General features: G+C 65.9%; 64 protein-coding genes and 1 tRNA gene (2 of these 65 only partly in view). 30 read left to right on the forward strand and 35 right to left on the reverse strand.

The features are described from left to right. On the reverse strand, window positions 1-71 hold the 5' end (the start) of the coding sequence (locus tag ABC347_RS10630) for a TetR/AcrR family transcriptional regulator (protein WP_413245700.1). The gene continues 610 nt to the left of window position 1, outside the view; only the first 71 of its 681 coding nucleotides appear in the window; the start codon lies at window positions 69-71; its stop codon lies off the left edge, out of view. A gap of 80 nt (window positions 72-151) precedes the next feature. Between ABC347_RS10630 and ABC347_RS10635 the strand changes: the two genes are divergently transcribed. After that, entirely contained in the window at window positions 152-346 is a 195-nt protein-coding gene (locus ABC347_RS10635) for a hypothetical protein (protein WP_413245701.1), read from the forward strand. Between the two features lie 7 nt (window positions 347-353). Here ABC347_RS10635 and hutU read toward each other — a convergent pair whose 3' ends face one another. Genes hutU through hutI form a run of 4 tightly spaced genes read right to left on the reverse strand, consistent with a single transcriptional unit; the run spans window position 354 to window position 5,528 of the window. After that, a complete protein-coding gene (gene hutU / locus ABC347_RS10640) occupies window positions 354-2,006 on the reverse strand; it encodes a urocanate hydratase (protein ID WP_413245702.1) in 1,653 nt (550 codons plus the stop codon). 5 nt (window positions 2,007-2,011) lie between these two features. Next, window positions 2,012-2,803, reverse strand: coding sequence for an N-formylglutamate deformylase (gene hutG / locus ABC347_RS10645; RefSeq protein ID WP_413245703.1), 792 nt, complete (start codon window positions 2,801-2,803; stop codon window positions 2,012-2,014). Continuing rightward, complete coding sequence (hutH, locus tag ABC347_RS10650; protein WP_413245704.1) at window positions 2,800-4,332, reverse strand: histidine ammonia-lyase; 1,533 nt, start codon at window positions 4,330-4,332, stop codon at window positions 2,800-2,802. Before hutH ends, hutG begins: the two co-directional genes overlap by 4 nt. Beyond that, window positions 4,329-5,528, reverse strand: a complete 1,200-nt coding sequence (hutI, locus tag ABC347_RS10655) for an imidazolonepropionase (RefSeq protein ID WP_413245705.1) — start codon at window positions 5,526-5,528, stop codon at window positions 4,329-4,331. The genes hutH and hutI overlap by 4 nt, the downstream gene beginning before the upstream one ends. A gap of 81 nt (window positions 5,529-5,609) precedes the next feature. Between hutI and ABC347_RS10660 the strand changes: the two genes are divergently transcribed. Beyond that, window positions 5,610-6,968 (forward strand): formimidoylglutamate deiminase, encoded by a 1,359-nt coding sequence (locus tag ABC347_RS10660; RefSeq protein WP_413245706.1) that lies wholly within the window; start codon window positions 5,610-5,612, stop codon window positions 6,966-6,968. Continuing rightward, entirely contained in the window at window positions 6,965-7,630 is a 666-nt protein-coding gene (locus ABC347_RS10665; RefSeq protein WP_413245707.1) for a UTRA domain-containing protein, read from the forward strand. Before ABC347_RS10660 ends, ABC347_RS10665 begins: the two co-directional genes overlap by 4 nt. Before the next feature lie 119 nt (window positions 7,631-7,749). Here the strand turns inward: ABC347_RS10665 and ABC347_RS10670 are convergent, their stop codons facing one another. Then, complete coding sequence (locus ABC347_RS10670; protein WP_413245708.1) at window positions 7,750-8,610, reverse strand: acyl-CoA thioesterase; 861 nt, start codon at window positions 8,608-8,610, stop codon at window positions 7,750-7,752. A 47-nt stretch (window positions 8,611-8,657) separates the two neighbouring features. Here ABC347_RS10670 and ABC347_RS10675 point away from each other — a divergent pair, with 47 nt between their 5' ends. Further along, window positions 8,658-9,167, forward strand: coding sequence for a MaoC/PaaZ C-terminal domain-containing protein (locus ABC347_RS10675; RefSeq protein WP_413245709.1), 510 nt, complete (start codon window positions 8,658-8,660; stop codon window positions 9,165-9,167). Here the strand turns inward: ABC347_RS10675 and ABC347_RS10680 are convergent. The 4 genes from ABC347_RS10680 to ABC347_RS10695 all read right to left on the reverse strand — a co-directional run bounded on the left by ABC347_RS10680 (window position 9,146) and on the right by ABC347_RS10695 (window position 12,796). Beyond that, window positions 9,146-10,030, reverse strand: a complete 885-nt coding sequence (locus tag ABC347_RS10680) for a glutathione S-transferase family protein (RefSeq protein ID WP_413245710.1) — start codon at window positions 10,028-10,030, stop codon at window positions 9,146-9,148. The two genes, ABC347_RS10675 and ABC347_RS10680, sit on opposite strands and share 22 nt — an antisense overlap. Then, complete coding sequence (locus ABC347_RS10685; protein WP_413245711.1) at window positions 10,027-10,341, reverse strand: Rieske (2Fe-2S) protein; 315 nt, start codon at window positions 10,339-10,341, stop codon at window positions 10,027-10,029. The genes ABC347_RS10680 and ABC347_RS10685 overlap by 4 nt, the downstream gene beginning before the upstream one ends. After that, window positions 10,341-11,501 (reverse strand): acyl-CoA dehydrogenase family protein, encoded by a 1,161-nt coding sequence (locus ABC347_RS10690; protein WP_413245712.1) that lies wholly within the window; start codon window positions 11,499-11,501, stop codon window positions 10,341-10,343. The genes ABC347_RS10685 and ABC347_RS10690 overlap by 1 nt, the downstream gene beginning before the upstream one ends. Before the next feature lie 83 nt (window positions 11,502-11,584). Continuing rightward, window positions 11,585-12,796 (reverse strand): aromatic ring-hydroxylating oxygenase subunit alpha, encoded by a 1,212-nt coding sequence (locus ABC347_RS10695; protein WP_413245713.1) that lies wholly within the window; start codon window positions 12,794-12,796, stop codon window positions 11,585-11,587. Window positions 12,797-12,882: 86 nt separating this feature from the next. On the opposite strand from ABC347_RS10695, the gene ABC347_RS10700 reads away from it, so the two are divergent. Both ABC347_RS10700 and ABC347_RS10705 read left to right on the forward strand, forming a co-directional pair. Further along, on the forward strand, window positions 12,883-13,692 hold the full coding sequence (locus ABC347_RS10700) for a sugar phosphate isomerase/epimerase family protein (RefSeq protein WP_413245714.1): 810 nt from the start codon (window positions 12,883-12,885) through the stop codon (window positions 13,690-13,692). Continuing rightward, entirely contained in the window at window positions 13,689-14,222 is a 534-nt protein-coding gene (locus ABC347_RS10705; RefSeq protein ID WP_413245715.1) for a VOC family protein, read from the forward strand. The genes ABC347_RS10700 and ABC347_RS10705 overlap by 4 nt, the downstream gene beginning before the upstream one ends. On the opposite strand, the gene ABC347_RS10710 is transcribed toward ABC347_RS10705, so the two are convergent. Genes ABC347_RS10710 through ABC347_RS10720 form a run of 3 tightly spaced genes read right to left on the reverse strand, consistent with a single transcriptional unit; the run spans window position 14,223 to window position 16,212 of the window. Further along, complete coding sequence (locus ABC347_RS10710) at window positions 14,223-14,897, reverse strand: EthD domain-containing protein (RefSeq protein ID WP_413245716.1); 675 nt, start codon at window positions 14,895-14,897, stop codon at window positions 14,223-14,225. A gap of 53 nt (window positions 14,898-14,950) precedes the next feature. Beyond that, the gene (locus tag ABC347_RS10715; protein ID WP_413245717.1) at window positions 14,951-15,418 is read right to left on the reverse strand and encodes a VOC family protein; all 468 of its coding nucleotides are present in this window, start codon (window positions 15,416-15,418) and stop codon (window positions 14,951-14,953) included. Next, window positions 15,415-16,212 (reverse strand): SDR family oxidoreductase, encoded by a 798-nt coding sequence (locus tag ABC347_RS10720; protein WP_413245718.1) that lies wholly within the window; start codon window positions 16,210-16,212, stop codon window positions 15,415-15,417. Before ABC347_RS10720 ends, ABC347_RS10715 begins: the two co-directional genes overlap by 4 nt. Before the next feature lie 202 nt (window positions 16,213-16,414). On the opposite strand from ABC347_RS10720, the gene ABC347_RS10725 reads away from it, so the two are divergent. The 5 genes from ABC347_RS10725 (at window position 16,415) to ABC347_RS10745 (ending at window position 21,813) form a co-directional block, all read left to right on the forward strand. Then, window positions 16,415-17,338, forward strand: a complete 924-nt coding sequence (locus ABC347_RS10725; RefSeq protein WP_413245719.1) for an SDR family oxidoreductase — start codon at window positions 16,415-16,417, stop codon at window positions 17,336-17,338. Between the two features lie 121 nt (window positions 17,339-17,459). Then, window positions 17,460-18,218 (forward strand): SDR family oxidoreductase, encoded by a 759-nt coding sequence (locus ABC347_RS10730; protein ID WP_413245720.1) that lies wholly within the window; start codon window positions 17,460-17,462, stop codon window positions 18,216-18,218. 13 nt (window positions 18,219-18,231) lie between these two features. After that, window positions 18,232-19,413, forward strand: a complete 1,182-nt coding sequence (locus tag ABC347_RS10735) for an epoxide hydrolase family protein (protein ID WP_413245721.1) — start codon at window positions 18,232-18,234, stop codon at window positions 19,411-19,413. A gap of 106 nt (window positions 19,414-19,519) precedes the next feature. Then, the gene (locus ABC347_RS10740; protein WP_413245722.1) at window positions 19,520-21,466 is read left to right on the forward strand and encodes a PAS domain-containing sensor histidine kinase; all 1,947 of its coding nucleotides are present in this window, start codon (window positions 19,520-19,522) and stop codon (window positions 21,464-21,466) included. Further along, complete coding sequence (locus ABC347_RS10745) at window positions 21,466-21,813, forward strand: response regulator (RefSeq protein WP_413245723.1); 348 nt, start codon at window positions 21,466-21,468, stop codon at window positions 21,811-21,813. The genes ABC347_RS10740 and ABC347_RS10745 overlap by 1 nt, the downstream gene beginning before the upstream one ends. Window positions 21,814-21,841: 28 nt before the next feature. Here the strand turns inward: ABC347_RS10745 and ABC347_RS10750 are convergent, their stop codons facing one another. From ABC347_RS10750 to ABC347_RS10775, 6 genes are read right to left on the reverse strand one after another with little or no spacing between them, the layout of a single operon-like run. Continuing rightward, window positions 21,842-23,152, reverse strand: a complete 1,311-nt coding sequence (locus ABC347_RS10750) for an amidohydrolase (protein ID WP_413245724.1) — start codon at window positions 23,150-23,152, stop codon at window positions 21,842-21,844. 1 nt (window position 23,153) lies between these two features. After that, on the reverse strand, window positions 23,154-23,408 hold the full coding sequence (locus tag ABC347_RS10755) for a hypothetical protein (RefSeq protein ID WP_413245725.1): 255 nt from the start codon (window positions 23,406-23,408) through the stop codon (window positions 23,154-23,156). A 60-nt stretch (window positions 23,409-23,468) separates the two neighbouring features. Then, the gene (locus tag ABC347_RS10760) at window positions 23,469-24,101 is read right to left on the reverse strand and encodes a DUF4893 domain-containing protein (protein ID WP_413245726.1); all 633 of its coding nucleotides are present in this window, start codon (window positions 24,099-24,101) and stop codon (window positions 23,469-23,471) included. Between the two features lie 49 nt (window positions 24,102-24,150). Further along, window positions 24,151-24,936, reverse strand: coding sequence for a 3-hydroxybutyrate dehydrogenase (locus ABC347_RS10765; RefSeq protein ID WP_413245727.1), 786 nt, complete (start codon window positions 24,934-24,936; stop codon window positions 24,151-24,153). A gap of 26 nt (window positions 24,937-24,962) precedes the next feature. Then, the gene (locus tag ABC347_RS10770) at window positions 24,963-26,663 is read right to left on the reverse strand and encodes an N-acyl-D-amino-acid deacylase family protein (protein ID WP_413245728.1); all 1,701 of its coding nucleotides are present in this window, start codon (window positions 26,661-26,663) and stop codon (window positions 24,963-24,965) included. Then, the gene (locus ABC347_RS10775; protein WP_413245729.1) at window positions 26,660-27,811 is read right to left on the reverse strand and encodes a DUF3734 domain-containing protein; all 1,152 of its coding nucleotides are present in this window, start codon (window positions 27,809-27,811) and stop codon (window positions 26,660-26,662) included. The genes ABC347_RS10770 and ABC347_RS10775 overlap by 4 nt, the downstream gene beginning before the upstream one ends. 112 nt (window positions 27,812-27,923) lie before the next feature. Between ABC347_RS10775 and ypfJ the strand changes: the two genes are divergently transcribed. Next, window positions 27,924-28,808: a KPN_02809 family neutral zinc metallopeptidase gene (ypfJ, locus tag ABC347_RS10780; RefSeq protein ID WP_413245730.1), complete on the forward strand. Its 885-nt coding sequence runs from the start codon at window positions 27,924-27,926 to the stop codon at window positions 28,806-28,808. Window positions 28,809-28,919: 111 nt separating this feature from the next. Here the strand turns inward: ypfJ and ABC347_RS10785 are convergent, their stop codons facing one another. Further along, entirely contained in the window at window positions 28,920-29,909 is a 990-nt protein-coding gene (locus tag ABC347_RS10785) for an NADP-dependent oxidoreductase (protein ID WP_413245731.1), read from the reverse strand. A gap of 128 nt (window positions 29,910-30,037) precedes the next feature. Next, window positions 30,038-31,006 carry a DUF2171 domain-containing protein gene (locus ABC347_RS10790; RefSeq protein ID WP_413245732.1) on the reverse strand — a complete coding sequence of 323 codons (969 nt, stop codon included), beginning with the start codon at window positions 31,004-31,006 and terminating at the stop codon, window positions 30,038-30,040. 243 nt (window positions 31,007-31,249) lie between these two features. Between ABC347_RS10790 and ABC347_RS10795 the strand changes: the two genes are divergently transcribed. Further along, a tRNA-Ala gene (locus ABC347_RS10795) sits at window positions 31,250-31,325 on the forward strand. 18 nt (window positions 31,326-31,343) lie between these two features. Here ABC347_RS10795 and ABC347_RS10800 read toward each other — a convergent pair. Both ABC347_RS10800 and ABC347_RS10805 read right to left on the reverse strand, forming a co-directional pair. After that, entirely contained in the window at window positions 31,344-32,441 is a 1,098-nt protein-coding gene (locus ABC347_RS10800) for a tyrosine-type recombinase/integrase (RefSeq protein ID WP_413245733.1), read from the reverse strand. Between the two features lie 44 nt (window positions 32,442-32,485). Continuing rightward, window positions 32,486-32,833, reverse strand: a complete 348-nt coding sequence (locus ABC347_RS10805; protein ID WP_413245734.1) for a hypothetical protein — start codon at window positions 32,831-32,833, stop codon at window positions 32,486-32,488. A 113-nt stretch (window positions 32,834-32,946) separates the two neighbouring features. Between ABC347_RS10805 and ABC347_RS10810 the strand changes: the two genes are divergently transcribed. Next, entirely contained in the window at window positions 32,947-33,189 is a 243-nt protein-coding gene (locus ABC347_RS10810) for a hypothetical protein (protein WP_413245735.1), read from the forward strand. A 2-nt stretch (window positions 33,190-33,191) separates the two neighbouring features. On the opposite strand, the gene ABC347_RS10815 is transcribed toward ABC347_RS10810, so the two are convergent. From ABC347_RS10815 to ABC347_RS10865, 11 genes are all read right to left on the reverse strand, one after another. After that, on the reverse strand, window positions 33,192-33,389 hold the full coding sequence (locus ABC347_RS10815) for a hypothetical protein (protein ID WP_413245736.1): 198 nt from the start codon (window positions 33,387-33,389) through the stop codon (window positions 33,192-33,194). Next, window positions 33,386-33,682, reverse strand: coding sequence for a hypothetical protein (locus ABC347_RS10820; RefSeq protein ID WP_413245737.1), 297 nt, complete (start codon window positions 33,680-33,682; stop codon window positions 33,386-33,388). Before ABC347_RS10820 ends, ABC347_RS10815 begins: the two co-directional genes overlap by 4 nt. After that, window positions 33,679-34,005: a hypothetical protein gene (locus ABC347_RS10825; RefSeq protein ID WP_413245738.1), complete on the reverse strand. Its 327-nt coding sequence runs from the start codon at window positions 34,003-34,005 to the stop codon at window positions 33,679-33,681. Before ABC347_RS10825 ends, ABC347_RS10820 begins: the two co-directional genes overlap by 4 nt. Continuing rightward, window positions 34,002-34,298 (reverse strand): hypothetical protein, encoded by a 297-nt coding sequence (locus ABC347_RS10830; RefSeq protein WP_413245739.1) that lies wholly within the window; start codon window positions 34,296-34,298, stop codon window positions 34,002-34,004. Before ABC347_RS10830 ends, ABC347_RS10825 begins: the two co-directional genes overlap by 4 nt. Beyond that, window positions 34,291-34,686, reverse strand: a complete 396-nt coding sequence (locus ABC347_RS10835) for a hypothetical protein (RefSeq protein WP_413245740.1) — start codon at window positions 34,684-34,686, stop codon at window positions 34,291-34,293. The genes ABC347_RS10830 and ABC347_RS10835 overlap by 8 nt, the downstream gene beginning before the upstream one ends. Before the next feature lie 125 nt (window positions 34,687-34,811). Further along, window positions 34,812-35,294, reverse strand: a complete 483-nt coding sequence (locus ABC347_RS10840; RefSeq protein ID WP_413245741.1) for a hypothetical protein — start codon at window positions 35,292-35,294, stop codon at window positions 34,812-34,814. After that, window positions 35,281-35,607 carry a hypothetical protein gene (locus ABC347_RS10845; RefSeq protein ID WP_413245742.1) on the reverse strand — a complete coding sequence of 109 codons (327 nt, stop codon included), beginning with the start codon at window positions 35,605-35,607 and terminating at the stop codon, window positions 35,281-35,283. Before ABC347_RS10845 ends, ABC347_RS10840 begins: the two co-directional genes overlap by 14 nt. Further along, window positions 35,604-35,873 (reverse strand): hypothetical protein, encoded by a 270-nt coding sequence (locus ABC347_RS10850; protein ID WP_413245743.1) that lies wholly within the window; start codon window positions 35,871-35,873, stop codon window positions 35,604-35,606. Before ABC347_RS10850 ends, ABC347_RS10845 begins: the two co-directional genes overlap by 4 nt. Further along, window positions 35,870-36,715: a hypothetical protein gene (locus ABC347_RS10855; RefSeq protein ID WP_413245744.1), complete on the reverse strand. Its 846-nt coding sequence runs from the start codon at window positions 36,713-36,715 to the stop codon at window positions 35,870-35,872. Before ABC347_RS10855 ends, ABC347_RS10850 begins: the two co-directional genes overlap by 4 nt. A 16-nt stretch (window positions 36,716-36,731) precedes the next feature. Next, complete coding sequence (locus tag ABC347_RS10860; protein WP_413245745.1) at window positions 36,732-37,313, reverse strand: hypothetical protein; 582 nt, start codon at window positions 37,311-37,313, stop codon at window positions 36,732-36,734. 172 nt (window positions 37,314-37,485) lie between these two features. Next, the gene (locus ABC347_RS10865; RefSeq protein WP_413245746.1) at window positions 37,486-38,055 is read right to left on the reverse strand and encodes a S24 family peptidase; all 570 of its coding nucleotides are present in this window, start codon (window positions 38,053-38,055) and stop codon (window positions 37,486-37,488) included. Window positions 38,056-38,154: 99 nt separating this feature from the next. Here ABC347_RS10865 and ABC347_RS10870 point away from each other — a divergent pair, with 99 nt between their 5' ends. The 4 genes from ABC347_RS10870 to ABC347_RS10885 all read left to right on the forward strand — a co-directional run bounded on the left by ABC347_RS10870 (window position 38,155) and on the right by ABC347_RS10885 (window position 42,256). Beyond that, the gene (locus ABC347_RS10870; RefSeq protein ID WP_413245747.1) at window positions 38,155-38,382 is read left to right on the forward strand and encodes a carph-isopro domain-containing protein; all 228 of its coding nucleotides are present in this window, start codon (window positions 38,155-38,157) and stop codon (window positions 38,380-38,382) included. A gap of 3 nt (window positions 38,383-38,385) precedes the next feature. Beyond that, window positions 38,386-39,396, forward strand: a complete 1,011-nt coding sequence (locus ABC347_RS10875) for a CHC2 zinc finger domain-containing protein (RefSeq protein WP_413245748.1) — start codon at window positions 38,386-38,388, stop codon at window positions 39,394-39,396. Then, window positions 39,393-40,916 carry a YfjI family protein gene (locus ABC347_RS10880; RefSeq protein ID WP_413245749.1) on the forward strand — a complete coding sequence of 508 codons (1,524 nt, stop codon included), beginning with the start codon at window positions 39,393-39,395 and terminating at the stop codon, window positions 40,914-40,916. Before ABC347_RS10875 ends, ABC347_RS10880 begins: the two co-directional genes overlap by 4 nt. A gap of 764 nt (window positions 40,917-41,680) precedes the next feature. Continuing rightward, complete coding sequence (locus tag ABC347_RS10885) at window positions 41,681-42,256, forward strand: hypothetical protein (protein WP_413245750.1); 576 nt, start codon at window positions 41,681-41,683, stop codon at window positions 42,254-42,256. A gap of 91 nt (window positions 42,257-42,347) precedes the next feature. Here ABC347_RS10885 and ABC347_RS10890 read toward each other — a convergent pair whose 3' ends face one another. Beyond that, window positions 42,348-42,869, reverse strand: coding sequence for a hypothetical protein (locus tag ABC347_RS10890; RefSeq protein WP_413245751.1), 522 nt, complete (start codon window positions 42,867-42,869; stop codon window positions 42,348-42,350). A gap of 204 nt (window positions 42,870-43,073) precedes the next feature. Here ABC347_RS10890 and ABC347_RS10895 point away from each other — a divergent pair, with 204 nt between their 5' ends. The 12 genes from ABC347_RS10895 to ABC347_RS10950 form a co-directional block, all read left to right on the forward strand. Further along, entirely contained in the window at window positions 43,074-43,610 is a 537-nt protein-coding gene (locus ABC347_RS10895; RefSeq protein WP_413245752.1) for a hypothetical protein, read from the forward strand. Beyond that, on the forward strand, window positions 43,534-45,486 hold the full coding sequence (locus ABC347_RS10900; RefSeq protein WP_413245753.1) for a phage terminase large subunit family protein: 1,953 nt from the start codon (window positions 43,534-43,536) through the stop codon (window positions 45,484-45,486). Before ABC347_RS10895 ends, ABC347_RS10900 begins: the two co-directional genes overlap by 77 nt. Before the next feature lie 2 nt (window positions 45,487-45,488). Then, window positions 45,489-47,291 (forward strand): hypothetical protein, encoded by a 1,803-nt coding sequence (locus tag ABC347_RS10905; RefSeq protein ID WP_413245754.1) that lies wholly within the window; start codon window positions 45,489-45,491, stop codon window positions 47,289-47,291. Beyond that, window positions 47,288-47,536 (forward strand): phage head-tail joining protein, encoded by a 249-nt coding sequence (locus ABC347_RS10910; protein WP_413245755.1) that lies wholly within the window; start codon window positions 47,288-47,290, stop codon window positions 47,534-47,536. Before ABC347_RS10905 ends, ABC347_RS10910 begins: the two co-directional genes overlap by 4 nt. Further along, the gene (locus tag ABC347_RS10915; RefSeq protein ID WP_413245756.1) at window positions 47,518-49,023 is read left to right on the forward strand and encodes a phage portal protein; all 1,506 of its coding nucleotides are present in this window, start codon (window positions 47,518-47,520) and stop codon (window positions 49,021-49,023) included. Before ABC347_RS10910 ends, ABC347_RS10915 begins: the two co-directional genes overlap by 19 nt. Window positions 49,024-49,025: 2 nt before the next feature. After that, the gene (locus ABC347_RS10920) at window positions 49,026-51,089 is read left to right on the forward strand and encodes a ClpP-like prohead protease/major capsid protein fusion protein (protein WP_413245757.1); all 2,064 of its coding nucleotides are present in this window, start codon (window positions 49,026-49,028) and stop codon (window positions 51,087-51,089) included. A 54-nt stretch (window positions 51,090-51,143) separates the two neighbouring features. Then, on the forward strand, window positions 51,144-51,446 hold the full coding sequence (locus tag ABC347_RS10925) for a hypothetical protein (RefSeq protein ID WP_413245758.1): 303 nt from the start codon (window positions 51,144-51,146) through the stop codon (window positions 51,444-51,446). Continuing rightward, window positions 51,443-51,775, forward strand: a complete 333-nt coding sequence (locus ABC347_RS10930; protein WP_413245759.1) for a DUF2190 family protein — start codon at window positions 51,443-51,445, stop codon at window positions 51,773-51,775. The genes ABC347_RS10925 and ABC347_RS10930 overlap by 4 nt, the downstream gene beginning before the upstream one ends. A 74-nt stretch (window positions 51,776-51,849) precedes the next feature. Beyond that, window positions 51,850-52,110 (forward strand): hypothetical protein, encoded by a 261-nt coding sequence (locus tag ABC347_RS10935; protein WP_413245760.1) that lies wholly within the window; start codon window positions 51,850-51,852, stop codon window positions 52,108-52,110. Between the two features lie 3 nt (window positions 52,111-52,113). Beyond that, complete coding sequence (locus ABC347_RS10940) at window positions 52,114-52,422, forward strand: hypothetical protein (RefSeq protein ID WP_413245761.1); 309 nt, start codon at window positions 52,114-52,116, stop codon at window positions 52,420-52,422. Beyond that, window positions 52,422-52,871 (forward strand): hypothetical protein, encoded by a 450-nt coding sequence (locus tag ABC347_RS10945; RefSeq protein ID WP_413245762.1) that lies wholly within the window; start codon window positions 52,422-52,424, stop codon window positions 52,869-52,871. Before ABC347_RS10940 ends, ABC347_RS10945 begins: the two co-directional genes overlap by 1 nt. Before the next feature lie 9 nt (window positions 52,872-52,880). Further along, window positions 52,881-53,542, forward strand: the 5' portion of a protein-coding gene (locus ABC347_RS10950; protein WP_413245763.1) for a hypothetical protein. Its footprint extends 571 nt past the window's final position; the window shows 662 of its 1,233 coding nt (coding positions 1-662); the start codon lies at window positions 52,881-52,883; its stop codon lies off the right edge, out of view.

Consider the following 53,542-nt stretch of genomic DNA (forward strand, 5'->3'; position numbering starts at 1 on the left):
AGGATGCGGGAGCGGCGTTCGGCCATGATCTCGCTGGAATAGGTGCGCGGTGCGGTCACGGCTTCGGTCAATTCGGCCTTCTCCCCGCCGCCAGCATGCCACCGCGTTGCCGGCTTGCCCAGCCGTGGCCTACCCCTCATAGCCTGGGGCGATGCGGACGATTTCAGACGACGCCGCGGTGCGGCTCTATCATCTCGACGACGAGGGCGGCATCGCCACCACCTTGTTCTACGGCCCCTTGGGGGAAGCGAGCCGGATCGCGGCGCAGCAGGACGAGGCAATGCAGGCCGGGCTCTACCTGCAAACCAGCAACGACGTGATCGCCTGGCTGGACTATATCGACTGATCCGGCGTCAAAGGCTCGGCAGATCCAGGCCCTGCTGACGTGCGCAGGCGATGGCATCCGGATAGCCGGCATCGGCGTGGCGCATCACGCCGGTCGCCGGGTCGTTCCAAAGTACGCGCGCGATCCTTCGGGCGGCCGCCTCGGTGCCGTCGGCTACGATCACCATGCCGCTATGCTGCGAATAACCCATGCCGACGCCGCCGCCATGATGCAGAGACACCCAGGTCGCGCCGCTGGCGGTGTTGAGCAGCGCATTCAGCAGCGGCCAATCGCTGACCGCATCGGATCCGTCGCGCATTGCTTCGGTCTCGCGGTTGGGGCTGGCGACCGAACCTGAGTCGAGATGATCGCGCCCGATCACGATCGGTGCCTTCAGTTCGCCCCGCGCCACCATCTCGTTGAAAGCGAGGCCGAGCCGATGCCGATCACCAAGCCCGACCCAACAGATCCGCGCGGGCAGGCCCTGAAACCTGATCCGCTCGCGCGCCATGTCGAGCCAGCGGTGCAGGTGCCCGTCATCCGGCAGCAGTTCCTTCACCTTTTCGTCGGTCCGGTAGATATCCTCCGGATCACCCGACAGCGCGACCCAGCGGAAAGGCCCGATCCCGCGGCAGAAGAGCGGGCGGATATAGGCCGGTACGAAACTAGGGAAGGCGAAGGCATCCGCCACCCCTTCATCCTTGGCGACCTGGCGGATGTTGTTGCCATAATCGACGGTCGGCACGCCTGCCGCCTGGAAATCGAGCATTGCCTGCACATGCCGCGCCATCGATGCTTTCGCCGCGGCGGCGACGGTGGCCGGGTCCTGCTCGCGCGTCGTGATCCAGCGCTCGACCGTCCAGCCAGAAGGCAGATAGCCGTTGACCGGATCATGCGCGCTCGTCTGGTCGGTCAGCAGGTCGGGCCGAACGCCGCGTGCGACCATTTCGGGAAGCAGCTCGGCCGCATTGCCGAGCAGGCCGACCGAGACGGGCTCGCGCGCAGTCGTCATGATCGCCAGTGCTTCGTCCAGGCTTTCGGTCGCACGATCCAGATAGCCGGTGCGCAGCCGCATCTCGATCCGGCTCGGCTGGCATTCGATCGCGAGGCAGGATGCGCCGGCCATCACCGCGGCAAGCGGCTGCGCCCCGCCCATCCCGCCGAGCCCGGCGGTCAGCAGCCACTTGCCGGACAGATCGCCGCCATAGTGCTGGCGCCCCATCTCGACGAACGTCTCATAGGTGCCCTGCACGATGCCCTGCGTGCCGATGTAGATCCACGAGCCCGCGGTCATCTGGCCGTACATCGCAAGGCCCTTGCGATCGAGTTCGTCGAAATGCGCCCAATCGGCCCATTTCGGCACCAGGTTGGAATTGGCGATCAGCACGCGCGGCGCATCTTCATGGGTGCGGAACACGCCCACCGGCTTGCCGGACTGGACCAGCAGTGTTTCGTCGTCACCCAGGCGGCGCAGCGTTTCGACGATCCGGTCATAGCTTTCCCAGTCGCGCGCCGCACGGCCGATCCCGCCATAGACGACCAGATCCTCGGGCCGCTCGGCGACGTCAGGGTGGAGATTGTTCATCAGCATCCTGAGCGGCGCTTCGGTCAGCCAGCTGCGCGCACTGAGCGTGGTGCCGATGGCAGGGCGGATGACGCGGCTGGGATCGTGGCGGGTCATGCGGATCAGGCTTTCGCGAAAGTGAGGCAGGCGGCGAGCACATCGCGCAAGATTGCCTGCAAGGGCGCAGCGCGGGCGGAATCCCAGGCCGGTGGCCAGGGCTGGTCCTCGTCGAGATAGCCGCGCATAGCGAGCTCCATCTGGATCGCGTGGACGCCTTCCTGCGGCCGGCCGTAATGGCGCGTCGTCCATCCGCCGCGGAACCGTCCGTTGACGACATGGCCGAGGCCGCTGTCCGCGCAGACCGTTGTCACGGCCGACTGCAACGCCGGATCGCATGTCCGGCCATGATCGGTGCCGATGTTGAACTGGGGCAGCACGCCATCGAAAAGACGCGGCACGACCGATCGGATCGAATGCGCTTCGTATAGGACGATCCGCGGATGCTGGTCGCGCAGCCGCGCGATCTCGCCTGACAGCGCGTCATGATAGGGATCGAACCAGCTCTGTCGGCGTCGTTCGATTTCCGCTGCATCCGGCGCGAGGTCATCGTGGTATAGTGGTTCGCCCGCGAAGGTTTCGGTCGGGCACAGTCCGGTCGTCGTCTGGCCGGGATACAGCGATACTCCGGATGGATCGCGGTTCACGTCGATCACGCTGCGCGAGATCGGGGTGCGCACCAGTGTTGCGCCAAACGCCTGGTGCGCAAAGGCGTAGAGGCGATCGATGTGCCAGTCAGCATCGAACCGCGCCCGATCGAGCGACGCGAACGCGCCGGCAAGCTCGGGGCCGGTGTGCGGCAGGCTGACGATCAGCGGTGCAGTGCCGCGGCTGACCTGGATCCAGTCGGCACTCATGCCGCGAGTCCCGGCAGGTCGGCCAGCGCCGGGCGGGCCACGTCGCCCGCCGCCACCAGCGCGATCGCGGTTTCGATATCGGGATGGAAATGCCGATCCTCATCCAGTGTCGGCACCTTTTCGCGCAACGCGGCCCGCACCGCTTCCAGCACCGGGCTGGAACCGAGCGGACGGTGGAAATCGCATCCCTGCGCCGCGGCGAGCAGTTCGATCGCAATTACAGCGCGGACATTGTCCGCCATTGCGGTCAGCCGTCGCGCGCCGTGTGCGGCCATAGAGACATGATCCTCCTGATTGGCGGAGGTCGGGATCGAATCGACGCTGGCGGGATAAGCCCGCTGCTTGTTCTCGGACACCAGCGCCGCGGCCGTGACCTGCGGGATCATGAAGCCCGAATTCAGACCCGGCCGCGGCGTCAGGAAAGCGGGCAGGCCCGACAGCGCCGGATCGACCAGCATCGCGATCCGCCGCTCCGCGATCGATCCGATCTCACACAGCGCCAGCGCGATCATATCGGCCGCGAAGGCAACCGGTTCCGCATGGAAATTGCCGCCCGACAGCGCGACATCCTCGCCTGCGAAGATCAGCGGATTATCCGACACGCCATTGGCCTCGGTCAGCAGTGTCGTTCCCGCCTGACGCAGCATATCGAGGCAAGCGCCCATCACCTGCGGCTGGCAGCGCAGGCAATAGGGATCCTGCACCCGCTCGTCGCCTTCCGCATGGCTGGCGCGGATCGCCGATCCCGCCATCAGCGTGCGCAGCGCTGCCGCGACCTCGATCTGCCCGGCGTGGCGGCGCAGCGCGTGGATACGCTGATCGAACGGCGTATCCGATCCCTTGGCCGCCTCGGTGGACAACGCGCCGGTGACAAGCGCGGCGCGGAACAGATCTTCAGCCGCCACTAGGCCGGCGATCGCATAGGCGCAGGAGAATTGCGTGCCGTTCAGCAGCGCCAGCCCCTCCTTGGGCCCGAGCGCGAGCGGTTCGAGCCCCGCTTGGGCCAGCGCATCGCCGGCCGGCACGATTGCGCCATCGACCGCGATCCGCCCGACGCCGATCATCGCGGCCGCCATGTGCGCAAGCGGTGCAAGATCGCCGCTTGCCCCCACCGACCCTTGCGACGGAACCACCGGGGTCAACCCACGGGCCAGCATCGCTTCGAGCAACGCCACCGTCTCCGGTCGCACGCCCGAGGCACCCTGGGCCAGGCTGGCCAGCTTCAGCGCCATCATCAGCCGCGTGATGGGCACCGGCACCGCCGGCCCCGTGCCGGCGGCATGGCTGAGCACGATGTTGCGTTGGAGCGCTGCGAGATCTTCGTCACCGATGCGGACGCTGGCCAGCTTTCCGAACCCGGTATTGATGCCGTAGACCGGCTCGTGGCGCGCCAAAATCCGTTCGACCGCAGCAGCGCTTTCCGCGATACGCGGCGCGGATGCGGGATCGAGCCGCACGGCAGCGCCGTCCAGCACGGCGCGCCAGTCGGCCAGCGTCACGTTCCCCGGCTGCAGGACGATCTCGGTCACATACCTCTCCAGACACGGGCATGGAGCGGATTGAAGCCCATGCGGTAGACAAGTTCTGCCGGCCGCTCGACATCCCAGATCGCCAGATCGCAGCTCTTGCCGGCCTCGAGCGTGCCGGTCTCGGGCAGCAAGCCCAGCGCGCGCGCGCCCTCGCGGGTCACACCGGCCAGGCATTCGTCGACGGTGAGGCGAAATAGCGTCGCGGCCATGTTCATCACCAGCAGCAGGGAGGTCAGCGGCGATGTGCCGGGGTTGCAATCGGTCGCCAGCGCGATCGGCACGCCCGCCTCGCGCAGCGCGGCGATCGGCGGCAGTCGGGTCTCGCGCATGAAATGATAGGCCCCGGGCAGCAGCGTAGCTACCGTGCCTGACCGCGCCATCGCCGCGATACCGGCAGCATCGAGATGTTCGAGATGATCCGCCGACAGCGCAGAATGCTGCGCAGCAATTTCTGCACCATGGCTGTTCGACAACTGCTCGGCATGAAGCTTGACTGGCAGGCCGTGGGAGCGGGCGGCGGTGAAGATCCGACCGGTCTGATCGACCGTGAACCCGATGCCTTCGCAAAAGGCGTCGACTGCGTCAGCCAGCCCGCTGTCTGCCACCGCCGGGATCATGACGTCGCAGACATAGGCAACATAGCCGTCCTGATCATCGGCATATTCGGGCGGCAGCGCATGCGCGCCAAGAAAGCTTGTGGCGATGCGGATGCTGCGTTCGTGACCGAGCCTGCGGGCGGCACGCAGCATCTTCAGCTCGTCTTCGAGTGCCAGGCCATAGCCCGACTTCACCTCGACTGTGGTCGCGCCTTCGGCGATCAGCGCGTCCAGGCGTGGCAACGCGGTCGCAACCAGACCGTCCTCATCGGCTGACCGGGTCGCGCGCATCGTAGAGACGATGCCGCCGCCGGCACGGGCGATCTCTTCATAGGATGCACCTGCCAGCCGCAGCTCGAATTCGTGCGCGCGGTCTCCGCCGTGCACCAGATGCGTATGGCAATCGATCAGGCCGGGCGTGATCCAGCGCCCGCCGCAATCGGCGGTCTCTATCGAATCGAGCTGCGGCGCATCGGCCGCCGGCCCCGCATAGACGATCCGCCCGGCCGCGGCGGCGACCACGCCGCGATCGACAATACCGAGACCATCGCCGGCCATCGTCGCCAGCCGCGCATTGCTCCAGAGTTTGTCGCAGCGCATCCGGCCCCCCGCTTCCAAGTCACGGAACTTGGCACGACCGTCCTAAAATGTATAGACATAAGGCGATCAAGGAGATCCTTCGTGGCGGTGACACTCTGGTGCGAGACGGCGATGCTGCAGTCCGGCTGGGTGCAGCATGTGCGCCTGACGATCGACGGCGGTTGGTTCACGGCGATCGAAACAGGCGCCCAGCCCGTATCAGGCGACGTGCGCTGCAGAGTCGCGGTGCCGGGACTGCCGAACCTTCACAGCCATGCCTTCCAGCGCGGGATGGCCGGGCTTGCCGAGACCGCCGGGCCGGGCGAGGACAGCTTTTGGTCGTGGCGGGACACGATGTACCGCTTCGTCGCGCGGATCGGACCGGACGATCTGTTGGCGATCGCCGCGATGGCACAGGTGGAGATGCTAGAGGGCGGCTTCACCCGGGTCGGCGAATTCCACTATCTGCATCACGATTGCGACGGGGGGGCGTTCGACGATCCCGCCGAGATGGCCGCTGCTGTTGCCCGTGCAAGCGGTGAGACCGGGATCGGGCTGACCCTGCTGCCCGTCTTCTACGCTACCGGGGGTTTCGGCGGGGCGGCGACCGGGCCGGGGCAGCGGCGCTTCGTGACCGATCCTGACGGCTATGCCCGTCTGATCGAGGCCAGCCGCATCGCGGTTGGGTCTTTTCCCGATTCGGTCGTGGGAATCGCCCCGCACAGCCTGCGCGCGGTGACGCCCGAAATGCTGGGCGAGATCATGCCGCTGGCTGTAGATGGGCCGATCCATATCCATGCCGCCGAACAGCGCCGCGAAGTCGCCGACTGCCTGGCCTGGAGCGGGCAGCGCCCGGTGGAATGGCTGCTGAACCACGCTCCGGTCGATGCGCGCTGGTGCTTGGTCCACGCAACCCACATGACCGCGGAGGAAACCGGCGCGCTGGCCGCCAGCGGCGCGGTCGCCGGGCTGTGCCCGATCACCGAGGCCAATCTGGGTGACGGCATCTTCCCCGCGGTGGATTATCTTGCGGCGGGCGGCGCGATCGGTGTGGGCAGCGATTCCAACGTGCGGATCGATGCTGCCGAGGAACTCCGCCTGCTGGAATATGGCCAGCGGCTGCGTGACGAGGGCCGCAACCGGCTGGCGGGCGGGGCCGGCCGATCGACCGGGGCACGCCTCTATCGCGCGGCGCTGGCGGGCGGCGCGCAGGCGCTGGGCGTCGATGGCGGCCTGGCAATCGGCGCATCCGCAGATATCGTGACGCTCGACGCCGATCACCCGTCGCTGGTGGCGCGCAGCGGCGATGCGCTGATCGATGGCCTTGTATTCGGCGATGGCCGTGCCGCGATCCACCAAGTGTGGCGACATGGTCGGCTGGTCGTGGACCGGGGCCGCCACGTCGCACGCGACGCGATCGCCGCGCGGTTCGGCACGACCATGCGGCGCCTGTTGGCGTGAGCGCCCCGCTGCACCAGCGGATCCGCGCCAATCTGGAAGAGGCGATTGCATCGGGCGATCTGCCGCCCGGTGCGCGCATCCCGACCGAGCAGGCGCTGATGGCCGACTATAGCTGCGCGCGTATGACGGTCAGCAAGGCGCTCGGCGCGCTGGCGGACGCCGGGCTGATCGAGCGGCGCAAGGGTGCGGGCAGCTTTGTGGCGCAGCGCCGAACTCATGCGCTGATGCTCGCCATTCCCGATCTGGCAGCCGAAATCGCGCGGCGGGGCGAAGCCTATCGCTATCGGCTGACGCGGCGGGTGCGGCGGGGCGGGCAACTGTCGCTGGACGGCGTGCATCTGGCCAACGAACGCCCGTTCGCGATCGAGCGGCGGACGATCGCGCTGGGCGTGGTGCCGGATGCAGCGGCGGTGGATTTCACCGCGCTGGCACCCGGTGCCTGGCTGCTGGCGCATGTGCCGTGGAGCGAGGCGGGGGTGCGGATCTCGGCAGTCGCGGCGAACGCGGCGGAAGCAATGGCGCTGGCCGTCGAGCGCGGTACTGCCTGCCTGGCGATCGATCGCAGCAGCTGGCGCGGGGCGGACCGAGTGACCGAGGTGCGCCAGCTTTTCATCGGGACGGGCTGGGATCTGGTGGCGCGATTCGGCCCGCAACCGCGCTGATCGCGGTCAAAAGCAGCGAAAGCAGCGATTGTGCGCACCCTGCGGAGCGGTTCTCGACAGTTCAAAGAGCCAGGAACCTTTATGGCACAATCTCTGGCTGTAGGACATCATTTTTTGGTTCAGATGCCGGGCGGCAGCCGCACCAGTCCTTCCTGCACCACAGACGCTACCAGCCGGCCGTCCTGCGCGAATACCATGCCGCGGCCGATGGCGCGGGCATGCGCAGTGCGTGGGCTGTCGAGCGCGTAGAGCAGCCATTCGTCCGCCCGGAAGCGATCGTGAAACCAGATCGCATGATCGAGGCTGGCATCCTGCAATTCCGGATCGGACCAGCCGACCCCCATCTGCGCAAGGCCGGTGTGGAGAATGTAGAGATCGGACGCATAGGCCAGCAGCCGCTGATGATGCGCGGGATCGTCGCCGACCGGATCGCGCACCCGCATCCAGAAATGGCGGACCGGCGGCGCATGCGGCGGATCAAAGGTGACGAACGGTTCGACCGCACGATAATCGACCGCGAAGCGACCGAGCCAGAAGGCATGGTGGCGCGGGGAAAGCCTGTCCCCAACCGCACGGATCACTTCGTCCTGCGGGGTCAGAGTTTCCGGCCCCGGCACGTCGGGCATCGCAAACTGGTGCGATTGGCCGCCCTCATCGGCATGAAGCGAGGCGGACAGCGTGAGGATCAGCCGATCCTGCTGGCGCGCTTCCACCCGGCGGGCGGAAAAGCTGCGTCCGTCGCGATCGCGGCTGACCGCGAAATCGATCGGCAGATGCGGATCGCCCGGGCCCACAAAATAGGCGTGTGCGCTGTGCACCAGCCGCGTATCGGGCGATGTCGCCTGCGCGGCCGCCATCGCCTGCGCGAAGACCTGCCCGCCATAGAGCCGCGCCATGCCGCCGCCGACGGGGGCGGCGCGATAGCGATCGGGTGCGATCGTCTCGAAATCGAAGATCGCCGTCACATCCTGGCCGTTCATCGCGCATCCCCGTTGATCGCCGCTGCGCTTCGCGGCAGTGCAGGGCCATGACCGATGCCCCCTTCGTGCCCGCGCGTCCGACCCGCACCCTCGAGGATCTGGTAGTGGGCGAATTCCGCCGATCGCGCGAGCGCACTGTGACCGAGGCCGAAATCCTGGAATTCGCGCGGGCCTACGATCCGCAATGGTTTCACGCCGATGCCGAACTGGCCAAGGGATCGGTGTTCGGCGAGCTGGTGGCCAGCGGCATCCATGTGCTTGCGATCTGGCGGCAGCTGGATCACGAGATCAATTCCGATATCGACTGGGTGTGCGGGATCGGCTGGGACGAGCTGCGGCTGAAGAGCGCGGTCCGCGCGGGCGACACCATCCACGTCACGTCCGAAATCATCAGCCTGACGCCGTCCGCCACGCGCACCGACCGCGGCACCGCGCTGACGCGCTATGCCGTGATCAAGAGCACCGGGGTGGAAGCGGTGACGTTCACGAGCATCAACCTCGTCTACACCCGCACCGGCCGCGATCGCGCGCAAGATCAGGCCGGTTCGACGCGGTAACCGATCGCGGGGAAATGCACCGCGACCACGCCGGCGCGATCGTCGCTGCGGCGGATCACGATGCGATCGTCATCGATCGAGACAAGTTGCCCGGCGACGGCGGTTTCGGGGTGTGCAACCGGGAAGACCGACACCGGCGCGCCATCGCCCGGGGACAGGCCCGCATCGCGTGCGATCGCCAGCGCATCGTCCGCGCCGATCTCGTGGCGCTCGCCGGTGCCGAATGCCGCCAGCCGCGCCTGCCACGCCGCCAGCCGTGGCTTGCCCGTCAGCATCTCGCCCCCGCTCGGCACATGGCCACCCAGCATCCAGATCGGGAAATAGGCACCAATATCGGCCCATTCGGGCGCATCGCCCAGCAGGAAGGCGCGGCCATCCGCCAGCTGCGCTTCGATCAGCGCGATATGGGCCAGCATTTGCTGGCGGAAATGCGCCGCATCCTGCGCGAAATGACCGAAATCGAGATTGGTGAAGTAAAGCGAGCGTTCGGCGATCAGCTCGGCCGGCATCGCAGCTGCGCCCTCATGCATCGCCAGCGCGGCCCCCGGCGGAAACAGCGCATCGTCGCTCCAGTGCTGCAGCCCGAAATTGACGAGCGGGCCCGAGCGCAGCAGCGCGGGTTCGGGAAAGCGGCGCTCTAGTTCGTCTACGATGAGCCGGCTGTCGCAATAGATGTCCGCGCCGATCTGCAGCACCGGCGTGCCGCGATAGCCGCCGGTCAGCGCGGTCAGATCCGGCTTCGGCATGATCATCGGGATCTGAACCGACGCCCAGGCCAGCCTCTTGATGCCGAACGCCAGCCGGATCTTTTCCGCAAACGGCGACGGATCGTGATGATGCAGAATCAGCAGCGGCGCGGTCATCCCGGCAGGGCGGCGTAGACCGCGCCGTCCATCACCGACGTTTCATAGACGGTGATCGGCTTCTTGGTGAGCGTGCCGTTGGGCGTGCCATCGCGCAGGTCGAAGCGGATGCCGTGCAGCGGGCAGAACACATAGGCGCCCTTTACCTTGCCGCCGGCCAGTTCGGCCAGCTGGTGGCTGCACCGATTCTCGACCGCGAACACGCCCGCCGACGAACGGCAGACCAGCACCGACTTGCCGTCGACATCGAACACCTTGCTGCCCGTCTCGGGCAGGTCTTCCAGCGCGGCGATGCGCACGAGGCCCGACATCAGCGGCGCTGATCGAAGCGGCGGCCGAGCATGGCGCCGGCGATGTTGGTCTTCTGGATGTCGATCGCGCCGCCGGCGATGCCCCAGCCCCAGCTGTCGCGCAGCCGGCGTTCCATCGGGAATTCCTTGGAATAGCCATAGGCACCCATCAGCTGCAGCGCATCGCCCGTAACCTCGCGGGCGATGGTGTTGGCGAAGCATTTGCCGACCGAGCTGTCGAGCACCGACGGCAGCCCGTCTTCCGCATTGCTGGCCGCGCGCCAGATCAGCAAGCGGGCGGCTTCCACCTTCATCTGCATTTCGGCGAGCTTGATCTGCACCGCCTGGAATTCGGCGATCGGCTTGCCGAACTGCTTGCGGTCGAGGACATACTCCTTGATGTCCTCAAGCGCGCCGGACGCCTGGCCGAGCGCCATGGTGGCGTTCCCGCAGCGTTCCAGATCGAACGCCTCCATCAGCTTGCGGAAGCCGCCGGCGGGCACGACGATGTTGCCGACCGGCACTTCGCAATCGTCGAAGTTCAGATCCGACGAGGGGATGCCGCGGAAGCCCATCAGATGCTCGTTGGGGCCGAAGCTGAGGCCGGGCGTGTCCTTTTCGACCAGCACCGCGCCGATCGCCTTGGCGCCCGGCTCGTCCGACAGGCGGCAATAGACGAGATAGGATCCGGCATGACCGCCGCCCGAGCACCAGCGCTTGGTGCCGTTCAGCACGACCTTGTCGCCGTTGATCACGCCCTTGGTCTTCAGATCGGTCAGCGCCGAGCCGGCATCGGGTTCGGACATCGAGACGGCAACGACCATCTCGCCCGCGCATACCGCGGGCACGATCCGTTCGGCCAGTTCGCGCGGGGCGAACATCTCGATCGCGCGGACCGGACCGACCGAGGATTCGAAGATCGGGAAGCCGACCGCGGAGGAGATCTTGGCGAATTCCTCCAGCACGATCAGCGCCTCGATATTGCCGAGACCGAGGCCGCCCAGCGATTCGGGCACGTTGATGCCGAGAAAGCCCATCTCGGCATAGCGCTTCACCAGTTCGTGGCTGGGCGGCTTGTTGTCGCGTTCCAGCTCGGCGGCGATCGCCGGAAGCTCGGCCCGCGCGAATTCGCGGGCGGCGGACTGCAGCTCGAGCTGGTCCGGCGTCAGTCTGAAGTCCATGCCTCTCCCTCGAATATATCCGGGTGCAACTTAAATATAAGAAATGCCGCTATCGATGTCCGGCGCGGCGCGCAACCGCCGGATCAGCGATCCACCCAGTCACCCAGCACCTGCTCGACCGCCGCCTCGGGCGGCACGCGGTTTAGCCCGATCCGGCGATCCAGCTCCTCGTGCCAATGATAGATGCGGCGCTCCTGATAGTTGAGCGGCATGCCCTTGAAGCCCGGGCTTTCCAGCGATTCCTGGATTTGCGGCGCATATTGCAGATCCTCGTACAGGATCCGTTCCCAGTTGTTCAGCCGCGCTTCCCAGCGGTCGGACGGGTTCTCGGGATCATAATCGGGCGCGATCCAGCTGGAGACCACGCGGCACTTGGTGTCGCCCAGCGGCCAGAACTGCAGGATCGGCACGCCGGTATCCGATGCCGGCATCACGAAGTTTGGATAGATCTGGTAGCTGACATTGTTCTTGGCCGAGAGCTCCTCGACCGTCGGGATCACCGGCATGCCGATCGTGCCCGGATCCCTCCAGTCCGGCCGGCTGTTCGGCGTGATCATGCGGCTATGGCCCTTGTCCCACAGCGTCACGATCATGCCGCGATGATCCAGGAAGCGATCGACCGTGTGCTGGTGGATCGACTTGATGTGATAGACTTCGAGGAAGGCGTCGAGCAGCACCTTCACGTTGCAGTCGACATCATAGCTGCGCGAATCGACCAGCCGCAGCGTATCGAAGCGGTACTGCTCCAACTCGTGCGCCAGCGGCTTGATATGCTCCTCGAAGGATTCGGCCTCCGGATCCTCGTTGATGAAGATCAGGTTGCCCAGCATCCCGACCTGCACCGACACCAGCGAACGGCACGAGAAGTCGAGATCGACGAAATCGCGCTTGTCGCGGACCGCGGTCAGCTTGCCTTCGAGCGTGTAGCTCCAGCCATGATAGCCGCACACGAAGCCGCGTGCTTCGCCCTTGTCTTCCGCCACCAGCGGCGCGCCGCGATGCTGGCAGGTGTTGTAGAAGGCGCGGACCTCGCCCTTCAGATCGCGGACGATCAGGATCGGCGATCCGGTGTTGCGGGTGAGGAACCAGCTGCCGGGGTTGGGCAACTGATCGACATGGCCGGCATAGAGCCAGGCGCGCTTCCACATCCGCTCACGTTCCAGCGCCAGGAATTCCTTGTCGACATAGCGCTTGCCGGGGATGTCGGGCAGTTTGGGGAAGCCTTCGGGCGGGCCTTTGCGACCCCGCTCGAAATCCATCATCTCGCGCGCTTGATCAGCCTTCAGGACGTTCATGCTTCCTATCCCGATCTGTGGTTGACTCGCCATAGCACAGCCGCCCATAAAAACAATCATGAATGACTTTTTGTCGAACTGAGTTCATGCCGCGCCTCCTGTCGCTGCATCCGCTGAATGCGCTGGACGCTGCGCCGATCGACATGGTGAGGATTGCGGGGCGGGTCGGCGCGGATCGGGTGTGCCTGTTCACGCATGTGCCGGGCGAGGCGCGCGCGCTCTATCCCTTCGTTGCACCAGCGGATGTGCCCGCGATTCGCGATGCGTTGGGCGAGGCGGGGGTCGCGCTCTCCAATCTCGAAGTCTTCCCGCTGGATCGCGACGGCGAACTCGATCGATTCCGCGAGGGGCTGGAAACGGGTGCGGCACTGGGCGCTACCAAGGCCACCGCGCATATCCATGAAGCGACCTTCCAGCAGGGGGTGGATCGCTTCGCCGCCTTCGCCGAGCTGGCCGAAAGCCATGGCATCACCGCGGGCCTGGAATTCTATCATTTTGCGGGGGTGTGCGACATCGTGACCGCCGAGCGCACGGTGCGCGCGGCCGGCCGCGGATCGCTGGTGCTGGATGTGCTGCACCTGATTCGCGGCGGTCATGGCGCCAGGGAAGCGGCGGCCGCCGCCGATCTGGTGGGCTATGCGCAGCTGAGTGACGGGCCGCTGGCGGCGCCCGAGGATCGCTGGCACGAATGCGTGGTCGAGCGGGACCTGCCGGGGGAAGGCGAATTCCCGATGGCCGAAATCCTGCGCTCGCTGGGAGACGATGTGGTGTTCGAAGTGGAAGTGCCGCAGACCGCCGCACGCGAGGCGGGCGTGGATGCAGAAGGCCGCGCACGGCGATCGATCGAAGCGGCGCGGCGCACGCTGGCAGCGGTGCCCTGGGGTGCACAGCCATGATCCCGCCAACGGATGCGCGCCCCGATATCCTGCAATATGCCTGGGTGGTCCCCAAGCTGGAGGAGGCGATCCAACACTGGCATCGGCTGCTGGGAATCGGCCCGTTCCTCGTCAACCGCGAGATCCGGCTGGGATCGCCGCGCCATCGCGGGCAGCCGAGCGCGACCCGCTTCTCGACTGCGGTCGCGCAACATGGCAGCGCGCAGATCGAGCTGATCGAGCAACATGACGACGGCCCGTCCGCCTATCGTGATCTGGTGCCGGCGGGACAGACCGGCTTTCACCACGTCGCGATCATCCCGGCCGACTATGATGCGGTGCTGGCGCGCTATCTTGCGGATGGCTTTGCGGTGGCGGCCGATGGCGTGTTCGGCGATCTGCGCTTCGCCTATGTCGATACCAGCCCGGCGATCGGCGGCATGACCGAACTGCTGGAGGACAAGCCTGCGATCCGTGCCTTCTTCGGCGCGATCCGCAAGGCGGCCGAACGTTGGGACGGCGATCCGAAGGGGCTGATCCGCGAGCTCTGATCAGAGCGTGCGATAGGCCCAGAAGATCGAGCGATCATGGTCGATGAAGTTGCGCTCGTCGGCCAGGGCCTCCTCGGCGACCTCGGGCCGCGACAATTGGCGCACGAATGCATCGACATCGGGGAAGTGGACCTCGACGATGCCGTCGAGTGTGGAAGGCGCGACGCCTGCGGCAGCCGCCAGGACTTCGGTCGCGGCGGGCAGCGTGTGGAGCTGGTGATAGGTGTAGGGCGGGATCAGCCGCCGCCCGAGCTGAGCGTGGCGATTGAGCCAGTAATCCTGGAATTCGGCGAGCGAGAGCCGTTCCAGCCGGCGCAGGCCGAACATCAGCCGCACTGTATCGTCCCCCGGCAGGATCGCGTGGCGGGTGGTGGCCAGCAGCGACGAGCGCTGCGGGTCGATCATGGCGGACAGTCGGGCGATCGTGGCGCCCAACCCGTCAGCCAGCTCGGCTTCGGTCCCTCGAATGGTCAGGATCGCATCCGGCAGCGCGCCTTCCGACACCGTGACATGCGCGAGCGCTGGCAAGGTCGAGGGCGGCAGGATCGTCGCCAACCCAGCGCCGGGCCAATCTGCGGCGGCATCGCGCAATGCCTGCTCGATCGCAGGTGCGTCCGACCCGGCGCGCGCCGTGCCGAGAATCAGGACGTCGATCTCGCCATCGGTTGCGCTCATCGCGTGCTTCTCCATTGAACTGATGCGTCAGGCCGACGCGGAGCGGACGCCCCCTACAGCGCCACCGCGCGCTCGAAGGCGTACATCGCGCTCGGCTCGACGATCTGAAGCAGCTCGACGATGTTGCCGTCGCAATCCTTGCCATAGGTGGCACGGGTCGCGGCGCTGCCGCCTGGCGGGCAGTGGAATTCCATGCCCAGCCCCTTCAGCCGCTCATAATCGGCGAACACGTCGTCGGTGTAGAGGCACAGGTGGATGAGGCCGTGGTCGCACATCCGCGGATGCACCGCATGGCCCTCGGGTGCGCTGTACTGGAACACCTCGATGTAGAGATTGCCCAGCCGGATCATCTCGTAGCGGGCGGAGCTGTCCTTCAGCCCGACCATCGTGTCGATCCGGTCGTTGCCCTTGTCCCAGCCGCCGCCGCCGCAGCGCTCGAACCCGAACCAGCGCTGGTAATGATCGACGAACCGCTCGAGATCGGGTGTCGAGACGGCGAGGTGGTGGACCCCCCGGATCATGACGGCTGCGCCGCGCGCGCGGCCTTCACTGCCGCCACGATCTCGGCATTGCGCGGATTGCGGCGCAGCGTGACGCCGCCGTTCACCTGCAGCACCTGGCCGGTCATGAAGCATGTGTCGGACGCCAGCCACACCGCCGCCTCGGCGATGTCGTCGCTCGTGCCGACCCGGCCGAGCGGATATTCCTTGGCGAAGCTCTCGATGATCGCCTGATTCTTGGCGGCCTTCGCCGTCATCGGCGTGGCGGTGAAGCCGGGGGCGATCGAATTGGCGCGGATGCCGCGATGGCCGAATTCGTTCGCGACGCAGCGGATGACGTGATCGGTCGCCGCCTTGGTGCCCATATAGGCGGCGTGATCCTCCAGCATGATCGATGCCGTGGCGGACGAGATCTGGATCAGCGAGCCGCCGTCGCGCATCGCGCGGAGCATCGCCTGGTAGAACAGGATCGCGCCGGTGAACTGCAGCGCGGTGATCCGCTCGATCTCTTCCTTGGTCGTCTCGAGGAACGGCTTGAGCAGACCCCAGCCGGTGGCGTTCAGTGCGATATCGAGCCCGCCGAAACGCTCGATGGCGGCATCGGCCAGCCGCTTCAGATCGGCTTCATTCGTGATGTCGCAGGCGACACCCAGGCCGCCAATCTCCTCCGCCAGCACCGCCAAGGCATCGCCATCGCGCCCGGCAACGACGACCTTCGCCCCTTCCGCGGCGAAGCGTCGGGCGATCACCTGGCCCATATTGTCCCGGCCGGCCGCTCCGATCACGACTGCAACCTTGCCTTCCAAGCCCGGCATCCTCGTCTCCCCATCTTCTTGCTTGCATCAAAAACAATCATGACTGATTTTTCAAGCGCTGCCTATCGCGATGCCGTAGCGAGTCTTGGCGAAGGGTAGCGCCGAAAAAAGACATATCTGTTTGTTTTGAGAAATCGCGCTGCTACGCTCGGTGCGGATTGAGGGAGGATCGGATGGCAACTGACCGGCACGGACCGCGGGCATGGACGCTCGCCGAATGAACGCGCCGACATCCCATGTCCGCCCCGATCCCAACGATCCCACCCGGCCCCGCCGCGGCGTGACCGAGGAGGAACTGGTCACCCGCCCGACCGTCTATCGGGACGATCTGCTGGCAGGCAAGACGGTGCTGATCACCGGCGGTGGCAGCGGCATGGGCAAGGCGACCGCGATGCTGGCGTCGAGACTGGGTGCGAATGTCGCGATCTCCGGTCGCAAACAGGAAAAGCTGGATGCCACCCAGGCGCTGATCAAGGCCGCCACCGGCCGCGACATCCTGACCCAATCGATGACGATCCGCGAGCCGGAACAGGTCGAGGCGCTGCTGGATGCCACGATCGAACGGTTCGGCGCGATCGACACGATCGTGAACAATGCCGGCGGCCAGTTTCCGCAGGATGCGATCGATTTCAGCCGCAAGGGCTGGCTGGCGGTGATCGACACCAACCTGAACGGTACCTGGTGGATGATGCAGGAAGCCGCCAAGCGCTGGCGCGACGCGGGCAAGCCCGGCAACATCATCAACATGGTCGCCAATGTGGAGCGCGGCATGCCGCAGGCGGCGCACACCTGCGCGGCCCGCGCGGGCGTGATCTATCTTTCGAAGACGCTGGCGACCGAGTGGGCGCCGTTCAACATCCGCGTCAACTGCATCGGCCCGGGCGTGATCGAAACCGAGGGGTTCGCGGTCTATCCGGAAGAGGCGCTGGTCCGCTTCCACAAGGCCAACCCGATGAAGAAGCGCGGCGATGCCTGGGACGTGGCGGAGATGATCGCCTATCTGGCGTCCGATGCGGCCGACTTCGTGAATGGCGACCTGATCATCCTGGATGGTGGTCAGGCGCAGTGGGGCGTGGTGTGGCCGGGCGGAATGCCGGACTATTTCAACGAAGGCGGCGCGGCCTGACACGACCCCCCGCGATGCCGGACCGGTTTCGGCATCCATCCTGTCACAGCGACCGGCCGCATATCGGCGTGGCGTACCCTGACACAGGTTCAGGGGGACAAAACGAATGAGGAGAGACTTGATGGGACGCGTCGAAGGCAAGATCGCCCTGGTCACGGGCGGCGGATCGGGGCTCGGTGCGGCCGACTGCGCGGTGCTGGCGCGCGAGGGCGCAACCGTGATCGTGACCGACCTACGGCTGGATGCCGCGCAGGCGGTGGCGGACCGGATCGGCAACGGCGCGATCGCCTTCGAGCAGGACGTGGCCGACGAGGCGCGCTGGGTAAGCCTGATGGAGGAGATTGACGGCCGGTTCGGACGGCTCGACATCCTCGTCAACAATGCCGGCATCGTGCAGATGGCCGATTGCGAAGATGTGACGCTCGAACAGTTCCGCCGCGTCAACGCGATCATGAACGAAGGCGTGTTTCTGGGCTGCAAATATGCGCTGCCGCTGCTGAAGAAATCGAAGGGCGCATCGATCATCAACATGTCGTCGGTAGGCGCGCTGCTCGGCTATCCGATCTTCTTCGCCTATTCCGCCGCCAAGGGCGCGGTGCGATCGATGACCAAGTCGATCGCGGTGATGTGCCAGGAAAAGGGGTATCCAATCCGCTGCAATTCGGTGCACCCCGGTTCGATCGAGACGCCGATGGTGCAGGAAGCCTCCGGCCGGGTCGGTCAGGCGCAGGACATTCCGACCGGCGTGCTGCCGTTCGGTACCAACGGCGCGCCGGAGGATGTGGCGACCATGGTCCTCTACCTCGCCTCCGACGAATCGCGGTTCGTGACCGGCGCGGAACTGGTGATCGACAATGCGGTGACGATCCGCGCCTTCTGACAGGAGTCGAACCATGACGGTCGAGACGTTCGAGGTCGGTTTCCCGCAAGAGAGGCTGGACGACCTGTTCGATCGCCTTGCTCGCACGCGGCTGGCGCCCGATTACGCCAACGAAGACTGGTCGTACGGCACCGAGCGCGGCTGGCTGGCGGACATGCTCGATTACTGGCGTACGGGTTACGACTGGCCGGCCGAGCTCGCGAAGATCAACGCCTTCACCCATCATCGTACCACGATCGATGGCGTGCCGATCCATTTCATCCGCGAGCCCGGGCGCGGGCCGAAGCCGATGCCGCTGATCCTGTCGCATGGCTGGCCCTGGACTTTCTGGGATCTCCACCGCGTGATCGGCCCGCTGGCCGATCCGGCCGCGCATGGCGGCGATCCGGCCGACGCGTTCGAGGTGATCGTGCCGTCGATGCCGGGTTTCGGCCTGTCGACTCCGCTGACGAAGACCGGCGTCAATTTCTGGACGACCGCGGACCTGTGGCACCGGCTGATGACCGAGACGCTCGGGTTCGAGAGATATGCGGCGCAGGGTGGTGACTGGGGGGCACTGACCACCACCCAGCTCGGCCACAAATATGCCGATGCGCTCTATGGCATCCACATCTCCACGGTCGCGCCGCTGACCTTGTTCAACCATGAGCGACCATGGGACGTGACCGGCGGCATGCTGGCGCCCGCAGGCCTGGACGCGGATGAGCGCGCGGCCTTCCTGGCGTGGCAGCAGCGGATCGCATCGCATGTCTGCGTGCAGGTGCTGGATCCGCAGACGCTGTCATACGGCATGCACGATTCGCCCGCCGCGCTGCTGGCCTGGCTGATGGAGCGGCGGCGCAGTTGGGGCGATTGCCGCGACGGGCTGGACGAAGCGTTCGGCCGCGATTTTCTGCTGACGACGACGATGCTCTACTGGCTGACCGACAGTTTCGTGACTTCGACCCGCTTCTATGCGGAGGCGGCGCGCAACCTGTGGCAGCCGTCGCATGATCGCACCCCGCTGGTCGCGGCGCCGAGCGGGATCAGCCATTTCTCCGCCGACGGCACGGTCGGCCTGGGCACGGGACTGGAAACGCAATTCAATCTCGTGCTGGACCGCCATCATGATCGTGGCGGCCATTTCGCGCCTGCCGAGGTGCCCGAGACCATCGTTACCGACATCCGCGACATGTTCAGGCCATTGCGCGACTGATCCGGGCTATGCATTGCTCTGCCTGAGGATGGCGGTCACGACGCTCGCGCGGTCGCCGCGGGGCGTATAGAGACAAGCGCCCGGCTACGGAGAGTGACGCGACACCATGCCTGAATTCCGTTCGTTGCTGGCACTTGGCGGGGAGATGGGCGAACGGATCCGGCTGTTTGACTGGACCAGCAACCCGTTGGGGCCGCCATCCGGCTGGCCGCAATCGTTGCGGTCGGCGCTGAGCATCTGCCTGACGTCGTCGATGCCGACCTCGATCTACTGGGGTCGTGAGTTCCGGCTGCTCTATAACGACGCATGGCGCTTCATCCCCGGCCCGCGCCACCCTTCGGCACTGGGCGCTGCCGGGGCCGAGGTCTGGTCCGACATCTGGGAGATCGTCGGTCCGCAGCTGGAACAGGTCGTGACGTCGGGTCGCGGCTTCGTCACGCGGGATCAGATGCTGCCGATGACGCGCTTCGGGGAGCCCGAGGAGACCTACTGGGATTACAGCTTCACGCCGATTGCAGGCGAGGACGGCCGCGTGGTGGGTGTGCTCAACCAAGGGCTGGAGACGACCGAGCGGGTCGGCCATGCGCGTCGCACCGCGCTGCTGCTGGCGCTGAACGAGTCGCTGCGCCCGCTGGATAACGCATCCGAGATGATCGCAATCGCTACCCGGCTGCTGGGTGAGCATCTGGGCGTCGGCCGGGTCGGCTATGGCGAAGTCGATCCCGCGCATGAAAAGCTGCAGCTGGAGCGCGCCTGGACCGACGGCACGATGACCGACATCGCCGGCACCTATACGCTCGATAATTTCGGCAAGGCGCTGCACGACCGGCTTTGCGCCGGTGTCGCCTACGCAGTGGACGATCGCGATCGCGATCCGCGGTTGACCGAGGTCGATCGCCGCCGCTACGCCGCGATCGGGGCCGGCGCGGTGCTGGTGAGCCCGGTGGTGCGCCACGGCCGCTATATCGGGCTGATGTTCGCGCATGACACGCACCCCCGCCGCTGGACCGCCGAGCAGCAGGCCGCCACCGCCGCGGTGGCCGAGACGCTGTATCAGGAAATCGCCCGGATGCGCGCCGAGACCGCGCTGCGCGATAGCGAGGGGCGTTATCGCCTGATCTTCGAACAGGCGCACGACATCGTCTTCACCGCCGATCTGGAACAGCGCATCACTGCCGCCAACCCCGCCGCCGCCGCCGCGCTGGCCACCACCAGCGAGCAGCTGATCGGTCGATCGATCGCCGAATTCATCTCGTCCGAGGATTTCGAGCGGACGAGCACCATGCTGCGAGAGAAGCTGCGCGCTGGCGGCACGACCCGTTACGAAGTGAAGGTAATCAGCCCTTCGGGCCTGCTCGACTGGGAGATCAATTCCACGCTGGCGATCAATCGCGATGGGCAGGCGACCGGCCTCCATGCGATCGCGCGCGACATCACCGAGCGCCGCGCATTCGAGGATCGCCAGCAGCTGCTGATCAACGAGCTCAACCACCGGGTGAAGAATACGCTGGCGCTGGTGCAGGGGCTGGCGCTGCAAAGCTTCCGGGGCGATCGCGACCGGACCGAGAGCCAGGCCGCGTTCCAGGCGCGATTGGCGACGCTGGCCGCCGCGCACGATCTGCTCACGCGCGAGCGCTGGGAAGGTGCGACGCTGGGCCAGCTGGTGCGCGATGCCACGCGCGCGCATGTCGAGGAAGGGGAGCGATTGGTGATCGACGGGCCGGAAGTGCTGCTGAACCCGCGCGCGGCGATCTCACTCGTGCTGGCGTTGCACGAATTGGGCACCAACGCCGCCAAATATGGCGCGCTTTCGGTGCCGTCGGGACAGGTGTCGATCGATTGGGCGGTCGTCGACGGCAGGCTGCGGATCGACTGGCGCGAGACCGGCGGGCCGCGCGTATCGGCCCCCGAACGGCGCGGCTTCGGCCTCAGGATGATCGAACGCGCGCTGGGCACCGATCTGAACGGCACCGTCTCAGTTGCGTTCGATCCCGGCGGGCTGCACTGCACGATCGATGCCCCCGCCCCCGCCGATGCCAGGATCGCGGCCTGATGCGCCGGATCCTCCTCGTCGAAGACGAAGCCATCATCGCGATGACGACCGAGGATATGCTCGACGAGCTCGGCTATGAGAAGATCGTGACAGCGGCCAGCGTGGCGCAGGCGCTGGCGGCGATCGCCGATACGCAGTTCGATGCGGCGCTGCTGGACGTGAACCTGGATGGCGAGTTCAGCACGCCGGTAGCCGCCGCGCTCGATGCGCAACGCGTGCCCTATGCGCTGGCGACCGGCTATGGATCGGCCGCACCTGGCATCGTCTCCTCGAACGCGCCGGTGATTACCAAACCCTATACCGCTGCCACCTTGGCGGCGACCATCGCGGGACTGCTGAAAGGCTGAGCGCCGGCGCGGGGCGCACTGCCGTCGCTCAGCGCTTGGCCAGCAGGTGCAGCGCGGCGCTCGTCATCGCCTCCACTGCCCCGGCAATGGTCGGTTCGGGATCGGGGGCCCAGAACGGGCTGTGGAGCGAGGGCAGCTTCGATGCGTCGCCCCTGGCGGCATCCCACTTGGCGCGCGGAACGCCGCCGACCCGGAACAGCACGCTCTGCGCGCCGTCACGCTCGATCCGGTACTGGCCGAAATCCTCGCCGATCATCTCGGGGCGGATGCCGTGCACCCTGGCCTTGCCGAAACGCGCCTCGAACAGCCTTGCGAGATCGGCGGTCAGCGGATCGGTGTTGAAGGTGGCGTTGGTGGGCTTCTGGTCGACCGTCATCACGGGCATCTTGTCATCGGGCATGCCGGCAGCGATCGCCTCGCCGCGCGCGATCCGGATGATGCCGTCGAGCAGCGTCTTGCGCACTTCGGGCGTATAGCTGCGCACGGTGATCTGCAGCTTCACCTCGTCGGGCACGATATTGTGCTTGGTGCCGCCGTTGATCGACCCCACGGTGACGACGCCGCTTTCCTGCGGATCGATCTCGCGCGAGACCAGCGTCTGCAGCGCGGTCACGATCCGTGCGGCCAGCACCACCGGATCGCGGGTCTGCTGCGGCACCGCGCCGTGCCCGCCGACGCCCTTGACCAGCAGATCCACCGTATCGACGGTGGCCATCACATAGCCCGGCGCGATCCCGATCTCTCCGGCCGGCAGCGAGGCCGAATCGTGGAAGCCGACGATGAACTGCGGCGCGGGAAAGCGCGTGAACAGCCCATCCGCGATCATCGCGCGGGCGCCCTTGCCCACTTCCTCGGCCGGCTGCGCGATCATCACCAGCGTGCCCGACCAATCGGCCTTGACCGCCGCCATCCGCCGAAGTGTTCCGACCCAGGCGGTCATGTGGATATCATGGCCGCAGGCGTGCATCACCGGCGTTTCGGTGCCGTCGGGCAGCTTGCCGCGCGCCTTGCTGGCGAACGGCAGGCCGGTCTGTTCGGGCACCGGCAGCGCATCCATGTCGGTGCGCATCAGCAGCACTGGGCCGGGACCGTTCCTGAGCACCGCGACCACGCCGGTGCCGCCGACCCCGGTGGTGACGGCATAGCCTGCCTTGCGCGCCTCCGCAGCCATTACCGCTGCAGTCTTCGTTTCCTGGAAACTCAGCTCGGGCGCGGCATGAAGCTGGCGATAGAGCGTTGCGAGCGACGGCAGATCGGCGCGGACAGCATCGGCCAGCGGATCGGCATGCGCGATCGAAGGGGCTGCGGCGAGCGCCGCGAGGATCAACAGGCGGAACATGTCAGATACTGGCGAAGCGCACGCAGCGCTGGCGGCGGACCGGCGCATCATCGCGGCGAACCTTGGGCGGCTGCACGCGGCCGGCGCGCGGACGCGCCTGGGTTTGCAAACGCGCGTCGAACGCCATCAGCAGCACCTGCGGCGTGCAGTTGACGGCAGCACTGGCACCGCGGCGGCGCAGATCGTCTCCCGGATCGGCCGCTGCGACAGCCGGGATCGCGGCCAGCGCCAGCATTGGGATAACCCACATCGTCATGCCACGCCCTTCCTGCCGAGCCTGCGAGATTAACCCGTTGCAGCGTCCGAGGAAAGGGGATCAGGCCGGCACCAGTTCGACGACGTCGAGCAGTGATTCCCAGCGCGGCCGCGGCAACACAAGCCGCCAGCGCTGCGGCCCGACGCGTTCCAGCGCGCCGGCCATGTCGCGTTCCGGATCGCGGCCATAATCGAGCGCCATGCGCTCATCGCCCAGCATCATCGTGCCCAGGAAGATCATGCGCTGCGAATCGGCAGGGAACAGCAGGCCGACCGGGCGCTGGGAGCCGTCGACCTTGGTCAGGCTCAATATGTCGCCTTCCATCGCGACCCGGCACCGGAACGGCGGATAGGCGACATAATCGAGCCCGCCCGGCGCCTGCGCGCCGACCTTGATTACGCGGCAGCGATAATCACCCGGCGCAGGCGCCGGATCGGCCAGCGCAGCATCGGGTTGCAGCAGTACGCCCTGCGCCGCGATCTGCGCGCCCTTGCCGCCGGCACGCGCCTTGGCCAGCGCCTGCATCCAGGTCTCGCGCCAGTTGCGCAGACGGGTGCGATCCGCCGCGGTGGCGATGGTGCGCCACGACGGTGAAGCCGTCGGCGCCGCGGGGGCGGCCATCTCCGCACGGCCGCCGCATCCGGACAGCAGCGCCGCGCCGGCAATCGCCAGCATCAATCCTGTTGCATTCACGCGACCACTCCCTGCGAAGAGGCTAGGCGCGATGGGGGCAGGACGCAAATCAGGCAGCGGTCCAGCCACCGTCCATCGAAAGGTTGGCGCCGGTGATCGACGCCGCGCCATCGGTGCAGAGATAGACGACCAGGCTGGCGACCTGCTCGGGCGTCACGAATTCCTTGGTCGGCTGCCCGGCCAGCAGCACGTCGTTCATCACCTGCTCGCGCGTCATCCCGCGCGCCTTCATCGTATCGGGGATCTGGCTTTCGACCAGCGGAGTCCAGACATAGCCGGGCGAGATGCAATTGGCGGTGACGCCGAACGTCGCGGCCTCGAGCGCGACCGTCTTGGTCAGCCCGGCCAGACCGTGCTTGGCCGTGACATAGGCCGACTTGAACGGCGAGGCGGCCTTGGAATGGGCGGAAGCGGTATTGATGATCCGCCCCCATTTCCGCTGCTTCATCCCCGGCAGCGCGGCCCGAATGGTATGAAAGGCGGATGTCAGGTTGATCGCGATGATCGCATCCCATTTCTCGGGCGGGAATTCTTCGATCGGCGCGACGTGCTGGATGCCGGCATTGTTGATCAGGATATCGACCGATCCGAAATCTCGCGCGCAATCGGCGATCATCGCAGCGATCTGATCAGGTTTGGTCATGTCCGCCGGGGAATAGGCCGCCTTGCCGCCGCTCGCCCGTTCAAGCGCGGCGCGCTCGGTCTCGATCGCAGCGGCGTCGCCGAAGCCGTTGATCAGGATATTGGCGCCTTCGGCCGCCAGCGCCTTGGCATAGGCCAAGCCGATCCCCGAGGTGGATCCGGTGATGACGGCGGTCTTGCCCTTGAGGAACATGGCAGTCTCCTAGAACGCGAAAGGGATCAGCGGGCAGTACAGGCGCCGCCGCCGGGCCAGCCCGACCAGCCCGGACCGCGCACCACCCGCCCCGGTTTCGCGCCCGTATGCCGCCCCTGCGACACCACCGCGACACCATTGACGAATACGTCGCGTACGCCGGTTGCCAGCACCGCAGGCTGCTCCACGGTGGCGCGGTCGGTCACCTTGGCGGGGTCGAACAGCACGATATCGGCGGCCATGCCGGGGGCCAGGCGGCCTCGATCCTTGATGGCGAGATTGGCTGCGGGCAGCGCGGTCAGCCTGCGCACGGCTTCACCCAGCGGCATCAGCTTCAGATCGCGCGCATAGCGGCCGATCACGCGCGTGAACGTGCCATAGGCGCGCGGATGCGGCCGGCTCTTCAGGAACACGCCTTCGGGTGCCGGCGCACCGGCATCCGATCCGAAGCTCATCCACGGCAGCCCGGCGACGCGGCGGACATTGGCCTCGTCCATCACGCGGTAGAGCGTGCCGACCCGCGAGCCATCCTCGATCACCAGATCTATCGCGGTTTCCTGCGGGGTGGTGCCGCGTTCGCGCGCGACATCGGCCAGCGTGCGGCCGGCTAGCGGCTTCAACTTCGGATTACGGAAGCCGGCCAGGATCAGGTTCTGCGCGCCGCCGGCCGCGAAATACATATTCTCCCAGCCATCGCCCGGCCCCTGCATCTCGCGTGCGACCCGCGCCCGGATCGCCGGATCGCGCAGCCGCCCGATCCAGGCTTCCAGCCCACCGGCCTGTACCCAGGTGGGCATCGCTGCATCCAGCCCGGTGCCGGCGACGTCATAGGGGTACATATCGGCTGTGATCGCCAGGCCCGATGCCCGCGCCGCCTCCACCCGCGCGATCGCTGCGTCGATCTTGCCCCAATTGGCACGGCCGGCCTGCTTGAAATGATAGATTTCGGCGCGCGTGCCACTGTCCCGCGCGATCGTGACCAGCTCGTCGATCGCTTCGATCAGCCGATCGCCTTCGGACCGGATATGGCTGATATAGCCGCCGCCGCAGCGCCCCGCCTCGGAAACGAGCGCGACCAGCTCGGGGGTCCTGGCATAGCTGGCGGGTGCGTAGATCAGCGACGATCCGACTCCCATCGCGCCTTCGCGCATCGCGGCGTGGACCAAGCCGCGCATCTCGACGAGCTGCGCAGGCGTCGGCTGGACATCGCCCTCGCCCAGCACCGCGATCCGCACCGTGGCGGCGCCGACATAGGACGCGACATTGGGGCTCACGCCCTTCTTCGTGATGCCGTCGAGATATTCGCCGAGCGTCGTCCAATCGATCGGGTAGCGGATGTCCCCCTGACGGGCGAGTTCGTCGCGTTTCATCGCTGGGGTCAACGGGCCCATGCTGGTGCCCTCCCCCATCACTTCCAGCGTCACGCCCTGCATCACGTCGCTCAGGGCGCGACCGTCCTCGATCAGGGTCTCGTTGGCCCAGCTGAGCATGTTGATGAAGCCGGGGGCGACCGCCATCCCGCGGGCATCCAGCGTCCGCGCGGCCCGCCCGTCGACCTTGCCGACCGCGACGATGCGATCGCCCCTGACCGCGACATCCCCGATCACGCCCCGCCCGCCCGAGCCGTCATAGATCGTGCCGCCGCGGATCAGCAGATCATAGTCGGGCGCGGGCGCCGCCGAGGCGAGCGTTGCCCCTGCCAGCAAGGCCAGCAACGCGCGCTTCATCGCCGCACCAGATCGAAGGCTGAGGTCTGCCCATCGAGGATATTGCGGGCCAGCAGTTCGGATTTCGTCATCGTCTCGGCGACAGCAGCGCGGCCCGCGGCCCAATGTTCGGCCATGGTGCGCGCCGAGAATTCATAATCGCGCGAACCGCCCTCCCAGGCATTGGCCCGATAGATCAGCTGGACGACATTCACTGCCTGCTCGCGCGCGGCGGCGGCCAGCGCGCGGACATCGGCGTCGTCCTGCAGATCCGGCGGCAGCTTCGCGATCACCTTGGCAATCAGCGCGCGTTCGCGGCGCAACCGCAGCAGCTGGTCGGAGACCTGGCGGGTACGGCTGGAGAAGCGGATCTCCTTCTCGCGCGCCATTACATCCATGATGGTGCGCGGCGCCTGGTGGCTGGCCGAGAATAGATCGACCTGGAACACCAGCAGGTCGCCCTCCTGATCCTCCAGCACATGGCTGAGCGGCGTGTTGGAGACCAGGCCGCCATCCCACCACAGCTTGCCGTCGATCTCGACCGGGGGCAGGCCCGGCGGCAACGCGCCCGATGCCATGATGTGGCGCGCATCAAGCCGTTCGCGGCGTGTGTCGAAATAATGGAAATTGCCGCTCGCCACCTCGACCGCGCCGACCGACAGCCGCACCGGCCCGTCATTGACCAGGTCCCAGTCGACCAGCTCGTCCAGCGTCGCCTTCAGCGGGCTCGAATCATAGAAGCTCAGCGCTTCGCAGCTGCCAGGTATCGCCAGGCCGGGCGGCACCAGCCGGGGCTTGAAGAAACCGGGCACGCCGAACATCGCCACGAACCCCGCAGACCATTCGTGCAGCCATTCACGGGCATCGTCGCTGGGCCAGATCGGAAAGCTGGGCAGCCAGCCGCCGACCATGTCCCAGAAGCGGCGCAGCCGTTCGACGCGATGCTCGGGCGGATTCCCGGCGATGATCGCAGCGTTGATCGCGCCGATCGATATGCCTGCGACCCAATCCACCTCGATCGCGCGTTCGGCCAGCGCTTCGTAAACGCCGGCCTGATAGGATCCCAGCGCGCCCCCGCCCTGCAGCACCAGCGCGACCTGATCGGGCAGCGGCAGCGGCGCGGCGTGGCGGCGGGATCGGCGTTCGGTGCGGGACTCGGCATCGGCCATGGCGGGGTGATGCCTGTTGTGGTGCGGTGCGGCAAGCCCGCGATCCGTTTCGCGCGCGTTGCAACCGCCCGGCGCGCGGCGCATTGATGGCGCACAGCAGGGGAGACCGGCGATGCGCCTCGACGATTATCGCAGCAGCAGCAACGTCGAGGATCAGCGCGGCCAGAGCTTTGGTGGCGGCGGCGGATTCGGCGGTGGCGGCGGGCTCGGCCTGTTGCTCAGCCTGGTCGGCAGCCGTTTCGGCATCGTCGGCATCCTGGTCGTGATCGGCGGCGCCTTCCTGCTCGGCATCAATCCGTTCGGTGGCGGCACGCCCGCCCCGCGCGTGGTGCAGCAGCAGCCGGGGCAGACCGCGGCAGGCACGTGCGCGGTGAACGCCGAGAGTGCCTTCACCTGCCGCGTCCTCGCCAGCACCGAGGATACCTGGGCCAGGATCTTCCAGGAGTCGGGCCAGCAATATCGCCCCGCGCCGCTGGTCTTCTACAGCCAGGCCGGCCAGTCGGGCTGCGGCGCGGCGCAATCCGCGATGGGCCCATTCTACTGCCCGGCCGACAACCGCATCTATCTGGACACTACATTCTTCGGCGAACTGGCAAACCGGTTCGGCGCAGCCGGTGATTTCGCGCAGGCCTATGTGATCGCGCACGAGGTGGGCCACCATATCCAGACCATCACCGGCATTTCGGACAAGGTCCGTGCCGCCCAGTCGCGTGCATCGGAGGCCGAAGGCAATGCGCTGCAAGTGAAGATGGAACTGCAGGCGGACTGCTATGCCGGCGTGTGGGCCGCGCGAAATCGCGACCGGATCGAGCCGGGCGACGTCCAGGAAGGGCTGCGCGCCGCCGAGGCGATCGGCGACGATACGCTGCAGAAGGCGGCGCAGGGCCGGGTGGTGCCGGAAAGCTTCACCCATGGCAGTTCGGCGCAGCGCATGGCCTGGTTGAAGCGCGGGCTGGACAGCGGCGATCCCGCCCGCTGCGACACCTTCGCGGCGTAAGATCGGCCGTCATCCCGGACTTGATCCGGGATCCAGAACCACGAACGCCGCCGCTTGCCGATCTGGATCCCGGATCAAGTCCGGGATCACGAAGTCGCCTGGCGGCTGACCCTACAGCCGAACCAACATCTTGCCGCGGTTGCCGCCACTAAATAGGCCTAGAAACGCCTCCGGCGTCGATTCCAGCCCCTTGTGGATCGTCTCCTCGGATCGCAGCTTGCCGTCGCGGATCAGCGCCGCCATCCCAGCATGGAATTCTTCGATCCGGTCCTGGAAATCGGATACGATGAAGCCCTGCATCCGTACCCGCGCAATGATCAGGCGTGCCAGAAAGCGCAGCGAGGTGGGATCTGCGCTATTATAGCCCTGGATCATGCCGCAGATCGCGAACCGCGCGCCGTTGCGCGCCGCCGCCAGCGCCGCATCGAGATGCGCGCCGCCGACATTGTCGAAATAGACGTCGATCCCCTTCGGCGCCGCTTCGGCGAGTTGCTTGCCGATCGAGATATCGGCGCGATAATCGATCGCCGCATCCGCCCCCAATTCACGCACCAGCGCCGCCTTGTCGGCACCACCCGCCGACCCGATCACCGTCATGCCGCGCGCCTTTGCGATCTGCACCACCGCGGAACCGACGGCACCGGCCGCGGCCGACACGAAGACCGTATCGCCTTCCTTTGCCTCGGCCACTGCCAGCAGGCCGAACCAGGCAGTCATCCCCGGCATGCCGAGATGGCCCAGATAGCGCTGGATCGGAATGTCGGCCATCGGCAGCTTCGTCGCTGCCTGAGCGGGCAGCACCGCTTCCTCGCGCCAACCGGCCATGTGCGAAACCTTGTCACCCACCGCCAGCCGATCCGATCGGCTTTCGATCACCTCGCCGATCGCGCCACCTTCCAGCGGCTGGCCGATCTGGAACGGCGGAACGTAGCTTTTCACGTCGTTCATGCGCCCGCGCATATAGGGATCGACCGACAGCCAGAGGTTGCGAACGCGGACCTCGCCTTCGCCCAGCGGCGGCAACGTGATCTCGCCCAGCTCGAAATTGTCCGGTTGGGGGGTGCCTTCCGGCCGAGATGCGAGGAGCCATGCGCGGGCCATCGGGCCATCCTTCCATATTTTCGTTGCGGGTGCGACGCTAGGCGCGGCTTCCGTACGCGTAAACCGGCCGGCGCATAAAAAAGGGCGCGACGTTGCCGCCGCGCCCTCTTCACCGATCGGCAATGCGATCAGTAGGTGCCGGAAAAGCTCCGGTTCAGATAATGCGGGCCATCCGAACGATCGCCGTCGCGATCATTGCCGAACGCCGATCGCGATTCCTCGTCGCGCCAGTGCGACTTCGCCTGCTCCGCAGTCTTGGAGATGGTGACCTTCTCGTCGACAGACTGGATCCACGCGCACGGGATGGAATGATGGCGGCCGCCGGCTTCCTGATCATTCTTGGTCAGGATGATGCGGTCGTCGCGCACCTTGTCGACCGTGCCGAGATGCTGGCCGTCCGAACCCACCACTTCCTGATGCTCGCGCACCTGGTTCAGTGAGCTGCGCTGGGTCTGCCGAGTCTGGCGCCAGCCGGTGAATTCTTGATCGAACTTCGACTGATGCTCACGCCGATACTCGTCATAATCGCGATCCAGAGATTCGATCTGGCGATCGCGCCACGAGCGATAGTTGGGGTCGCGGCCCCAGTCGTCGTGGTTCTGGCCTGCGCCCAGGCCATAGGTGCTCGACGCGCCGGCACCACGGCCGACGCCATAGGTGTTACCGCCGCCATAGGAGCCGGCACCGGACGATGCGCCGCCGCCATAGCGCGACGTCGACGCATAGCCGCCCGACGCTCCATAGCTCGATCCGCCGCGCGCCTGATCGCGCTGATATTCGCGCTCGCGATACCGCTCGTCCATCTCGCGACGGCGTTCGGCATCTTCGTCGCCGAACCAGGAGCGTACCTCGTCACCGGCACGGTCGAAGAAGCCGCGATCCTCATAGTCATAGCCCTGCGGCGCGCGACCATAACCCTGGCGACCGTCACGGTCCCCGCGATAGTCGCTGCGGCCATAATCGGACTGGCCATAGCTGGAACGACCATAATCGATGCGGCCATAGTTCGGACGCTCGGCATCGCGATCGGCGCCGTATCGGTTGCCATAACCCTGGGGATCGCGGCCGTAGCGGCGATCACTGCGTTCGTAGCCCATGAAAACCTCCTGGTTCCTGTCTGCGGAAGCGGCGCCGGGCCAGGGGGGGATGGCGACGGTCGCTTCGCTGGCAAAAAACCGGAAGCACAATAGGTTGTTCCGCCCTTGGGCCGGCCCGCGACAGAGCTGCGACAAACCGCTCGTCGCAGCCGCAACGATCGCGCAAACAGGGTTCATTTATCTTTGCAGGCGGCGTTGCATGTGCCGAAATGCGCCGCTAAAGGGAGCGCCTCCCGCGGGATTGGGGCTGTAGCTCAGATGGGAGAGCGCTGCAATCGCACTGCAGAGGTCAGGGGTTCGATTCCCCTCAGCTCCACCAGCCCCGCACGCCCACAAATCAGCCATTCTTGAGACGCTGGCCAGCCCGCGCGGCAGCCAGACTAACGACCGTGGGACCGCACTGGGACCGCAAATGCACGGTCGTTAGACGCGTCATCTCGCTCCAGTAGGCGTCCACGGCCTCGATCAGCTCGGCGAGATAGTCGGGCCGCAGGTGCCGGTAGTTCTTCTTATTGGTGCCTTCGCCGGCATGACCGGCCGCCGCTTCGATCTGTGCTTCGGCGACACCGCGCCGATGCATCTCGGTGATCGCGGTGTGGCGTAGCGTGTTCGGCGTTCCGCGGCCGCGCAGCTTCGGTCGGGCATCGGTCTCGCCAAGCTTGCGCCGTGCGGTCAGCATCACCGGCTGGCCCGATGCGTCCAGAACTGGACGCGTTATGCCAGCCTCGATCAGACAGGCGTCGAAGGCATTGCCGAGGTCATAGCAATCGCGCTCGAAATACTCCGGCCCGTCCGGCTGGCGGTTCTTCTCGGCGATGGCGGCGCGGTATTTGATGACCTTGCCGCTGATGCCTTCCAGCCAGGGCGCGAGGGTCGGCGCGACCGGCACGACCGATCGGCGCTTCGAGGTCTGATCGCGATCAGGATCGAGGAAATAGATGAGCCCGTCGCGCAGCTGGTGGTCATGCAGGTCGAGGATAGCCTCGGACCGGCCGCAGGTGCTGAGCTGGATCATCGTGTAGAGAAAGACGTGGTGGCGCTCGGGGCGGCCCCAAGCCGCCTCCAACAGCCCGGCAACCTGCTCCTGGGTATAGACCAACTCGCGAGGCTTCGCCTTGTCCTTCGCGTCCACATCGCGAATGAACGGGGCCGCGGTGATCAGCTCCTCGCGATAGGCGTGATTGAGCGCGCCGCGCAGCGCGGCCAGATCCCGGCTGATGGTGTGGCCGCCAACGCCCTCGCCTTTTCGGAAGGCAATGAAGCTGCCGACCAGCGCCTTATTCACGTCGGCAACGGTCACGCCGCCGATCACGCGGCCCAGCCGGCGCTCGCGGTCGAAGAACCGCAGCAGGTGCTGGACCGATATAGCGTAGCGAGCCGGATCGGCCTTCGTCGCAACGTGATCGCGCTGGTAGATCGCCAGCAACTCCGCCACCGGCGCATTCTTCGGCAGCTGCGGTTCGGCCGGCTTGTTCGCCTCTAGGTAGTGGCGGGCAAGGGCCTCTCGCGCCTCTTCCGGCGGCGTAGTCGCATCGCTTCCTCGGATGCCAGTGCTTCGGCGGCGGCGTGAACGTGCGGCGGGATCATACCAGGCGATGCACCATTCGGATCGCTCGCTGCGGTATTCGAGCCAATAGTCCCCGAGCTGGACCCGGTCGGCGGTGGCGGCGGCTTTGCGTCCCATGATCTTGCAAGCTCCTCGGCCTTGATGGCGCTCATCTCCGCGTAGAGCGACGATATCAGCGCCCGGGCGTGTTCCGGTTCAAGGTGGGCACGACGCCCGGTGCGGGCGGCGCTTTCCAGCCTCTTCAGGATCTCGGTGAACATCACCTCGCTCCCGTGTCGAAACCTGTAGAGCAATACTCTACGGCCTGCAAGCGATTTGTTGAGCGACGCTCTACGCAGTGGCTTGCGATCAAGGATAGAGTTAGACGGCGCTGATGGCGGACGACCGAATGACCGGCGGCGAGCTGCGCGCCCTGCTGATCGAACTGCTGGCCGGCGCGACGGGTGCCGACCCGCGCTATTGGGAAAAGCTGGTCGGCAAGGTCGAGACCTTTCCCATGGCCATGCGGCCAAAGTCCAACTGGGACGTCGCAACCACAGCAAAAAAAGCGGACGGCCGCGCGTTCGAGCGTGCGGTGGATCTGGTGCGGGAGCAGCATCCCTACGTTCGCGACTGAGGTCATGCGGCATCCTTGGGAATCGGAATGTCGCGGATGCGGCTGGCCGCCTGGCGCAGCCGACGCACGTCGACAGACGGGTTGGCGCCAAGCCTGCGGGCCTGTTCTGGCCGGCGGTCCAGATCCTCGGCAAAGTCGACACAGCAGCGCGCGGCGGCGCGCAGGGCGTCGGTGAAGCCATCGGTATAGCTTCCAGTCATGCTGGCCTCACTGGGAAGGGGATCACCAATGCGGATTTCAGGCGGCGCACGCGTTCGCTCGGCTTGTTGATCGTCTTCGTGCCGACCCGCCAAGGCTTGCTCTCGACGTAGATCACGCCGGGCAGATCAATCGGCTCGCCAACCAGCTGGGCGAGATCGCCCTGATATTGCCGGATGAATGTCCGATCTCGGTCGAGGGTGCAGATTTCAGGAAACTCCGTCCGGTCCGTTTCGAAAAAGGTCACCACCCTGCCCTCGCTGGCGATGACCACCAGGCGCAGATCCTCGCTCATGCCGGCCTTCTCTGCAGCCGGGCCGGGTTTACCGCGGCCCAGACGATCGCCTTCTTCCCGCTCGTCGCATTGTGGCGGCGCGCGCCGCTGTCACGGACCTTCCCTTGGCGGGCCAATTCGGTGACGCGGGGGCGGATCGACAGGATCGATACGCCCATTCGGCCGGCGACCTCGTCGGCTGTGAGGCCGTTCGATCGCTCCAACACCGCCAGCGCCTTCGCGCGCAGCGTCGGCGCGTCGTGGGCGATTTCAGCCGCGGCCGCGCGAGAAGTGTCACGGTCCTGCGCGCCGGGCGCGTTGGGATAGGCGAACAGGTCGCTCATAGCTTCGACCCGAGCATGCGCTCAATCTGGACCGCAGCCTCCAGCGCCACTGCACGGAGATCGTCGAACAGCTTCCCCTCAGCAACCAGAGCGGCTGCCAAGGTGCCGCTAGTCCCGCCGGTGTTGCGCTCTGCAGGATTAGCACTGCCACTCCATGCGGCGTCGAAGGCTCGAAGCGGGGCGATGAAATGATTGCCCCGTGGCTTCCCATCGGGATCGCAGGCCTCTCGCAGACGCGCCGCGAGATCGACCCATTCATAAACTGAGAAAGTGGCAAAGGCGCTCTCAACCATGGCGGACCTGCCGATCTTCAATCGGGCTAGATTGGCGGGATTGGAGGGTGCGGGGTTCGCTGCATTCGCCGGTGGCTATAATTACCGAGCCGCGGCCAACGTTGACGCGAGCTTCCTCTCGCGCATGCAGCGCAGGGCTACGGACGCCCCCGCATTCGCCCACTAATACTCCGCGGTCGGTGACTGATTTCAGGTGAGCGGCGGGCTGTAGATCTGCCGGCTGGGACGGTTTCGCTCTGGGCCGCAGTTCGACGACCGTGCGATCGTCGGCTTCCTCACCGGGGTCCGGATCGTCAGGCCAGCTGATTGCGGCCCACTCCTCGCAGAACCGGTTCCAGCCGGTGATCGGCCATACGCCTGTAGGGAAGCCCTGGATCTCGAACAGCATCGGCGGCCCGATCTGGCACGCGCCCTGATCGCGTTCGCTGCCGCTCGCCGAACGGATGGCCGACGAAAGCGCGGGTGCAGAGCGTGCCCAGTGCGCGCACGTTTCGCACCGCTCCGGACGGGCGGTCATTGTGCCGCGTCCGTCTGAGCTGCGCGATCGGCACGCTGTTGAGCGAGACGCTCGGCCGCCGCGGTCATCTCCTTTTCGAAGTACGTGCGATCGGGATAGGTGCAATCCATCGCCAACGCGATGGTGCCGTCCGGCATCTGGATGTGCGGGACCGTATCCGCGCCGTCGTTGACGCCATCAACCGTGATGGGCTCTGGCGGTCCGTTCGGGTCAATCATCCAGCCGATCACCGGCACTTCGAACACGTCGACCGGGCGGGCATCAAGATTGACATTCAGGACGTAGGTGCCCGGCTGGGCTGGGATCACCTGTCGGCCAATCCGCTCCCAGCTGTCGACGTCGCTCCTGTAGGCGATAACGTCTTCTCCGTCCCGCATGGTGACGCGGCAGAGAACGGAATCCTGCGCACCGTAGGATGTGACCTCGGCGACACCATCGACACGATACTGCGCGGTGCGCCGGCTATTATAGAACAGCATCGCGTCGATCCTTCCGAACACGCTGGTCGATCAGGACCAGGAGATCGCTGCCTTCGAATTGTCCGCACCACTCAGTGTAGAAGGTCGCTGGCCACAGGCAGGCGTTGTGGACAGTGCCCGCATCGGCCACGTCCTCCGGGTCGAATACGTGGCCGCCGAAACCCGGCTGCGGGATCGCCATCCGCGCCATGTGATCGACGATTTTCGGCGGCTCGCGCCGGCACCAGCCATGCCCGGCGTCATCGGCTGTTCGATCAACGCCTTCTTCGACCGGCAGCCAGAAGCGGCACAGCGCGCAGCGCTCAGTAGTCATTGCGGCCTCTCCTGCGGGATGTAGTCAGCGCACCAGTCAGCTTCGTGCGTCACGGGGAAGTTGCTGGCCCCCCAAAGATCCTGCTCTTCGATCGCGGCGTCCCCGAACTCCGGGCTGCTATTCATGAGGCGCGAGCGGATCATGGCCTCGCTCACGACTGGTGGGTGGCGTCGGCAGTCGCCGATGCTTTCCAAGGGGTAGCGCCGCCAGCACATGCAAGTGCAGCAGGTTTCGGCTGGCGCCGCCGCGTCGTCAGCGGCGGTCATTTCGCAGCACTCCAGCGCTGGGCATCGGCCACGATCGCCTCACCCCAAGCGCCGCCGACTGACCGTTCGCCGTCGCCAAGCGCTACCAGCACCTTCTCGGCGAATTGCTGAGCCGAGCGTGCCGGCGTCATCACCAGCAGGTGCTCGTAGAAGGCGATCACCCCGCCAATGGCATTGTCGTCGGCAGCGTCGGCATCAGGCCCGAGCTCAGCATCGATCATGCGCAGCTGTTCAAGGATGCGGGTCAGTCGCGTCCACCGGGTCCAGTCCCAATGCCAGCCGTCTTCGTCGGTATGGAGCCCGAAGCTGACCATGGCGGCGGCCTTGGCGACTCGCTCGGCTTCGTTGGTCCAGACCCATTCGATGATATCGCCATCGATGTCGCTCAGCACGATATCGGCAGCGCCGAATGCGGCTTCGATTTCACGCGCTTCCGCCTCGCGCCATAGCTTGCGACGCATCCAGCCGCGCCTGATGAACAGCGCGCGAATATCGCTCGCGGCTTTTGGCAGCCAATGGCTGGACCAAGTTCTTCCCTTGCGGAATGTGTCGAACATGCGGCGCGCCGCCAGCTCGTCATCATAATTGCCGCTGTGCCAGATCGTCCGGCCGCCGGAAGCATTGGCGAAGCCGCGGGTGATGTGCGGTAATGCCTGATCCACCCGCGCGTTGATCTCTTCGGCCTTAGCGCACCAGATCGGCTTGAGACGGCCTTCCTCGCTTGCAGCGATCTGACGCCGAGCGATCAGGCTGTGCAACGTCTCGCGTTCGACGATCGCGTCGATCCGCTCCTGCAGGGCCGGGCTGGCGCTGGCGAACGTGATGGGGGCGTGCATATTCATTGTCACTTCCTCCCCGTCAGCCGTTGATCAGCGCGTCGCGCGCTTCGCATTTCTGGAGCATCTCCAGCGCAATCGACGGCAGCTGCATCTGATCTGCGCCGTTGGCGAGCAGGTAGGCGGCCAGCGTATCGATCCCGGCGTGAAGGCCGCGCAGCGCGGCGTCAGCCATAGGAAATTGCGGATCCTTGGTCGGGACGTTCTCCGCCAGCACCGCAAGATGCGCGACCAGCGAAACCATGTCCTCGCGCCCCTGTAGCGGCGTCATGCTGATGGTGATCATCTGGGCATATTCGAGCCGCGATACATGCTCGTAGGCATCGGCTAGTGCGATCTCACCGCCCGCCCTCGTAAGATGGTCGGGGACCGTATCTGCATTGGCCAGCTGATCCTGCTTGTCGCTCACCTCGCAGACGCGATCGATGGTCGCCTGAAATGCAACGACGTTCAGGTGCATCGGGGTCTGAGTCGGTGCCAAGGCGCCGAGCAGCCAGCCGCAATCAGCGGGCCTGGCAGACGGTGCGCTAGCGAAGGCCGTCGCCATGCTGTTCGGCGCAGGCGGAACCCGCGGCGGTGGGGAATTGGGATTGGCATCGGGCACGGTAATCTCCCTGCTTGCGTTTCAGCAGGAAGTTGGCGGAGGCTGCCGTGGCGAGCGCGCTGTCCTAACCCTGCGGTCTCAGGGTCGGCCGCTGCACTTTGGCTTGGCGCTCACCTGATACCGCCAGTATCTCCGTTTTTCGGAGAATTGCAAGGGGTGGTTAACCAGATTTTCAGAACTGCTGGATTGCGTATGTCACCCGCCCAATCACGCTGAAGTCTAGCTCGCCCAGTTCGAAGGGCACGTATTCGGGATTGTCGCTCGCCGGTTCGAACCTCGCGGGGCCTTCACGGTATCGCTTGATGGTCGCCTCGCCATCGGCATTGCGGAGAAGGTAGAGCTTTCCGACGTAGAGCCGGCGATCGTCGGGATCGATGACGGCCCAGCTGCCCTCGGGCAGCACCAAATTCATGCTGTCTCCGACGATCTCCACCGCGAACCGGCCCTTGGCATTTACCTCTGCCGGGATGGTAATCGTCTCACGGCTTTCTTCGATCGCCTCCAACCAGCGGCCGGCACCGGCCATGCCGATGAGCGGGATCTTGAGCGGCTGCGGCTCCCTGGGTAGCATTTGCAGAAGGATGTTCGCCTCATGCAATTTGAGGTGGCGCTGCCCGGTGTAGAGGTTCGACACCGCCGTGGGTGGGATCGCCAGCTTCTGCGCGATCACACGTTGCGGGATGCCGGCATTCTTCAACTGAAGAAGGATTTTCTCGGCGGTCGGGATCGGATCTTCGGCCATGGCATAACGAATAGCATCGCCTGGCCGCTGGCGCTTCCCCGAAAATCGGATATAAGACGGTTAATGCCGTCCCATTTTCGGAGCGATGATACAATGTCGGTGGTGGCCGAAATCTTCGAGGGCCTCGGGCGGCCCACGCACGTTGCCGCAGATCTGGGCTTCCCCGTCCAGACCGTGCACTCCTGGAAGAAGAAGGGCAACATCCCCGGCTGGCGTCGGCCCGCCGTGCTCGATCTGGCCCGCCGCCGCAACCTCGCGCTATCCGCGGAAGCTTGGGCCTATCTGGTCGCCGCGCCTGTTTCGACCACGCCTGCGCTGGCATCCTGATCCGTGCGGCACGGCGCGAAAGAAGCGGAGTTCCGCGAGCGGATCCAGCACGCCAAGGACCGGCGGCAGTTGTCCGATATTATCGGACGAGTGACTAAGCTCGCGAAGCGCGGTCCTCGCGAACTGGTCGGCCTTTGCCCGTTCCACAGCGAACGATCGCCAAGCTTTGAGGTCAACGACAGCAAGGGCTTCTACCATTGCCACGGCTGCGGTCGATCGGGCGACGCCATCCGCTTCCTAACCGAGAAGCACGGCCTGTCCTTCATCGACGCACTTCGCGATCTTGAAGATGGGACCTACCCCGAGGTCACCGAGGCCGATCGGGCTAAGCGGCGGCAGGAAGAAGCGGCGCTCACCGCGCAGCGCATTGCGGATGCACAGGCAATCTGGGCTCGCGCCGTGCCCGCGCCGGGGACGCCCGCCGAGGTTTATGCTCGTGCCCGCGGCATCACGACACCGCTGCCCGATACCGCGCGGTTCGTGATGACCCCACGCTGGCGCAATCCGGAGACCGGCGAGGTCGGCCGCGACACGCCCGCGATGGCTTGCGCTCTTCAGGATCGGGGCGGCACCGTCGTGGGCGTGCAGTGCATCTTCCTGCAGGACGGCGGTCGCAGGAAATACGAGCGCATCCGCCAGGATGGGACGAAGGCGAAGGCGAAGCTCAGCTTCGGCATCATCGTCGGCTCGGCATTCGTGGCCGGCGGCCAATATCCGCCATCGCCCGGACGAGATCCGATTATTTGCGAGGGACCGGAAGACGGGCTGACCTTGGCGCAGGAACTGCCCGGTGAAACGGTGCTGGTCGCGTGTGGCACGGCTCTAATGCCGCGCATTGATCTAGTCCCTAGCATCACAGGCGTGGTCCTGGCGGGCGACAACAACGCAGCCGGACGCGTGGCAGTCGATGAGGCCACCGCATCTTTCATTGAGCGAGGCCTGTCGGTGCGCCCGATATGGCCGGACCCCGCCTTCAAGGACTGGAACGACCAGCTGCGCGGAGTTCGCGCATGAACAGCGGGTTCCAAGATGCTCTAAAAGCGGGAGCTGTAATTAAAGTTGAACCGCTGCCACTGGTCGGCGAGCGCGCCGACGCGCAGCCCTTCCCGATCGATGCCTGCGGCGACCGGCTGGCCCGCGCCATTCGCGCCATCATGGTCCGAGTTAAGGTGCCTGACTCGCTGGCAGCACACTCCGTCCTCGCCGCCGCCAGTTTGGCGGTGCAGGGCCACGCGGTTGTAGAGCTGCCAACCCGGCAGCGCCGTCCCACCTCCCTGTTTTTCGCCACCATCGCTGACTCAGGTGATCGAAAATCGTCTGCGGACGAGATCGCGATCAAGCCAATCGCGGACTACGAGATCGACCTGAACACCGAGTACCAGATGGCAAAGCAGGTCCACGCCACACAAGCCGCCATCTTCAAGAACGATCAGGCCAAGCTCACCAAGGAAATGGCGAACGCTGATCGAACCACGGTCGAGATGGCCGTGAAGGATCTCGGCACGCCACCGATCGAACCGCCACGGCCCGCTATTATCGTGCCACCGGGTAGCACGCAGGGCGTGATCGACATGCTGGACAAGGGCCGGCCGTCGCTCGGCCTGTTCATCAATGAAGGCGGTAGTTGGCTGGGCAGCTGGGGGATGCAGGACGACAACCGCACCGCCACGATCAGCAATTATTCCGAACTGTGGGACGGTCAGTCGATCAAGACGCTGACCAAGGGCGAGGGCTTCCGCTTCCTGCCCAACCGAGCCTTCTCGTTCCACGTCATGTTTCAGCAAATCTATATCGAGCGCATGTTCGGCGACGAGGAAATGCGCGGACAAGGGTTCCTCAGCCGCGTGCTCGCCGCCCAGCCTACAACTCTCGCCGGGACCCGGTTTCACGATCCTAGCACGATCGAGCCGGCGCACGTGACCGATGACATCGTTGAATATCAGGAGCGTCTCGGAAGCATCATTCGCACACCACTGCCAGTCGACCTTGAGAGCCCGCAGAACGGCCTGATGCGCCGCTGCGCATTCCACCTGGACGAAGACGCAGCCGCGCTGTTCTGGGAGTTCTACAATACGGTTGAAGGCCAGCAGGGCCAGGGCGGCAGTCTCGCGCCGATCCGAGGTTTCGCGGGCAAGGCGACCGAGCAGGCGGCTCGGATCGCTACCGTGCTGCACGTTTTCGAAAACGGGCTTCGCGACCGGACCATCAACAAGCTGTCCATGGCCCGCGGCGTCGCGCTGATGAACTTCTACCTCGGCGAAGCCCTGCGGCTCGCCGCAGCCACGCCGATCGACCCGGTGACTGCGGATGCGCTGATCCTGTCCGAGTGGCTCGAGAAGAAATGGGATCAGCCGTTCATCTCAGCGCGCCGCATTATGCAGTCGGGGCCGGGCAAGATCAGAACCAGCATGGAAAACGTCCGCGAGCTATGCGCGGTCCTCGCCCGGCACGATCACATCACGCCTGTCGCGGCCGGCGCCAATGTCGACGGGAAGCACGCTAAGGAAGCGTGGAGGGTGCATGTCGGCCGATAGCTTCATGCCCTTGGCGATCGATCTCGGTGCTATCGCGACCGAGTGTAGCAGTGCTGTAGCAGGCGCCCCTGCTACAGATCACGGCTTCTCGGACTGGGGAAAAGGCGCGGAGTTCCGCCAATTTCAGCGTTCCCGTGCCGCACCTGTAGCAAATGTAGCAGATGTAGCAGCGATTTCCGCCCCGAGCCTGCCTTGGACGGCGGGTCTTCAAGCCCTCGCTGCCCTGCCCCGGCCCAGCTTTCTGACCGAAGACGGGTGGGAGGAGATGCTGTTCGAGTGCCAGTCAGTGTCCGATAAATGGGGGCAGGCCTCCCTGGATGCAGGCTGGCGGCCTCTTGACCTATTCGGTTGCCACCCGAACCCGCGCTGCACCGATGGCAGCAAGGACGGCTTGGTTGCGCTGATAGTCGGCATGCCGAGCCCCCTCACCATAGTGGAGATCCTGCCCGGCAGCGCCGTTCTAGAGGCGCGTCACGGACATAGGCTAAGATACCGTCTTCGCGATCGACCCGGTCAGGTCTATATCTGGGACGCCTATGCCAGCGAGAGCGGGCCGTAGTTGTAGCAATGACCCTGCTACAACCTTGCTACAGATCGGCAGCGACCGATCCTCCAACGTCATTCCCAACAGGGAATGTGCGGGGGCTAGCCTATTGTCTTACCTACAGAAAACACCTCCGTGCTGATCAAATAGGGGGCGTTCCGGCCGATGTAGCACCGGCTGCTGCTACAGTTGCTACAACTGCTACAGAGGGCATCCGTCGATGATCCGCGAACAGAATTGGTTCATGCTCCGCACCAGCGGCCCCAAGACCCTACCGCTCGCCCGGTCGCTGGCGTCGGCTGGATTGGACGTGTGGACCCCGATCGAAGTGCGAAACCGCCGCCGGCCCCGGAGTAAGGCGCGGGTCGAGATCGAGGTGCCAGTCATGCCGACGTTCGTATTCGCGCGAGCGTCGCAACTGTCGCAGGTCTCGCAGATCCTGGCGCGGCCAATGACCGGGCATGCCCGCTTCTCTCTGTTCCTTTATGATGGGCGCATCCCGTTCATAGCCGATCGCGAAGTGCAGAGCTTGCGGGAGGTAGAGGAGAGATCGCGCGACGCGCTCAAGCGCGCGCAGCGGAAGAACCAGCGTCGATCATTCCCGGCCGGCACCGAGGTCCGCGTGCCCGAGGGCAGCTTCGCCGGGATGTCCGGTATCGTGAAACAGGGAGACGATCGGTTCGCGCTGGTGTGCTTCGGCGGTTCGATGACGGTGAAGATTGCCACTTTTCTCTTAGAGGCAGATGCGATACAGTGTGACCGTCCCGCAACGGGCACGGCTGCTCAAGCGGCATAGGTGGGAATGGACAGGGCCTTCGTTGCTCGCCCCCGCTGCCCCGATCGGCACGCGATGGCGTGCTTCGAGCGGGAAGCGATAGCTATGTCCTTCAGCCGTTCCTCGACCTTTCATAGATGATCATGGGCTCTTCGACCCCGCGCTTGATGATTATCCGCCATGAGCGAAACCCGACATAGCCTGAACCCCATTTAGGCTCGGGCAACAACACTCCGTTTGTCGATATATAGCCCGTGGCATGATCCCATCTGCCGACAATGCCAGGCACTCCATCGCTTATGAATGCGTCGCCGGCTCGTGGGGTTTCACCTAACGCAAGGTAGCTTGAGACCGGATCCACTATCAGGGTCCACTCATCCACCACTAGCCACAAGCCGCCATTGGCTGTCGACGGTTGAATCGGGAAGATTTTACCTTCGGCGCTCAACGCCAAATGAAACCGCCGATGAGTGTTGTCCTCATCCGTGAACAATACGGCGATTGCGGGCGGCATGTCTTTATCACGACCGTCGACGATCATTAGACCGCCGGGAGCAATCTGGTCCTGTCGAACTAGCGAAAGCCGCTCGATCGGCAGCATCTGAGCGACGTCCCGTTCATCATCATCTGACATGTGAGTCTCCCTAGCGAGAATGTTGCGCGCGAACGGGGTTGGTCACAAGCCCCCCCCTAGCTGGGTCCTTCCGGGGGCCAAAACGTATGCGGGGGCCAAAGGCGCGGCATTCATTTAGTGAAAGGCCCTGCCTAAGCTTCCTCCTCCCTCGGTCTGGAAGCCGCAGAAATCCGCACATCGCGGCCGTCGCGTAAGGAAGTGGGCATGGATCTCGCCACCTACGAGCCGACGCGTGTTGAGATTGCCGCGCTGTTCGGGAAGTCCGAGCGCTGGATCGGCGAGCTGCGCAGCCGCGGCGCGCTGCCGGCGGACGGCGCGACCCTGGCCGAGGTGGTCGAAGCGTGGACCGATCATTTGCTGGAAAAGGATCGGACGACCGGAGACCTTGAAGCCGAGCGGACCCGGCTCACCGCCGCGCAGGCGGATGCGGTCGAACTGAAGAACGCTGTCACCCGGCGCGAGCTGTTTCCGATCAACCTCTACATTCAGGCTTTCGCGGCGGCGACCGCCAGCTTCAAGACCGCGGCGCGCGCGCTGCCGGTGGCGATGGCTACCGATCTGGCGACGATCAGCGATCCGCTCGAAGTCCAGACCCGGCTGGGCGACGAAATCGACGCCGCGCTTGAGGCCATGAGCGAGACCGATTTTGCAGCAGTCTTTGAAGATGCTGGTATCGGCGACGCGTCACGCGGCTTCGACACTGAAGCCGCCGCCGAAGCTGAGTCTGAGCGAATGGAGTGAGCGCTACGCTCACCTGCCGGACACCAGCGCCAAGCCGGGCAGATATCGACTAGCGACTGCCTCGTATCAGCGCGGCATCCTGGACGCGATCAGCGACCCGGTAGTGCTGGAAACGGTGGTGATGTCGTCCGCGCAGGTCGGCAAGACGCAGATCCTGCTGAACGCTGCCGGCTATTTCATTGATCAGGACCCGTCGCCACAGCTGCTGGTCCTGCCCACGGTCGACAACGCGAAGGACTTTTCGAAGGAGCGACTGGCAGCGTTCATCCGGGCGAGCCCCCGGCTGAAGGCGAAGGTGCCGATCGGCACGCGGGTCAAGGGATCGACCCTGCTCCACAAGGAGTATCAGGGCGGCAACATCACGCTGGCCGGTGCCAATTCGCCGACCGGCCTGGCATCCCGCCCCAAGCGTGTCGTCTATTGTGATGAGGTGGGTCGCTACCCCGCCAGCGCCGGCACCGAGGGTGACCCGGTCACGCTGGCGTTCAAGCGCACCGAGACGTTCTGGAACAGGAAGAAGGTTCAGACATCAACGCCCGGCACGGCCGGCGTCTGCCGTATCGAACGGGCATTCCTCGCTGGCGATCAACGGCGATATTGGGTTCGTTGCCCAGACTGCGGTCACCACCAGACACTGAAGTGGCGGCAGGTCAAATGGTCGAAAGGCGACGACGGCGAGCATGATCCGTCGACCGCCCGGTATGAATGCGAGGGCCACGATCCCGAGACGGGCGAGGTCTGTGGCGCACGTTGGTCGGACGCGCAGCGTTGGCGGGCGGTGCGGCAGGCGGAAGATGAGGGCGGGGGCTGGCGGGCGGAAAAGCCGTTCCGCGGGATCGCGTCGTTCCACCTGTCCGAGCTCTACTCCTCGTTCCGCCGCCTGGCGGAAACGGTCGCGGACTTCCTGGCCGCGAAGGGCAACCCGGAGCAGCTGAAGAGCTGGACGAACACCGCGCTCGGCGAGGCATGGCAAGAGAAGGGCGACGCGCCGGAATGGCAGCGCCTCTACGATCGGCGTGAACCGGCCGAGACGATCGGCGAGCCGCCCTCATGGGCGGCCCTGCTAACCGCCGCTGTCGATGTCCAGCGCAACCGCGTCGAGCTTGACGTGTGGGGCTGGGGACCGAACCGCTGGCGGGCATTCGTCGAGACGGTGGTGATCGAAGGCCGAGCCGCCGACGCGGACACTTGGCGCAGGGTCGATGCCGAGCTGGCGCGCGAATGGCGGACCAAGGATGGCCGCCGTCTGAAACTCGCCAAGGTCGCGGCCGACACCGGCGATGGCGACAGCACGATGGAAATCTATGCGTGGGCGCGAAAGCATCCCGCGCTGGTGATGCCGATCAAAGGCCGGCACTCGCTGGGCATATCCGAGCCGATCGCCGGACCCAAGCGGGTCGATGTCACGATCTCGGGTAAGACGATCAAGGGCGGCGTGAAGCTGTGGAGCGTCGCCACCTCGATGCTGAAGCAGGAGTTCTATTCCAGCCTCGGACTTGAGCGAGCGCTCGACGGGCAGCAGCAGCCTGACGGCTATGTGTTCCTGCCGATGGGCACGACCGACGAAGACGTGAAGCAAATGGTCTCGGAGCAATTCGTCCGGGTCCGCACCCGCACCGGCAGTGTGCGCATGGAATGGCAAAAGCTGCGCGACCGCAACGAGCGGCTCGATATCGCCATCTATGCGCGGGCTGCCGCTTACGCGCTCGGTGTCGATCGCTGGTCGGCCGCGCGATGGGACAAGCTGATCGATAGTGGCCGCGCCGAAGCGGAGCGGCCCACGCCGTCCAGTGACGCTGCCAAGCCGAAGGCTGCGCAGCGCAGATCCTACCTCGATCGATCGAAGACTTCGAACTGGCTGAAAGGGAGGCGTTGAATATGGCGAAGGCGATCCTCCTCTGGGACCCACGGTTCCCCGACCGTGCCCCTGACCGACTGCTGCTGGATGACGCCATCGCGTCTGCCGCGGTGCGCGCAGGCGTTGCCGTGGCGGCCAATCCGGAGCAACAAGCCGAGCTTGCGGCCGGTGGCGCGATCAGCGCGGCCGATCCGGTTGAGATGGTGCTGCAGCATGGTATCGCGGCGAACACGAACCGCGTGATGCTTCCGACCGCAGTGGCGCTGATCGCGGCTGGATTGGGACTCGCCCAGCTGGTAGCCGGCTCGCTGCCGGCTGTGACGGCTGCGCCTCGCTACGTATATGCGGCTGCCGGCCTCAACCCGCCCATCGCGTTCCAGACCGTCACGTCCGGCACCGAATACAGCTTCATGAAGAAGTGGTTCGCGCTGCCTGAAGCCTGCGATCACGGCTATTTCATCTTTTGCGATAAGGCGCTGAACGGCGCTGGCGCGAATGTCCACGTCGCGCCCGGCAACACCGCGCAGGACTGGCGGGTGATGACCGTTGAGGCTGTGGCTGGCGGCGCGATCACGCAGGTTCAGCATCCCGATAATGGCAACCCGATCGGGCCGGGTAACGTATGGACGCGGCCGGCAAACAGCATCCGCGCCGTCCGTGTCGGCGCTCTGGCGGCGGGCGAGTATCTCTGGCGCGGCCATGACTATGTGCCGGTCGGCGGCCAGCGGACCATTTCAGTCGCCCCGAGTTCCGGCATGGTGACGGGCGAGACGAGCGGCGCATCGGCCACGCCTTTCGACGGCACGATCCCGACCGGCCGCGTATTCAGCCACACGACTGCGCCGTCCGCGTTTCTGGCCATACTGAAGTCGGGCAAGGCCGTTCTGGTGCTGGGTGACAGCACTGAAGATCGCTTTTCGGACAGCTCGAACAACAATTATAACCACGGGCCGATCCGCGAACTGTTGACGCTCGCGAGCAACGGCGGGCGGGTGGCTGTGTCCGGCGACTGCCTGTCGCAGTCCAATCTTTCGACTTTCCTGACCACGCCTCTGGCTACCTACATGAACGGGGCACAGTTCCAGGAAGCGATGCTGGCGGCGATCCCCGGCGCGAACCAGAATTATTGGCCGTTCACTGACGCGATCAACGAGCATTTCCGCAACATGAGCGGGACTGCGGCGACCGTCACGAACGCCTTCATCGACCTGATCTGGGCTAAAGACCCGACCGTCCGCATCTGGGGCCATTCGCCTTACCCGTATGTGCAGGGCACCGGGATCAGCGGCACGACGCCAGCAACGCAGTTCGCCGTCACGGCCGACATGCAGGCGGTCATTCCACAGGGCGTTGCCGAGCGCGACACCTTCATGACGCAAACCCGATCCCTATTGGGCGGGCGATATCGCGGCGTCTTTGATCACGATGTGGATCTGGCTCCGGCTTCGCCGAACCAGCGACTGTGGAAAGTCGGCCCCACCGCGACGATGGCGGTTGCCACCATCGATGACGCCAACGGGCCGACCAGCATCACACTGACGGGCGTCCAGCCGCTCAAGGGCGAGTATTATGTGATCGATCCGGGTGGGGCAAATCAGGAAGGCCCGTTCCGCACCAGTGTTTCCAATGCCGCCACCCCTTCGGGTGGCAACTGGACGGTCGGCAATCAGAGCAACGTCAGGATCGTCAAGGCACACCCAATCGGGACGCCAGTCGTATTTATTGAAACGGCGGACGGCACGCACCCGACTGCCCGGTATCGGTTTGAGGTGATGAACGCCCCCGGCATGATCGCCGCCAAGCAAGCGCTGATCGCGGCATGAGCTGGCAGCAGTCCGACATCGACACGCTTAACGCGGCGATCGCTTCCGGCATCCGCTCGGTTGCGTTCGCCGATGGTCGGAAGACCGAATATCAGTCGCTCGACCAGATGTTGGCCGCGCGCAAGGTTATCCAAGCCGAACTGGACATGGCGACGCAGTCGGCGAGCGGCCTCGTTCGCCGCCGTGTCGGCGTCTATAATAGCGGGCTTGGTGGTCGGGGCGGGTCATGGCGCAACCCCTGCTAGACCGCGTCATCGGTGCGGTCGCACCCGGCTGGGCATTGGATCGCGAGCGCGCCAGGTTGCGGCTCGCGATGGTCCACAAAACCCGCGGCGAATATGACGGCGCGACGCAGGGCCGTCGCGCGTCCAGTTGGCGGCGATCTCTCCGGGATGCCAATGGCGAGCTGACGCCACAAGTGATGAACGCGCTGCGCGGCGTGGCGCGGGATCTGGTGCGCAACAACCCGTTCGCGGCGCGCGGCGTGTCCGCGATCGCGAACAACGTGGTCGGCACCGGCATCACCTTTCAGGTCTATCGCAATGGTGTGATCGACCCGGCGCTGAACGATATCGCGCGCCGACACTTCGACACGATGGACTGCGATGCGGCTGGCCGGCACGACCTCTACGGGCTGCAGCTGCAGGCCGCGCGCACGATCGTCGAGAGCGGCGCGGCGCTGGTGCGGCGGCGCTGGCGTCGGCGACAGGATGGCTATCCGCTGCCGTTCCAGATGCAGGTGCTGGAGCCTGACTATATCGACCAAGGCAAGCACGGACCGCTCCCGGTGACGGCGGGCAAGTCTGGCGGGTTTCTGATCAACGGCATTCAGTTTGATCCGTTGGGCGAGCGCGAAGGATATTGGCTCTACAGCGGGCATCCGGGCTCGGCCTGGTCGACCACGATCGAATCCAAGCTGATCCCGGCACGCGATCTCGCTCACGTCTTCCGGGCCGACCGTCCCGAGCAGGAGCATGGTGCAACGTGGCTGGCACCGATCGTGCTGCGCATGAAGGACTTCGCCGAATACGAAGATGCCCAACTGCTGCGGCAGAAGCTCGCAGCGTGCTTCGCGGTCTTCAAGCTCGGCGATGCTAGCAACGATCCGCCGATCCCGGACCCGAATGCGCCCGATGATGCCGGCCTGGAAATGGTCGAGCCGGGGATGATCTATGACGTGCCCGAGGGGCGCGACATCAAGTTCGCCGATCCGCCCGGCGTTGAGGGCTATGGCGAGTATTCGAAGGTCTCGCTGCGCGCCGTCTCGGCCGGACTAAACGTGCCCTACGAGGTGCTGAGCGGCGACCTGTCGAGCGTCAGCTTCATTTCGGGTCGGCTGGGCTTGCTCGAGTTCCAGCGGTCGCTGGCGACCTGGCAATGGAACATGTTCATCCCGCAATTCTGCGGTGCGGTCGAACAGTGGTTTCTGGAGAGCCTGCCGCTGATCGGCGAAGATCCGACCGGCGTGACGATGCGCTGGACCCCGCCCCGGCGTGAAATGATGGACCCGTCAAGCGAGGTGCCGGCAACGCGCAACGCAATTCGGTCCGGCCTGATGACCTTGTCCGAAGCGGTGCGCGAGCGGGGCATCGATCCCGATACGCACTTCGACGAGTGGAAGTCGGACGCCGACACCCTCGATCGGCTTGGCCTCGTGTTTGATGCCGACCCCCGCAAGGTGACGTCGGCCGGCAATCCTTCCTTCCTGGCGGACGCCCCTCCGAGGACCTGAGAATGACTGAAATCCTGATCTATGGGATCGTCGGCGACAGCTGGGACGGTCTCGACGCGAAGACCCTTGTGCCCCGCATTGCCGATGGCGACGACGCGCTCGACGTCCGCATCAACAGCCCTGGCGGATACGTCATGGAAGGGCTGGCGATCTTCAACGCCGTGACGCGGGAGCGCGCCAAAGGCCGCACCGTCACGGTGCACATCGATGGGCTCGCCGCCTCGATGGCGTCGGTCATCGCGATGGCCGGCGATGAGATCATCATGGCGGACAACGCCCTGATGATGATCCACAATCCATGGGACGTGGCGATCGGCGACGCCGCCGAACTGCGCCGCGCGGCCAACCAGCTCGATACGATCCGCGATCAGCTGGTGAAGGTTTACTCCCAGCGCACCGGGATCGATGCCGACACGCTGATCGCCATGCTCGACGCCGAGACCTGGCTGACGGCCGAGCAGGCTCTTGATCAGAACTTCATCACGTCGATCAGCGAGGTGGTGACCGCCGCCGCCTGCGACGTGTCCGCATTCGGGTTCCGCAAGGCGCCCGAAGACCCCCATCTCGTCAAGTCGATCGGAGCTGTGATGGCGTCGATCCGGCCCGGCGCGAAGGGCATCCCGTCGGCGATCGCCGCGAAACTTACTCCCAAGGAGACGATCATGTCCGAAGTGAAGGACAAGCCGGCGGTCGATCAGCCCCCGGCGCTCACCACCAATGACGTTGCCACCGCCGCGCAGGCTGCGGTGCAGGCCGAACGCGATCGCGTCACCGGCATTCGCGCGCTCGCTGCCCAGCACAGCCTGGACGCCAAGTTCACCGATGAACTGGTGGCCAGCGAAACCACGCTCGCGCAGGCTCGCGAGAAGGTGCTCGACAAGCTCGCCGAGCAGAGCCAGGCGCAGCAGGTCGGCCATCTGAGCCCGGCCCGCATTACTCAGGACGAGCGTGACAAGTGGCGCGACGGTGCCACCGCCTGGCTGGCCGTTCGTGCCGGTGTCGCGCCGATGATCGAGAAGGCGGCCCGCGAGCGCGGCGAAACCGTGCGGCTGGACCCGGGCGAGTTCCGCGGTGCCAGCAACGTCGATCTGGCGCGCGAGGCCCTCGGTCGCGCGGGCATCCGCACGACGAGCCGCGATCGCTACGACATCGTCTCGGACGCGATGACGGCGCGGTCGAGCATCACGCAGACGACCAGCGACTTTCCGGTCCTGTTCGAGAACCTGATGCACAAGACCCTGCAGTCGGCCTACGCGGTGACGCCTGACACCTGGAGCCGCTTCTGCGGCATCGGCAGCGTCAGCGATTTCCGCGCTCATGGTCGTTATCTGCGCGGCAGCTTCGGGGCACTCGACAGCTATGGCGAGACCGGCGAGATCAAGAACAAGCCGATCCCGGATGGCTCGAAGGAAACGCTGAAGCTCGACAAGAAGGGCAACATCGTCAACCTGTCGCGCGAGGCGATCGTCAACGACGATCTCGACGTGTTCTCTGGACTGGCGGTCGACCTCGGCCGGGCAGCCAAGCTGACGATCGAAGTCAACGTCTATGCGGTGCTGAACAGCAACCCGACGATGGCCGATGGCTTCGCCCTGTTCAGCGCCCAGCACGGCAATCTCGCGGGTGCCGGTGCCGCTCCTTCCGTCACTGCCTTCGATGCGATCCGCGTCGCGATGGCGAGCCAGAAGGATGTCAGCGGCAACGAGGTCCTCGATCTCAAGCCGGCGATCATCCTGGCCCCGGTGGGCTTGGGCAGCGCAATCCGGGTCATCAACGACAGCCCGTTCGACCCGGACGCCACGAACAAGCTGCAGCGGCCCAACCCGGTCGGCAAAATGTTCAGCGACGTGATCGACACGGCACGTCTGACCGGCACCGCCTATTATGCCTTCCTCGATCCGGCGGTCGCGCCGGCCTTGGAGGTGGCATTCCTGGACGGTCAGCAGGACCCGATGGTCGACAGCCGCGAGGGCTGGCGGAACGACGGTGTGGAATGGCGCGTGCGCCACTACTTCGCGGTCGGCGCGGTCAACTGGCGTGCCGCCTATCGGCAGCCCGGTGCCTGACCTGCTTTCGGCGGGGCGAGCTGAAGCCGCCCCGCCGCTTCAAGGAGACCTGCCATGAAATTCGTGAAGCTTCTCACGCACGCCATTGTTGGCGGCACGATGCGCAGCCCGGCGGAAGGCGTGCTGCACCTGAACGACGACGAGGCCAAGCGGCTGATTGATGAGAATGCCGGCGAGGATGTCAGCGATGACTTCACCGCCAAGCAGGCTCGCGAGACGCCGGTTGAAGGCGTGAAGACCGACGATGGTCGCTCGCCCGATGCCGCGCCGGCTGAACCCCACCAGTCCGAGGTCGCCCCGCAGGCGACCGAGCCGAAGGCTGCGAAGCCTGCGCCCGCGAAGGAGAAGGCGAAGTGAAGACCTATGTGCAACCGGGGGAGACGCTCCCCCTCACCGCGCCGTATGCCGTGGCCAGCGGCGGCGGCTTCCTCGTCGGCTCGATCTTCGCCATCGCGAAGCACGATGCCGCCAGTGGCGCCCCCGTCGAAGGCCTGCGCATCGGTGTCAACGATGTCGCCAAGGCTACGGGCGAAGCCTGGACCGCCGGCCAGAAGGTCTATTGGGACAACACCAATAAGCGTCTGACCACCACCTCCAGCGGCAACACGCTGGTTGGTGCAGCAGTGCAGGCGCAGGCGTCGGGCGACACCGTCGGCCGCGCGCAGCTGACCGGCCAGATCGTCTAACCAGCGTCCCTCCCTGGACCGACTGAAGGGCGGTGGGCTTCGGCCTGCCGCCCGCCTTTTTCCCGGAGACGATCATGCGCAAGATCACCCTCTATGGTCCGGCGGTCGACCGCCTGGGCCGCTTTCGCGACGCCGGTGAGGAACTGACCGTCGGCGGCGAAGACAATACCGACACCGACCTGACCATCGCTCGCGCTGACGAGCTGATCGAACAGGGCGTCGCTGTCACAATGACCGAGGCGCGCGAGGACGCCGCTGCGCCCGACCCGCTGGATCATGACGGCAATGGTCGAAAGGGCGGCGTCGCCAAGCCCAAGGCTGCGGCCCAGGCTTGAACCATGCTCGCGCATGAGGCGGCAGCGCTGGCAGCAGTTCGGCTGCTGTATGGCGAGCCCATCATCTACACCCGTAAGACCGGCGGCCTGCCGCTGGCCATTTCGGCTATCCCCTCGATCGGCGGTGCTGCCCCGGCCTTTCAGGGCGCGGGCGACACGCTGCGCGAAACCGCCTTTGAGATCTTCAAGGCGGACCTGCCGTTCGATCCCGGCAAGGGCGACAAGATTGAACATGCCGGCATCGAGTGGACGATCCTGCAGAAGACCAGCCTGGACGATGTCGCCAGCTGGTCGGTGCAGGTCGAACGCTAATGGCGATCATCCGCAGCGCCATCACCGCGGCGGTGGCCGCGCTGTGCGAAAGCAGCGATGCGCAGGAAGTCGAGATCATGCCGCGGAGCGATCCCGGTGCCTTTCCCGCGCTTCACATCTTCGACGGCGGCGAGTCGCCCCGCGAAGCCGAGGCCGGCACAGACCGGATGGAAATGGACATCACCGTCGAAGGCTATGTCGAGCGTGGTGCGGGGCAGGATCCCTATGACGATCTCAACGCGCTGCACGCCTGGCTGGTCGATGCGATGGCCGCAGAGCCACCACTCGGCACCACACCGGCCGGGCCGATCGCCGCGGTCGAGATCGTCGAGCGCGGCGGCTTGCGCATCAGCGTCGCCGAGCTCGCCAATCAGGCGCGGCTCGGCTTCGCCCAGGACTTCACCATCACCTATTCCGTCGTGCGCGGCGGCATGTCCCAGCAGATCTAGGAGACGACCATGGCCGACCCGACGATCCGCCCGCTGAACGCGGCGATCCTCGTTAAGCTCGAGACGACCGAAGGCATCGATGCCGTGCCGGTCGCCGCCGATGCGATCCCGTTTGAGGGTGACTACAGCTACAACTACCCGTTCGGGTCGGAGACTTCGAACGAGGTGGTCGGGGGCCTTGTCACCGGCGCACCGCTGATCGTCGGCCAGGCCGCGCAGCTGACGATCAATTTCCGGCTGAAGGGCGCCGGCCCATCGGCGGTCTACACCGCCAGCGTAAAGCCGCCGCACCACGCCATCTACGCGATGGCTGGCAAGCGACCGCAGTTCACCGCTGCCGTCTCGGCGCAGGCGCTGACCGCGGGCACGACCAGCTCGGCGACCCTCGGCGCGTCCTTCCCGGCGACGGCTCAGGCACTGCGCGGCATGCCGCTGATCCTGTCCGGCGGTCCTGCGGCGGGGCGCTGGCCGCTGGTCACCGACTATACCGCCGGCCGCGTGGCGACGCTGGCCGACACGTTCGGTTCCGCGCTGGGCACCACCGATCAGGCTGCGCTGCCAGCCAACTGGCTCTACGCAGGAACATCGCCGGCCGATGCAGCGGCGCGGCTGACGGATCACCCGTCGGCCACGGTCTATATCTACGAGGACGGCACGCTGTTGAAGTTCGT

Source organism: Sphingomonas canaveralia (assembly GCF_047238125.1).
GTDB lineage: Bacteria > Pseudomonadota > Alphaproteobacteria > Sphingomonadales > Sphingomonadaceae > JBDFMH01.

Excerpts from the sequence above, each read along its gene's own strand:
- ABC347_RS10635 (WP_413245701.1), top strand. The coding sequence starts at position 152 with ATGCGGACGATTTCAGACGACGCCGCGGTGCGGCTCTATCATCTCGAC.
- hutU (WP_413245702.1), bottom strand. The coding sequence starts at position 2,006 with ATGACCCGCCACGATCCCAGCCGCGTCATCCGCCCTGCCATCGGCACC.
- hutG (WP_413245703.1), bottom strand. The coding sequence starts at position 2,803 with ATGAGTGCCGACTGGATCCAGGTCAGCCGCGGCACTGCACCGCTGATC.
- hutI (WP_413245705.1), bottom strand. The coding sequence starts at position 5,528 with ATGCGCTGCGACAAACTCTGGAGCAATGCGCGGCTGGCGACGATGGCC.
- ABC347_RS10670 (WP_413245708.1), bottom strand. The coding sequence starts at position 8,610 with ATGAACGGCCAGGATGTGACGGCGATCTTCGATTTCGAGACGATCGCA.
- ABC347_RS10675 (WP_413245709.1), top strand. The coding sequence starts at position 8,658 with ATGACCGATGCCCCCTTCGTGCCCGCGCGTCCGACCCGCACCCTCGAG.
- ABC347_RS10680 (WP_413245710.1), bottom strand. The coding sequence starts at position 10,030 with ATGACCGCGCCGCTGCTGATTCTGCATCATCACGATCCGTCGCCGTTT.
- ABC347_RS10685 (WP_413245711.1), bottom strand. The coding sequence starts at position 10,341 with ATGTCGGGCCTCGTGCGCATCGCCGCGCTGGAAGACCTGCCCGAGACG.
- ABC347_RS10690 (WP_413245712.1), bottom strand. The coding sequence starts at position 11,501 with ATGGACTTCAGACTGACGCCGGACCAGCTCGAGCTGCAGTCCGCCGCC.
- ABC347_RS10695 (WP_413245713.1), bottom strand. The coding sequence starts at position 12,796 with ATGAACGTCCTGAAGGCTGATCAAGCGCGCGAGATGATGGATTTCGAG.
- ABC347_RS10700 (WP_413245714.1), top strand. The coding sequence starts at position 12,883 with ATGCCGCGCCTCCTGTCGCTGCATCCGCTGAATGCGCTGGACGCTGCG.
- ABC347_RS10705 (WP_413245715.1), top strand. The coding sequence starts at position 13,689 with ATGATCCCGCCAACGGATGCGCGCCCCGATATCCTGCAATATGCCTGG.
- ABC347_RS10710 (WP_413245716.1), bottom strand. The coding sequence starts at position 14,897 with ATGAGCGCAACCGATGGCGAGATCGACGTCCTGATTCTCGGCACGGCG.
- ABC347_RS10715 (WP_413245717.1), bottom strand. The coding sequence starts at position 15,418 with ATGATCCGGGGGGTCCACCACCTCGCCGTCTCGACACCCGATCTCGAG.
- ABC347_RS10720 (WP_413245718.1), bottom strand. The coding sequence starts at position 16,212 with ATGCCGGGCTTGGAAGGCAAGGTTGCAGTCGTGATCGGAGCGGCCGGC.
- ABC347_RS10725 (WP_413245719.1), top strand. The coding sequence starts at position 16,415 with ATGGACGCTCGCCGAATGAACGCGCCGACATCCCATGTCCGCCCCGAT.
- ABC347_RS10730 (WP_413245720.1), top strand. The coding sequence starts at position 17,460 with ATGGGACGCGTCGAAGGCAAGATCGCCCTGGTCACGGGCGGCGGATCG.
- ABC347_RS10735 (WP_413245721.1), top strand. The coding sequence starts at position 18,232 with ATGACGGTCGAGACGTTCGAGGTCGGTTTCCCGCAAGAGAGGCTGGAC.
- ABC347_RS10740 (WP_413245722.1), top strand. The coding sequence starts at position 19,520 with ATGCCTGAATTCCGTTCGTTGCTGGCACTTGGCGGGGAGATGGGCGAA.
- ABC347_RS10745 (WP_413245723.1), top strand. The coding sequence starts at position 21,466 with ATGCGCCGGATCCTCCTCGTCGAAGACGAAGCCATCATCGCGATGACG.
- ABC347_RS10750 (WP_413245724.1), bottom strand. The coding sequence starts at position 23,152 with ATGTTCCGCCTGTTGATCCTCGCGGCGCTCGCCGCAGCCCCTTCGATC.
- ABC347_RS10755 (WP_413245725.1), bottom strand. The coding sequence starts at position 23,408 with ATGACGATGTGGGTTATCCCAATGCTGGCGCTGGCCGCGATCCCGGCT.
- ABC347_RS10765 (WP_413245727.1), bottom strand. The coding sequence starts at position 24,936 with ATGTTCCTCAAGGGCAAGACCGCCGTCATCACCGGATCCACCTCGGGG.
- ABC347_RS10770 (WP_413245728.1), bottom strand. The coding sequence starts at position 26,663 with ATGAAGCGCGCGTTGCTGGCCTTGCTGGCAGGGGCAACGCTCGCCTCG.
- ABC347_RS10775 (WP_413245729.1), bottom strand. The coding sequence starts at position 27,811 with ATGGCCGATGCCGAGTCCCGCACCGAACGCCGATCCCGCCGCCACGCC.
- ypfJ (WP_413245730.1), top strand. The coding sequence starts at position 27,924 with ATGCGCCTCGACGATTATCGCAGCAGCAGCAACGTCGAGGATCAGCGC.
- ABC347_RS10785 (WP_413245731.1), bottom strand. The coding sequence starts at position 29,909 with ATGGCCCGCGCATGGCTCCTCGCATCTCGGCCGGAAGGCACCCCCCAA.
- ABC347_RS10790 (WP_413245732.1), bottom strand. The coding sequence starts at position 31,006 with ATGGGCTACGAACGCAGTGATCGCCGCTACGGCCGCGATCCCCAGGGT.
- ABC347_RS10805 (WP_413245734.1), bottom strand. The coding sequence starts at position 32,833 with ATGTTCACCGAGATCCTGAAGAGGCTGGAAAGCGCCGCCCGCACCGGG.
- ABC347_RS10810 (WP_413245735.1), top strand. The coding sequence starts at position 32,947 with ATGGCGGACGACCGAATGACCGGCGGCGAGCTGCGCGCCCTGCTGATC.
- ABC347_RS10815 (WP_413245736.1), bottom strand. The coding sequence starts at position 33,389 with ATGACTGGAAGCTATACCGATGGCTTCACCGACGCCCTGCGCGCCGCC.
- ABC347_RS10820 (WP_413245737.1), bottom strand. The coding sequence starts at position 33,682 with ATGAGCGAGGATCTGCGCCTGGTGGTCATCGCCAGCGAGGGCAGGGTG.
- ABC347_RS10825 (WP_413245738.1), bottom strand. The coding sequence starts at position 34,005 with ATGAGCGACCTGTTCGCCTATCCCAACGCGCCCGGCGCGCAGGACCGT.
- ABC347_RS10830 (WP_413245739.1), bottom strand. The coding sequence starts at position 34,298 with ATGGTTGAGAGCGCCTTTGCCACTTTCTCAGTTTATGAATGGGTCGAT.
- ABC347_RS10835 (WP_413245740.1), bottom strand. The coding sequence starts at position 34,686 with ATGCTGTTCGAGATCCAGGGCTTCCCTACAGGCGTATGGCCGATCACC.
- ABC347_RS10840 (WP_413245741.1), bottom strand. The coding sequence starts at position 35,294 with ATGCTGTTCTATAATAGCCGGCGCACCGCGCAGTATCGTGTCGATGGT.
- ABC347_RS10845 (WP_413245742.1), bottom strand. The coding sequence starts at position 35,607 with ATGACTACTGAGCGCTGCGCGCTGTGCCGCTTCTGGCTGCCGGTCGAA.
- ABC347_RS10850 (WP_413245743.1), bottom strand. The coding sequence starts at position 35,873 with ATGACCGCCGCTGACGACGCGGCGGCGCCAGCCGAAACCTGCTGCACT.
- ABC347_RS10855 (WP_413245744.1), bottom strand. The coding sequence starts at position 36,715 with ATGAATATGCACGCCCCCATCACGTTCGCCAGCGCCAGCCCGGCCCTG.
- ABC347_RS10865 (WP_413245746.1), bottom strand. The coding sequence starts at position 38,055 with ATGGCCGAAGATCCGATCCCGACCGCCGAGAAAATCCTTCTTCAGTTG.
- ABC347_RS10880 (WP_413245749.1), top strand. The coding sequence starts at position 39,393 with ATGAACAGCGGGTTCCAAGATGCTCTAAAAGCGGGAGCTGTAATTAAA.
- ABC347_RS10885 (WP_413245750.1), top strand. The coding sequence starts at position 41,681 with ATGATCCGCGAACAGAATTGGTTCATGCTCCGCACCAGCGGCCCCAAG.
- ABC347_RS10890 (WP_413245751.1), bottom strand. The coding sequence starts at position 42,869 with ATGTCAGATGATGATGAACGGGACGTCGCTCAGATGCTGCCGATCGAG.
- ABC347_RS10895 (WP_413245752.1), top strand. The coding sequence starts at position 43,074 with ATGGATCTCGCCACCTACGAGCCGACGCGTGTTGAGATTGCCGCGCTG.
- ABC347_RS10900 (WP_413245753.1), top strand. The coding sequence starts at position 43,534 with ATGCTGGTATCGGCGACGCGTCACGCGGCTTCGACACTGAAGCCGCCG.
- ABC347_RS10905 (WP_413245754.1), top strand. The coding sequence starts at position 45,489 with ATGGCGAAGGCGATCCTCCTCTGGGACCCACGGTTCCCCGACCGTGCC.
- ABC347_RS10910 (WP_413245755.1), top strand. The coding sequence starts at position 47,288 with ATGAGCTGGCAGCAGTCCGACATCGACACGCTTAACGCGGCGATCGCT.
- ABC347_RS10915 (WP_413245756.1), top strand. The coding sequence starts at position 47,518 with ATGGCGCAACCCCTGCTAGACCGCGTCATCGGTGCGGTCGCACCCGGC.
- ABC347_RS10920 (WP_413245757.1), top strand. The coding sequence starts at position 49,026 with ATGACTGAAATCCTGATCTATGGGATCGTCGGCGACAGCTGGGACGGT.
- ABC347_RS10925 (WP_413245758.1), top strand. The coding sequence starts at position 51,144 with ATGAAATTCGTGAAGCTTCTCACGCACGCCATTGTTGGCGGCACGATG.
- ABC347_RS10935 (WP_413245760.1), top strand. The coding sequence starts at position 51,850 with ATGCGCAAGATCACCCTCTATGGTCCGGCGGTCGACCGCCTGGGCCGC.
- ABC347_RS10940 (WP_413245761.1), top strand. The coding sequence starts at position 52,114 with ATGCTCGCGCATGAGGCGGCAGCGCTGGCAGCAGTTCGGCTGCTGTAT.
- ABC347_RS10945 (WP_413245762.1), top strand. The coding sequence starts at position 52,422 with ATGGCGATCATCCGCAGCGCCATCACCGCGGCGGTGGCCGCGCTGTGC.